The following is a 53,367-nucleotide window of genomic DNA, read 5'->3' on the forward strand; positions in this document are numbered from 1 at the left end:
GCTGGGGAAGTCGGTGTGTTCCTCGACGCCGAAGCTGAAGTTGCCGGTCTCGTCGAACTGCGCCGCGTCGAGGTCGACCAGTGCCAGCGCCGTCTCGAGGAACGCCTCGGCGGCCTCGTCACGAAGGGTGACCTTCGTCCCGACCGGATCGCCCTGACGGATGTCGAACTCGCCGACCGTGGCCTTCGCGGTCGTCCGCACCGGCTGCTGGCCGGCGATCTCTGCCAGGATCTCCTCGGCGTCTGCGAGTTCCTGGCCACCCTGGCCGATACCCATGTGGACGACAACCTTCTCGACGGAAGGCTCGCGCATGTCGTGGAACTCGGCGTCCCGACTCTCGGAGCTCATTCGTCCTCACCTCCGTCGGTATCGCCGTCTTCGTCGGCCGCATCGGCCTCCTCGGCCGTCTCCTCGTCGGCCGCGTCAGCGTCGGCGGTCGCTTCGTCAGCCTCGTCGGCTTCCGCGTCAGCGTCCTCGTCGTCACTCTCGACGAAGTTCTCGTCGATGACGACGACGTACTCCTCGATCGTCTCGATGATCGAGCCGTCCTCGCGGTCGATGCGGACGTTGTTCTCGGCGCTGCCGGGCGTGACCTGGATCTCCTCGATCGTCCCGATCTCGCCGGCGTGCTGGCCGTCGACAGCCGTCACGAGTGCGCCCTCCTCGTACTCGAAGTGGGCGATGACCTCCTCGCTGTCGTTCTCGACGACGATCGAGTCGTTGCCCTCGTAGGGCGCGTCCTCGGAGACCAGCAGCGTCTCACCGTCGTGCAGCGTCAGCTGGAGGTCGCCGCCGGGGACGAACTGCTTTTGGACGATTTTCCCCAGCTTCGACTGGGCCGAATCCTCGTCGATCGGCGTCAGCGCGAGTCGACCGCCCTCGCCGGGGAAGACGCGATAGAACTCCTCGCGCTCCGTGAACGCGAGGATGTCGAACATCCCCACCGGGCGGGTCTCGTCGCTTTCGGGGTCGCCGTTGATCAGGACCTGGTCCTGATCCAAGGCGAAGCGAGCCTCCTTGCGGCTGTCGACGTACCCCAGGACGTCACGAAGGACGATCAACAGGGGCACGCCCGCCTCGCCGTGGGGGCCGGCGTCGGCCTTCACGGTGAAGGTCTCGGTCTTGCGCTCGATCGGCCAGCTGTTCGGTACCGAGAGTCGTTTCTGGTGGTTGCTCATTGGCTATCCTCCGATTCAAGTCGTTGTGCGCGCACGTCGTCCGAGAGGTCGAGGTCGGTCACGCGGACGTTGCTCGCCTCGAGTCGCCGGGGCACTTCCTCGCCGTCGGCAGTCTCGAGGGTGACGTCCTCGACGCTGATCGTCGCGTCCCGCAGATCGACGTCGAGCACTTCGCCTTCCTCGCCGGCGAAGTCGCCGCGCATGACCTCGACCGTGTCGCCCGCGTTGACACGAACGCGGCGCTGGCCGTACTCCTCGCGAAGGTCCTCGGTCAGCGTCGCGTGCACCTGCTTGTGTCGCTCGTGCAGCGAGGCACGCTCGGTCTGATTGCGCTGTTTGGTTGGTTGTTCACTCATGGCTAGACGATCATCGTTGCGGCCGAGGCGATGGAGCCGAAGCGTTCGGCCACCTCGCGGGCGATCGGCCCGCGGAGTTCGGTGCCCCGGGGATCCTCGTTCTCGTCGACGATGACGGCCGCGTTGTCCTCGAACTTCACGCGCGTGCCGTCAGGTCGGCGGATCGGCTTGCGCTGGCGGACGACGACCGCCTCCAGCACCTGCCGTCGCATCTCCGGGGTCCCCTTGGTCACCGAGACGGTGATCTTGTCGCCCAGGCCCGCCTTCGGATGGCGGTTCTTCGTGCCGGAGTAGCCGGCGACGCTGATCACCTTGAGTTCGCGTGCGCCGGAGTTGTCGGCACACGTCACCAGCGAGCCCTTCTCTAGGCCCTGGGTGACGTCGGCGTTGAGGGCCTCCATCAGTCCTCACCTCCGTGTTTCGCGACCACTGCGTGGGATTTCGTCTTCGACAGTGGTCGGGTCTCTGCGATCGTGACCGTGTCGCCTTCCTCGACGTCCATGCACGGGGGTGCATGGGCCGGAATCCGGCTCCGCCGTTTCATGAGGCGGTCGTATTTCGGCACTGTTACGTCGTACTCTCGCTCGACGACGACGGTCTTCTGCATGTCGGTGGACGCGACTGTGCCTTCGAGCGTCTGCCCGCGCACCGAAAGGGTGCCGTGGAACGGGCAGTTCTCGTCGTCGCAGGTCGCATCCGGTTGCTGTACGTTCAGTCCTAGCGCCATGTGGATTCACCTCTGCGTTCGGTCCGTCTGGCCGGCGGGGCCACGAGTCGTTCGCCGTCGACAGTGACGACCAGCTCGCCGTCCGTGGCGGCTGGATCGTCACTCGATAGCGTGAACTCGACGGTCGCCGTCGCCTTCGGGACCTGCCACGTCCGACTCCCTCGCTCGATCGACAGCGTCTTGGCCGTCTCGTCGACGACCGTGCCGTCGATGCCGACGAGATCCGCGTTGGTCGCGGCGCTCACGCGGGCGGAAAGCCCGATGAGTTCGTGCCGCGCAAGGGTGTCGGGGGTGAGTGGCATCGTTATTCGCTCTCCGCGTCCTCAGCGTCGATCGTCTTGATCCGCGCGATCGCCTTCCGGATCTCCTTGATCCGCCCGGGATTCTCCGGGGCACCACCCGTCGCCTGGACGGCGCGGGCGTTGAGCAGCTCCGTCTGGAGCCCCTCGAGTTCGCTCTCGCGTTCGGCTTGAGTCATGTCGCGGATCTCTTCGGGATGGAGGATCGTCATTCGGCCTCACCCTCCTCGTCCGCGTCAGCCGCCGTATCTCCGTCGTCCGCGGCGTCGTCGTCTTCCGCACTGTCCATCTCGTCGAGAAGCTCCTCGGCTTCCGCCTCGGTCTCCTCGTCGAGTTCCTCGTCGACGGACTCCTCGAGTTCGTCGAGTTCGTCCTCGACACCCGCGTCGTCCGGGACGTCGACGTCGTCGAACTCCTCGGCCTCGGCGGCCTCCTCGACGACCTCTTCGTCGGGAGCGTCCTCGGCCGCGTCGTCCGCGGCGTCGGCGGCGTCCGCATCAGCTGCCTCGGCAGCGTCGCCCTCCTCGGGCTCACCGGCGAGCAGCTCCTCGACGGAGCCCTCCTCGACGTCCTCGACGTAGTCCTCGACTTCGACGTCCTCGTAGATCTCGAAGTCGTCGGGCAGCTCGGCCTCGGGCGGGATGATCTTGACGTCCACCCCGATCGTACCGAGCTTCATGACGGCGACGCCCTGACCGTGATCGACGATGTCCTCGGCGGGTTCGCCGTTGTGCTTGATGTAGCCACGGTTGAACTTCTCCACGCGGGAGCGTGCGCCCGTGACCTTTCCGGAGAGGACGATCTCGGCACCCTTCGCGCCGGACTCCATAATCCGGTCGATCGTGGTGTGACCGGCCTTCCGGAAATACCAGCCGCGTTCGAGGGCGTTCGCCAGGCGATCGGCGACGATCCGGGCGTTGAGGTCCGGTTCCTCGACCTCCTGGACGTCGACCTGGGGATCTTCGAGGCCGAACTCCTCTTCGAGCGTGGTGGTGATCTTGCGGATGTTCTTCCCACCCTTGCCGATCACCATGCCGGGCTTTTCGGCCTCGAGGACGATCTGAGTCCCCATCGGCGTCTTGGCGACTTCCATGCCGCCGTAGCCCGCGCGACCGAGTTCGTCCTCGAAGAACTCGTCGATCTGGGTGCGCTGAAGGCCGTCCTCGATGAACTGGAGTTCGTCCGCCATCAGTCATCACCCTCCGCGTCGAGTTCCTCGAGGATGAGTTCGACGTCGACTTCCGGCGTGTTCCACGGGTTGGCCCGCCCCATCGCGCGGGGCTTGCGGCCCTGCTGTTCGCCGACCTTGTGGGCGGCGACGTGGGCGATCTGCATGGACTCGCCGTCCATGCCCGCGTACTCGGCGTTGCCGATCGCGTTCTCGAGCAGATCGATGAAGGCCTTGCTGGCCTTCTCGGGATAGCGGCCGGCGTCCCAGCCGTCGATGTCGTTTCGGTGGCCGACGCCCGAGTTGTGGGACTTGAAGGGCACCGATCGGTTGCCCTCGATGACGTCCTCGAGATAGGCGACCGCCTCGGCGGCCGTCATGCCCTTGATCTCCCGGGCGATGGCCTTGCTGTGCTTGTGGCTCATCTGACGCTCCCGGAGCATCGCTTTCGCCGTCGTGTCCGGATCCGCGTCGACTGAGTAGCTGATTCCCATGGATTACTTGAGTGGCACGAACTTCGAGGAGCGGGTCGCCCCGATCCCGGCCTGTCCGTGCTCGACGCTCGTGCGCGTGAGCTGGAACTCGCCCAGGTAGTGGCCGAGCATCTCCGGCTCGACCTTCACGCGCTCGAAGCTCTGGCCGTTGTAGACCGCGAACGTGATCCCGACGAACTCGGGGAGGATCGGCATGTCCCGCAGGTGCGTCCTGATCGGGTCGTTTGCCGTCTCCTCCTCGCCGGCCTCACGGGCCTCTTCGAGCAACTGTCGTTTCTCGTAGGACAGGCCGCGCTTGATACTTCGCCGCTGACGTGCGGGCAGCAGTTCCGCGACTTCCTCGACGGACATGTCCTGCAACTCCTCGAGCGTGTGGCCACGGTAGGTAAACTCGCCCTCGTGACCGATCTGGTAATCGTGTGAGCTCATTCGTCACCACCTCGGCCAGTCCGGCGCGAGGAGATGTCGCCAACCTTCCGTCCCGGCGGGGCGTTCCGCGAGATGGACTTCGGCTGTCCGGGGTGCTGGCGGCCACCGCCACCGAAGGGGTGGTCGACCGCGTTCATGGCGACCCCGCGAACCCGCGGGTACTTCGTCCCGCGGGATTTCATCTTGTGGTACTTGTTGCCGGCCTTCACGAAGGGTTTCTCCGTCCGGCCGCCGCCGGCGACCACGCCGATCGTCGCCCGGCAGTCCGGGTCGAGTCGGCGGACGTCGCCGCTCGGCAACTGGACGACCGTCACGTTGCGGTCGTGGGCCATCAACTGCGCCGAGACACCGCCAGCCCGGGCGAACTTCCCGCCGTCGCCGGGGTTGGCCTCGACGTTACAGATCTGGACGCCCTCGGGGATCTCGGCCAGCGGGAGCGTGTTCCCGGGCTCGATCGCCGCAGTGACGCCGACCTGGATCTCGTCGCCGACGCCGACGCCTTCCGGCGCGAGGACGAGGCGCTGATCGCCGTCCTCGAACTCGACGGCGGCGACGGGTGCACTCCGGGCGGGGTCGTGTTCGATGTCCACGACTGTCCCCGAGATGACGTCGCCCTCTCGGGCTTCGGTGCTCCGGTGTGAGAGATCGGCCTTGTAGCGATGCGAGGGGGCACGGAACGTCGGGGTCCCGCGACCGCGTCGTTGACCTTGAATGCGTCGTCCCATGCTCAGAACACCCCGATTCGGGAGGCGACCTCCTCGGCGTCGTCGTCGGCCGAGAGGGTCACCTCTGCCTTTTTGTTGCCATTCATCGTGACCTGTGCGTTGACGTTCTCGACGGTGACGTCGAACTGCTGTTCGACGGCGTCGCGAACGTCGGCTTTCGTCGCATCCGTCTTGACGATGAACTGGAGCTTGTTCTGGAAGTCCATCTTGTCCATCGCCTTCTCGGTGACGTGGGGATGGTCGATCACGTCGATCGGATCGGTCATCGGTCGGCCACCTCCGCGAGTGCGCTCTCGGTCCAGAGGGTGAGTCGGCCGGCGTCGGTCCCCGGCGCGAGGTCCTCGGCGTTGACCTCCCGGGCGGTGGTTACGTCCGCGCCCGCGAGGTTGCGAGCCGCCTTCGACGGCTCCTCGCTCGTGACGAAGAGGATCGACTTCGGCGTCCGGTACTTCCGGCCACGGGTCGTCCCCTGGCCGGCCCGGACTGTCCGGTCGTCCGCACGCTCGATGTCGGCATCGACGCCGAGCGCTTCGAGCACGTCGACGACCGCCTGGGTCTTGACCAGGTCCTCGAAGTCGTTAGAGACGACCAGCGGCAGGTCGGTCTCGTCGTCGAAGGCGTGCCCGCGCTCGGCAACCAGTTCGGCGTCCGCCGTCGCGGCTATCGCCGACCGGGTCGCGAGCTTTCGCTCCTTGTCGTTGAGGTCGGGCGCGGGATCCTTCTCGGCCTTTGGCGGATGGGCCGCTCGGCCGCCGACGGTCTGGGGGACGCGTCGGCTGCGTCCGTCCTGCTGGGGGACGTGGGCCTGACCGCGACCACTGCCCTGTGACTCGGCGGGCGTCCGCAGGCCCGCGTACTCGTCTGCGCCGTAGTCCTGCTTTCTGTTTGCCTGGGCTGCGAGCACCGCGTTCTTGATGAGATCGGGCCGATAGGGCGTCTCGAAGACGTCCGGCAGCTCGATCTCGTCGGCGGCGTCGCCGTCCAGATCGTGTAGTGTTGCCTGCATTCATCTCACCCCTGGTTAGACTCCGTGGAGACGTACCGTACCTCGGGGTCGAGGCGCGGCTGGTCGTTCGGCCGGACGGCCGGGCGCAGGCGAACCAGGCGACCGTCGGGCCCGGGAAGCGAGCCCTTGATCAGCGCGTAATGCCCCTCGACTTCGCCGTAGTTGACGAAGCCACCCTCGGGGGTGACGTCGTCCTCGTCGCCGAAGTCGATGAGGCGCTTGTTGAGCTCGGTGCGCTGGTGGTAGCCAGTCTGGCCCTGCTGGGGCACCGTCGAGCGAACCCGCGATGGGTTCCACGGGCCCAGGTTGCCGATCCGGCGTCGCCAGCCCTGGCGGGCGTGTTTGCCCTTTCGCTTCTGGACACCCCAGCGCTTGACGGGGCCCTGGGTACCCTTGCCCTTGGTGACGCCCGCCACGTCGGCGTACTCGCCGGCGCGGAAGACGTCGGTCATGGCGTACTCGCCGCCGTCGGCCACGAGCTCGAGTCCGTGCTCGAGGCGATCGGCAAGCGAACCGCCGCCGACGCGAGTCTCCATCACGTCGGGTTTGTTCTTCGGGACGCTCGGCAGGTCGCCGGGAACGGTGTGCGTAATGAGGCGCACGTCCCCGAGTCGACCCGCATCGAGAGCGTCTCTGATCTGTGCCTCTGCGCCGTCGCGGTCCTGCTCTGCAGGGAGATCGATGGCCCGGTCGAGATCCTCGTGGAACTCGTCGGTCCAGACCTCCGTGAGCGGTCGCAGGCCGTACGGCGTGTCTTCGTAGGCTCGCAGCGCCACTGCCCGCATCGGCGGGGTTTCGACGACAGTGACGGGCACGGTTTCCTCCATGCCCTCCCGCGGTGAGTTGGGCTCGTCGTTGATGACAACGACGTGGCTCATGCCGGCCTTGTAGCCGGCAAAGCCCTGTACGCCCGGCTGGCCCTCGTCGTCGGGCCAACTGTTGAACCGCGGCGTCTCACTGGTCGCCCGCGTGCGCGGACCGTAGCCCAGCGAGCCTTTGCGTGGTCTGCTTGGTTGTGGCATCGGATTCTCACTCCGTGAGTGTCAGGGGGCCGAGGGTGGCGAACATCGCTTCTTCGGTTCGCACGACCTCGCTTCCCTGGTTGGGAACCGTATTGAGCCAAAGGTCGAATCGGGGTCCGTCCGATCCTGATCCGGTGACCGTTTCGTCATTCCGTTCCGCCGCGTCGACGGCTGCCGCCAACTCGTCCACGGTGCACGGGTCGACAGCACCCGGTTCGACGCCGAGGATAGCCGGCAAGCCGCGCTCCGGCGCGCCAAAGGCGACTGTCATGTCGCCAGCCGACGCGATCGTTCCGACGAGTCGACCGAGTCGCTCGGTCGTGAGCGACTGGCCGTGTCGGGACGCGGCGATCCGCACGCCGGCGTCGGGCCGCGAGAGCGCAGCGTCAAGGTTCGCACGGTCGACCTGATAGCCCGGTGGGGGCTGATCGACGATCTTCGCGCGAACCGGTCGTCTCGAAGAGATCCTGACGGTGACGCGTTCCCCCTCACGTATCGTCCGGTCGCCCGGAACGGCGAGGGAGATCGGGTGTTGCATACCGCAATTGACCCGGACGCGCCCATCAGATCCGACCTCGGTCACGATTCCCTGTCTTAACGACCCCGAATCGTCCGATCCGGAGCCGGTCTGGGTCGCAACGCGGAGCGGCGGCAGGACGCCGACACACTCCAGTTCGTCCCGCCTGTCCCAGACCTCCTTTCGGAGGTATGGGGGCGTGGCGGCGTACCGCAGCACGGTTTCGACGAACCCGTCGCCCCATCTCCCCGCCCCGTCAGGGTCGGGGTAGACGATGAGTCGATCAACCCGGAAGACGGTGGCCGCGCGGGCCACGTAGCCGATCTTCCGGGTCGCCTCACGTTTGTCCTCCGCCTCGCGGCAGAGCGACGACGGCACGAGTGCGCTTTGCGTCATGCCGTGACGCTTCCACGTCACGCCACTAGACTGTGCCGATTACTCGCGGGCGGGGTCGTAAAAGGATGCCGCTTCCAACCGGTCGTGAGACGCTCTCGCAAGGGATCGCGCCCCACGCGAGTCGGTGGCGCGACGGGGCACTCCCGTCCACGAGATTCGGAAGCCTTATATTTCTCTCCGGCCCCAGTTTGGAATGCACCGTGCGACGGTGGTGTAGTGGTATCACAGGACCCTGCCACGGTCCTAACCCGAGTTCAAATCTCGGCCGTCGCACTTCTACCGAGCGCAAAACCGCGAGCGACCGCTTTGCGTGTCGCTCGCTTCAGCGCGAGGGTGAATGCGGTAATAGAGATTTGAACTACGCGAGTCGCAGCGCGAACGAAGTGAGCGACCGTCTCGCCATCGAGTTCAAATCTCGGCCGTCGCACTTCTACAATTTCAAACCGCGCGGAGCTACGTCTCGGCGCCATGCTCTGAATTTGCTGAGTGCGCGAACCGAGATTTGAGCACGCCAGTCGCACCCCCGGAACGGCCGACCAGCGGGAGGCCACACGCCCGGAACGTCTGACATCTGTTCAAATTCCGATCGACGGAGTCGATCGACGTTCACCTCGCTTGCGCTCGGTGAACTCTCGGCCGTCGCACCTTCTTCAACTCAAATCCACAAGCGACGCGTTTCATCGCGTCGCAACAGCCTACATCACTCGATCAGCAGCCGATCCCATATTCTCCGAAGGATCACCATGCCTCCCATGAGGACGGAAAGAACACCGCCAAGGAAGACAGCAGCCATTCCGACCAACACAAGCGGGAAGCCCCACGAGGTGCCGTCGAAAGCGAGCAGACTAGAGGAGTAGCGGTCACCCTGGTACAGTATCACTTTCCCACTCAGGGTATCTACCAGCTCGGTATCGTTGCAAAACTTCGTCGTGTTACCCGCGAGTGTTTCCCTGAAAAGGTCCTGCTCGGCAGACGAAAGGTTCTCGAAGGCCACTTCTTCGATAGGCGGGTGCACCGATTCGTCTGCACTCATCTGCTCGATCATTATCATATGTCCCGACGTACAGGCACTGGATTCCTGATACATGCCCACACCATAGGCGAGACCACCGCTGAGCAGGAGGCCGAGACCGAGCAGCAGACCCAGCCGCGAACTCGAACCCATATGTCGCCCGTCAATTGGCCCTCATATGTGTTTTCTGGTCAACACACCCCCGTTGAGCCAGTCGATTCTCCCGCCAGAAGACAAATCCAGTTGGAGACGACTGTTGCGAAGTGACCCAAATGTTCATTCCCGAGCCAACACAGTATCACTCATGAAACGACGACTCGCCATCGGGATCCTCACCGGCGCGTTCCTCGGCATCTTCTGCATCGTCGGCGTCGGCCTCCGGATCGGCTTCGCGGGCAACGAACTGTTCCTGTTCTCGATGTGGTACAATCGCGTTGTGATGGGGCTCGTGATCGGGCTGGCAGGCGGGCTCCAGGTCGTCGATTCGAAGTACAACGTCTACGTCAGGGGCTTGCTGTTGGGACTCGTGGTGTCCGCGGCGGTCACGTTCACCAGCGAGTTGCGCGACCTCCCGAGTTTCGCCGCCGGCGTTGCCTACGGCGTGATCATCGACTGGGTCGCAACCAGATACAGTTGATTGAACGGCAGAATGGCGTGAAGTATTGCAGTCAATACGGTCTTGTTTGGAAGCAATATTTCTGACGTTAGAGTGGTTCTCTCTTCGGATTAGTAGAAATCTCTCGGTCCGCTCGCGCACGCTCAGCAGGATATCCTCGCTTCGCTCGGATAGGGGCCGCTGAGACGCACGCGACCTGAGCGGTCGGTGTACACCGACCGCCTTATAACGTGGCGGCGAAGCCACCACGCTGCCCTCGCCCTTTCAATCCACCAGGAATTCGGTCACATAGCTGATCTACGCACATTATTCGCCTGGTGGATCGAAAGGGCGAACCCGTCTCGCGCGTCGCTGAGTGACCCCTATTCGAGCGAGTATGGCGAGCGAGAATATGTCACTCAGCGGCCGAGAGCGGGTGAGGGCTTTCTACCGCTTCTCGATAGTGGTCCTGAACACAGTGAAATCAAGCGTCAAACCAAGGCCGCCAACACAGAAAGCCCCCGTCGAATCCAGCCACACAGCAGATCATCCCCAAAGCGCCACGTGCCGCGATGCAAGGACGTATCCCCGTGTCGCACCTCTATCACCCATGACGATAGCTACTGGCGATTCAGTCAGCATCGAGTATACAGGACGGCTCGAGGACGGGACCGTCTTCGACACCTCCCGGGAGTCAGTCGCCGAGGAGACCGAACTGGCCGACGAACAGCCGGACCGTGAGTTCACGCCGCTGACGGTCGAAGTCGGCGCTGGGCAGGTCATCGACGGGTTGGAGGACGCACTCATCGGCATGGAGCCGGGCGATACGCCGACTGTCAGGATCCCGCCGGAGAAAGGCTACGGCGAGTGGTCCGAGGAGCGCGTCCGGACGTTCGATCCGGCCGAACTCAGCCAGCAACTCGGTGACGAGCAGCCCGAGGAGGGGATGTTCCTCCAGACCCAGGACGGCAATCTCGCCGAAATTACCGAAGTAACGGACGAGGTCATCCGCGTCGACTTCAATCCGCAACTCGCGGGCGAGACCCTGGAGTTCGACATCGAAGTCGTCTCCGTCGCCAACTGAAGCGGTCGATCTACTCAGTAAAGATACTGGTCAGCTTTCTTTGCGGTGATCGAGGAGTCGGCTGTCGGATCTTTCGAGGGTTTTGAGAAGAACGGATCGTCCGGATCGTGTTTTCCATGACGGTTCACGTACTCCCTCACGGCTTTCCGAAGTGCGTCTTGGAGGGACAGATCGTTCTCTGTTGCCACCCGTCGCAACCGTTCGTATTCGCCCTCTTCGAGTCGTGTCTGAACGACAGCCGAGGCTTCGTCGTTCGACATAGTTCGTGAAGGTATATTTTCAGGAGCAAGCATTTAGCTCTCTCGGATACGACCACTTACAGAGATATTCTCTTCCCGAACGCTAGTGGAATCCGTTCTCGAAAGCGGCTGCCTTCGTCGAACGAGTCGAATCGAAGATTCGCCAGTTCGATCCGGCTCAGGCCGAATCGAACGCCGGCAGACTCACTTCGTTCGTCTGTCGAGCCCGACGAAGCTACGCTTCGTCGAAGACAGTCTCGCCCTCGACCTTGTACTCCTCGACGGCGTCGAGATCGAGCGTCAGGCCGAGCCCGGGCTTCTCGGGGATCGCCATCGAGCCGTCCTCGATCAGGCCGTCCTCTTCGACCAGATCCTCCCACCAGCCGAGTTCGTAGGAGTGGTACTCGACGGCCAGCGCGTTGGGGATCGCCGCGCCAACCTGCGCGGAGGCCATCGTCGCGATCGGCGAGCCGACGTTGTGCATCGCGACAGGGATGTAGTAGGTGTCGGCCAGATCGGCGATCTTCTTGGTTTCGCGCATCCCGCCCACTCGGGGCACGTCGGGCGCGATGATGTCGACGGCCTGTTCTTCGAGCAGGCGGCGCTGGCCGTGCTTGCGGTAGACGTTCTCGCCGACGGCGATCGGGGTGGTCGTCGACTGGGTGACCTCCCGCTGGACGTCGTGGTTCTCCGGCGGAACGGGGTCTTCGAGCCACCAGACGTCGAGTGGCTCGATCTCCTCGGCGAGGCGCTTGGCGCTACCGCCGGTGAACGACCAGTGGCAGTCGAAGGCGACCTCGGCCGTTTCGCCGACGCGCTCGGTCGTCGCGCGGACGATCTCGGCCTTGTGCTCGATCTCGGGTTGGCTGAGGTGGCGATTGGCCGAGTCCTTCTCGTGGCCGCTCGGGACGTCCAGATCGAACTTGATCGCGTCGTAGCCCAGGTCCGCGACGACGCGCTCGGCCTCGTCGGCGCAGGCCTGCGGGTCGGCCTCGTCTTCAGTGTGGAGGTCACAGTAGACCCGGACGTCGTCGCGGTACTTCCCCCCGAGGAGCTGGTAGGCTGGAACGTCCAGGAGCTTGCCGGCGAGGTCGTGCAGCGCGATCTCGATGCCGGAGACGGCGTGGATCGTCACGCCGGCGATCGACCCTTCGCCCGACATCTTCTGAACCATGTGTTCGTAGAGACGATCGATGTCCAGCGGGTTCTCACCGACAATGAACGGTTTCAGGCGCTCGACGAGTTCCGGGACGCCCGCGCCCCAGTAGGCTTCTCCCGTGCCGACGACGCCCGCGTCGGTGTAGACCCGCACGAGCGTCCAGGGGTAGTTGCCGTCGACCATCGTCGTCTGGACGTCGGTGATCTCGACATCGCGCGGGCCGCGGTCTGCGGTGACGCCCATCGTCTCCGAAGAGAGGTCTCGCATCGTGTACTCGGCGTTCGGGTCGCTGAGCTGGGAGTAATCGATCGGCATACCTGATGATCTCCGGTGGGCGGTTTATGCCTTGCGCGACGAGTGTGACGACCAGAGACGAACAACGCGATCACACTCTGTCTGTGAATCCGTCTCGCCAACGTTTTAGGACGAGGCAGCCAGAAGGTTCGCGTATGGTGAGGCGTCACTGGCTGTATTTCGTGGGATTCGTTCTCTCGGGCGTGGGCCTCGTTGGTGTGACACTGCTGGGACTCGTCGACGCGGTGTCGGTCCTGTCCGGCGGCGTCTACTACGGCGAGGAGTTCGTCGTGTTGGCGATGCTCGGTGAAGCTGTCGAATGGGTGGTGGCCGCGGTCGTTTTCGGCGTGTTCGCCGTAGCCTTCCTCGCAGCGACGGTCGTCTCAGTCCTTCGGAACACGTCGATCCACCGCAACGACTGGCTGGCGTCGATCGTCGAGCGACTCGAGCACGAGTACCCGATACTCCGGCAGTTCGACGTCGCCGAGAAGGTCGAGCCGACGACAGCGGACCGCAAACAGACACTCAAACAGCAGTACGTCGACGGCGACATATCGGACGCGGAGTTCGAACGCGAGATGGAGCGGTTGCTCGACGACGGTGACGGGAACGAGAAGTCGACGGCCAACACTGCCACGTCGATCGAGATCGAGGACTGACCGGCGGCCACAGGCCCCCACCGAGCGAGTGGGGGCTGTTCACGGCCCGACTCCCGCCCTTGCGTTCCGGGGGCAGAAGATTCACAAAGCACTCGAGCGAATATTCCGGTAGCGATGTCCAAAGAGACATCTACACGACGGCGATTCCTCGAGCTCGGTGGGGTAGCGCTCGCGACTGGGATCGCTGGCTGTGCGACATCAAAGTCGGCACCCGACGCGTCGGAGACAGCGTCGCCGACGGTGACCACGACTGAGGGGCCCACTGAAGCGGACACCGCCGACAGTCCCTACACCCAGGTATACCAGGATGCCATCTCCTCGGTCACGACGGTCCAGACGACGACCGGCCAGGGGACTGGCTTCCAGTACGACGCGAATCACGTCGTCACGAACGCCCACGTGGTCGGGACGGCGAGCGAAGCGCAAGTCCGCTTTCACGACGGCACGTGGGCGAGCGGGTCGGTGAAGGGAACGGATCCCCACAGCGACCTCGCCGTGATCGAACCCGAGACGGTGCCCGATTCCTCGCGGCCACTCCCGTTCAGCGACGAGCCGCCGACGATCGGCCAGGAGGTCGTCGTCATCGGCAACCCGTACAACCTCGACGGCTCAGTCACGTCGGGGATCGTCAGCGGGACCGACCGGCTGATCCCCTCGCCAGCGGGCTATCAGATTCCGGACGCGATCCAGACCGACGCGGCGGTGAACCCGGGCAACAGCGGCGGTCCTCTGATGAATCTCGACGGCTCCGTGGTGGGCGTCGTGAACTCGAAGCAGGGCGACAGCATCGCCTTCGGAATCTCGGCCGCGCTGACTCGACGCGTCGTTCCCGAACTCATCGACACCGGGAGCTACGAACACGCCTACATGGGCGTCTCCCTGGAGACGATGGCCCCGACGGTCGCGGCGGCGAACGATCTCGACCGGCCGCGTGGCCTGCTGGTCGTCGAGACCGTCCAGGGCGGCCCGGCCGACGGCGTCCTCCGGGCAAGCAGCCTGGAGTACGTCGACGGCGCGCGGGTTCCCGTGGGTGGTGACGTCATCCGCGCCATCGAGGGGACGTCGATGAATACCTTCGAGGACCTCGCAAGTTATCTGGCGCTCCAGACGAGACCTGGCGAGACGATCGACGTCACCGTCCTGCGGGACGGCGACGAGCGAACCGTGGAGCTGACGCTCGCCGCCCGTCCGGATCGCTCGACGTCGCCCCTCGGGTGAGACGGTCCTGTCGACGGGAGCGCTCTTGCTTACCGTGAAATTTCGTCGACGTCGCCCGCCAGGATCGACTCGACCATCCCGGGGCGGATCGTCGCGGCGTCGCCACCGATCGTCCGCTTGAGTGCGGCGGTCGCAGCCGACTGTTCGAGCGCGGCTGGGATCGACTCGTCAGTCAGCCACGCGGCGAGGAACCCGCCGACGAAGGCGTCGCCCGTCCCGATCGCGTCGACCGTCTCGGTCTCGAACACTGGCTGGTGAGCACTCCTTTCGCCGTCGAAGGCGAGCGCCCCTTCCTCGCCCGTCGTCACGACGACGAGGCCGAGATCGAAGTCGGCGTGCAGGTCGGCGGCGACAGTCTCGGCGTCGCCGTCGTATTCGAGTACTGCCTCCGCATCGCGGTGAGCGACGAACAGCACGTCGACATCGGAGAGGATGGCGGTGAGTGTCTCCCGAGCCGACTCGGGATCCCAGAGGTTCGAGCGGTAGTTGACGTCGAAAATTGTCGTCGCCCCGGATTCCTGGGCCGTCGACAGGATCTCCTTTGTGGTCTCGACCAGCGTCGCCGAGAGCGCCGGCGTGATCCCGGAGACGTGGACGGCGTCGGCGTCGGTGAAGGGATCCGTGGGAAGTTCCGCGAACGTCGCCGTTGTGATCGAGGAGTCGGCCCGGTCGTAGATGACCTGCGAGCCGCGCGGGGCCGCGCCCGCTTCGAGGTAGTAGGTCCCGAGTCGGGCGTCGTCACGCTCGTCCCAGACCACGGCCGGGTCGACGCCGTGCGTTCGGTAGGCGGTGGTGACTTTCTCGCCGACGGGCGTCGCCGGGAGTTTCGAGACCCACGTCGCCTCGAGGCCGAGACGCTGGGCCGCGACGGCGACGTTGCCCTCCGCGCCGCCGACGTGGACGTCGAGCGTGTCGGTGGTCTCGATCGGCTCCGCGGTCGGCGTCGCCAGTCGCAAGAGCGATTCCCCGAAAGTGGTGAGTCGCGGCGGAGTCATGGTGAGAGATGGGCGTGACGCGTGCTTAAAACGGATGGATTCGATCGGTCGACGCCTGTGAACAGGGGCAGTCGTGGCATATATACTCCCCGGGAAGGTCAGTCACTGTAGGGAGATCACGATGGAACGCTACGACACGAAACTCGAAGACGAGACGCTGTTCATCGAGTGGGACGACGAGTGGGTCGAGATCGGGAGCCTCGATGCGCTGCTGGATCTCTTCGGCGGGGAGACCTACGAGATCGAGTACGACGACGCCCAGTCGAAGGTCCCGTGGCTCGAAAACAGCCTCGATGACAACACGCTGTCCTTCGACGTCGTCGAGACCGTGACCGACATGGATTTCGACGAGGAATTCACCGAGGAGATCGTCGAAGCGTCACTCGATTCGGAGGGCAATCAGGGCCACTCGCTGCGGACCGAGACCTTCGTCGCGAAGATGATCGAAATCTGGGAGGCCCAAGGGGCGGCCGCCGAGGAACAGGCACTGGACTCCGGGGAGTGATCGAGCGAACGACATCGGAAGCAGTGGTTTTCTCGAGCAGTGTGACGCCGTCAGATCACATCGCGTCGGGTTCGATCGACGCCGTCGCGTCGAGGTCCTGGATACATGGCAAGTCAGTCAGTTCACCCGCGAGTCAATGGTGACGGCTGCCCCACATCTTTAATACGTGCGATGACGTATATTTACATACGATTACAATGCCCGTCGACTTCGAGAGCTACCACCCGACAGATCTCCCGGAAGCGGATACCAACGGGCGTCGGATACTGGAATTCCTCGCGAGCAATCCCGATCTCGGCTTTCGCCCGAGCGAGCTCGCCGAAGAACTCGATATCCCGCACGGGAGCGTCGGGACGACGCTCCGCCGACTCGAGGACCGCGGGTTCGTCCGGCACAAGGGTGAATACTGGGCCATCAATATTGAGGCGTACGACGCCCGGACCGCCAGCGAGATCGGCCTCCAGGCCGTCGCAGAACAGTTCGAGGGCGACTACTACGACCGGAACGATGATTGGGACGCGGACCTGCCCGATCTCGACGCCGAAGGGACGGCCGATAAGTGATGTATCGACGGGGAACCATTGTCGTCGCGTCAGACCCATTTGGAGATACGCCTCGCCGACCGTATCTGATCGTGAGCGACGAGACTCATCCCTTCGCCGAGGAACAATACATCGCGATCGGAATCTCGACGAAGCAATACGACGAGTCGATTCCCATCGCAGACGAAATCGTAGAAGGCGCTCTGGATCGCGAGTCGTTCGTCTCTCCGTGGGCAGTCGTATCCCTGCGTGAGACGAACGTCGAACGAGCAGTCGCTCGGGTTGGAGTCACAGTCACTGAAACAGCAGTACGGCAAATGGTTGGCTTTGCTGGCTACCGGACGGAATGAGACTCGTCACAAAATCCGCATTCCAGCACTGTCCGAGCCACTGAAAGCATTTTGAACCGACGCAAAGGTCACGGATTTTCCCAGAAAAGTCCGTCTGTCGTGTCGAATCACTCCCTGCCGATCAGATCGCGTCGGGTTCGATCGCCGCCGTCGCGTCGATCTCTTCGACGCCGTCTTCGAGCGTCCAGGTCTCGACGTGCGTGACGGTCTCGCCGGGCTCGACAGCCTGAATCGGGGCGAGGGATTCGAGTTCTGTGATGTAGTCGTCAGTGTAGACCTCGGTGTCGCTGCCGAGGTCGGGGTACGTCGCGTCGGCATCATGGGCGAAGTCCTTCCGGAAGGCGTGGCCGTCGTTGAGGTAGGCGAGCCAGCCGTCGCCGGCCGCCGTGCCGATCTTGGTCTCGCCAGCGCCGTCGGGGTCCTGCTCGAGGTAGAGATACTCCTCGCCGAAGGAGAGGCGATCGTCGGCCAGGGTCGCGTATGGCCACAGCTGGATCGAGCGATCCGGCAGCAGCGATTCGGGGTCGGCCTGGGGCGTGAAGGGGACGACTGCGGTGCCGTGAGCTTTCATCACCGTCAGCGCCCAGGGGGCGAATTCGACCGGCCACTGGCCGACGTTGGTGAGTTCGTGGGTCACCTCGACGGACGCGCCCGTCCCGGCCATCCGGACGGTGATGGCCTTCTCGACGTTGTCCTCGCCCGGCGACTTTGTGAGTCGGACGCCGTCCTCTCGCATGGTAAACTCGACTGGCTCCAGGTCCGGGGTGTAGGTCCGCTCGCGGTCCTCCGGCGCGTGCCAGAGGCGATGACCGCCGAGCAGCGGCCACTCGTCGCGAACGGACTCGAAGAGGTGGAACTCGTTTCGCCCGCCCTCGAACCCGAACTCCGTAATTCGCGGGCCGATGGTCGTCGGCGCGAGCAACTCGATCGTGCCGTTGTCGACGGCGACGGCGTCGTCCCAGCGGTCGTGCGTGACGCGTTCGACGGTTACCTGGCTCATGTGATCTCGACGTGTATGGTCCCACGACGGATCCATAATAGTTCTGATAGAGACCGGGGACTGAGGCCCCAGGACGCCAGCCGACCGCCGCGCCGCTCGCCCTACAGCAACCCGATCGACGCCAGATCCTCGACGAGCGCCGCGGTCTCGGCGTCGTCCATCGTCCGGAGCGGATCCCGGAGCGGGCCGGGATCGAAGTCGACATCGCGTTCGGCCAGTGCCGTCTTGACGCCGGCCATGTACGGCCCGCGATCGAAGGCGTTCACGACGTCGCGGACGGTCTCCTGAAGTTCCTGGGCGCGATCTTCGTCGCCGTCGTCGAAGGCCTCGTAGAGATCGACGACCAGTTCCGGGAACGCGTTCGAGACCGAACTCACGACGCCGGCACACCCGAGTTCGAGCCCGGCGTACAGGAGTGCGTTGTGACCAGCGAGCACCGTCAGATCGGGATTGTCCGAACGAACCTGCCCGAGCCACGGGACGTCGCCACTGGTGTCTTTCAGACCCGCTACGCCGTCGATATCGGCGATCTCGGCCATCGCCGCTGTCGAGAGATAGGTGCCAGTCAGCGGCGGGATGTGATAGACGTACACCGGGCGATCGACCGCGTCGGCGACCCGCCGATAGTGGTCGATGGCCGCCTCGTCGTCCATCGGGTAGTAATAGGGCGTGACGACGACGAGACCGTCCGCGCCGGCCGCGGCCGCGCGTTCGGCGTGTCTGATCGTCTCCCGGGTGCCCGGCGCGCCGACGCCGGCGATGACGGGGACGTCGTCGCCGACGGCCGTCGAGACGACCTCGACGACCCGCTCACGTTCGGCTGCAGAGAGCAGCGGAAACTCGCCGTTGGTCCCCAGCGGGAACACGGCGTGGGCACCGTGCTCGACGACGAACTCGGCGTGGGCCGCCGTCGCCGCCTCGTCGAGGCTCTCGTCGTCGTGAAAGGCCGTGATCGTGGGCGGGATGACACCGTGGAGGTCGAGCGGGTCCGCCGATCCGGAGGCTGGTGCGTGTCTGGGCATGTACTCGGATTTCAGAGGTCCGCTAATAAGGACTGGGGTGCAGGCCGGGTACTCGACAGCCACAGTCACGACTGGGCGGTCGAACTGTCGCCAAAGGGAACGGGGGGAATCCCCGTGTGTGACACTACGGAGCCGCGTGGCTCCAGTCGTGCGTACGGTTTACATCACTATAAGCACACAGGACGTTATCAGGGATAGAAACAACCTGACAGAGACGGCACGAGACGACGCCGACCGCGGCCTCAGTCTTCAGCGCCGATCAACGCGTCGACGTCGGCGTGGTCGTCGAGGAGTTGTTGCATCCGGTCGACGGTGCCCGCGCTCCGGGTCGGGCCGGTCTGGAGGAGGTCCTCGGTCCGGTCGATCACCATGCGCGTGTCCGACTGCAGGAGGAGGATCGGGACGCCCTCCTCCTCGGCCCGACCGATGATCGCACTCGACGGCCGGAAGCCACCGCCGAGGATGATCGCCTTGATGCCGGAGGCGTCGAGTGCGGCGGTCACGATCTCCGGGCGGTCGCCGCTGGTGATCATCACCGCGTTCTGCATGCGGCGGAACTGCGTGAGCGCGCTCTCGGCGGACATCGCGCCGACGGTGAAGCGCTCGACGAACAGGTCCGTCCCGGCGTCGCTGGTCAGGACCTCCGCGCCGAGGCGTTCGGCCAGGTCGTCGACGGTCAGTCCGGCGAGTTCCTGGACGCGCGGGACGACGCCCAGCACGGGGATGTCGTGGTTCTCGAGGAACGGGACGACGTCGGTCGTCAGCTGGTCGAAGACGGCGTCCGGGACAGCGTTGAACAGGACGCCGGCAAGGGAGTCCCCGAGCGTCTCGGCAGCCGCGAGGATGTCGTCGACGTCTTCGGGTTCGTCGTACCGCGAGAGCAACACGACCTGGGCGTCGAGCATCTCGGCGATGTCGGCGTCCGTGAGGTCGACGATCCCGCCGGTCGTGAGGCGGTCGGTCCCCTCGATGACCATGAGGTCGCGTTCGCTCGCCATCTTTTCGTAATTCTCCAGAACCCGATCCCGGAGTTCGTCGGTCTGTTCGCGGCCCTGGATGGCCTCCTGGACGAACGTGGGCGTGTAGACGATCGGCTCGAGTTCGTGCATCTCCGAGTCGAGCCCGAGGAGTTCGCGAGCGAGCATCGGATCTTCGTCGCGGGTCTTGCCCGTCGCGCTCTGGAGACGGGTCCCCTTGGGTTTCATGTAGCCGACGCTGTGGCCGGCCGCGTCTGCGAGTTTCGCGAGTGCGAGCGTGACTGCGGTCTTGCCAGTTGCTTCCTCGGTCGACGTGACCAGGATTGGGGGCATGTCATCACACTACGCAGACATGGGTTTTAAAGTTCCTCCTGTTCGAGGGTCTTGCCCCCAACGCGGGCGACGAAAACACGGAGACGACAACAGGATCGGGGAGAGACGACAACGCGCCGCTTAGAGCTGTTCCTGGTCGACGGTCGCCCGGATGTCGACGGCTGCGACGCCGTCTGGCGTCGCCACGAGCGGGTTGATGTCGAGTTCGAGGATCGCAGGAAAGTCAGTCACGAGTTGGGAGATGCGCTGGATCGTCTCGACGACGCCGGCTTCGTCTACCGGTTCGCGGCCACGCGCGCCCCGAAGCAGCGGCGCGGAGTCGATCTCGTCGATCATCTCCGTAGCCTCGGGTTCGGAAACAGGCGCGACCCGGAAGGTGGCGTCCTCGAGGACTTCCACGAAGATGCCGCCGAGTCCGAACATCACCAGGGGCCCGAACTGCGGGTCGCGGTTGATGCCGACGATGGTTTCGGTCCCGGCGTCGAGGTCGGCCATCTCCTGGACCTGGACGCCGAGGATCGTCGCGTCGGGCTGGTAGTTTCGCGCGCGAGCGATGAGGTCGTCGAAGGTGTCGGCGACCTCCTCGTCAGGGACACCGACTTCGACGCCGCCGATGTCGGACTTGTGGAGGATGTCGGGACTGACGATCTTCATAACGACGTCGCCGTCGATGTCCTTTGCGGCTTCGACGGCTGCGTTCTTCTCGGAGACGATCGCCCCCTGCGGGGTCGGGATGCCGTAGGCCTCGAGCAGTTCCATCGCCTCGACGCCGAGCTTGTTGGTGTCGCGTTCCTTCGTGCGTTCGAGAATCTCGCGGGCGCGTTCGCGATCGACGTCGAAGTCGGTCGCGTCGACGTACTCGTGGCTCCTGATCTCGGCGTACTCCCGGAGGGCGTCGAGGCTGTCGACGCCGCGAGCGGGGTCGAAGTACGACGGGATCCCGGCCTCGCCGAGCATCTCGGCGGGTTTCTCGGCCGTCTCGCCGCCCATGAGGCTGGCGGCCATCGGGACGCCGTACTCCTCGTGTTTCTCGATCATGACCTCGGCGAGGTTCTCGAAGTCGATGGACTGCGGCGAGGAGACGACGATGACCGAGCCGACGTTCGGATCGTCGAGGACGATGTCGAGTGCGTCCGCGTAGGTCTCGGCGGAAGCGTCACCGAGCACGTCGACGGGGTTGAAGATGTTGGCCTCCGACGGCATCGCCTCCTCGAGTTGTTCGAGAGACTCGTCGGTGAAGGAAGCCATCTCAAGACCGGAGTCGCCGATCGCGTCGGTCGCCATCACGCCCGGACCGCCGGCGTTGGTGACGATGGCGATGTCGTTGCTCTCGGGCATCGGCTGGTCGCCCAAGATCGTCGCGTAGTCGAACAGTTCCTGGACGCTGTTGGCCCGGATGACGCCGGCCTGTTCGAGTCCGGCCTCGTAGGCACGCTCGCTGCCGGCGATGGCTCCCGTGTGGGAGGCAGCGGCCGACGCCCCGGCTTCCGTCCGTCCGGACTTGACGGCGACGATCGGCGTGTCCTTGGTGACCTCGCGGGCGGTGTCGATGAACTCTCTGCCGTTCTCGATGTCCTCGAGATATCCGAGGATGACGTCGGTGTCGGGATCGTCACCCCAGTAGTCGATAAACGAGCCCTCGTCGAGGACGGCCTTGTTTCCGAGCGAGACGATGTCGTTGAACCCGACGTTGTGATCGCCGGCCCAATCGAGGACGGCCGAGATGAAGGCCCCGGACTGACTCATAAAGGAGATGTTGCCCTCCATGGCCGACTTCTCGGTGAACGTCGCGTTCATGCCGACCGACGTCGAGATGACACCCAGACAGTTCGGGCCGACGAGGTTGATGTCGTACTCCTCGGCGATCTCAGTCATCTCTCGTTCGAGTTCGACACCTTCACTGCCGGATTCACCGAACCCGGCAGTGATCACGGCAACGTCCCGGATGCCGGCCTCGCCGGCCTGCCGGAGGACGCCGTTGACGATCTGTGGCGGGACGACGACGATCGCGAGTTCGACGCCCTCTGTCTGTGTGAGATCGTCGTAACACTCGAGTCCGAACACCTCCTCGGAACTCGGGTTGACAGGGACGACGTCACCCTCGTATCCATCGAGGAGGTTCTCCATAACATCCCGCCCGACGGAACCGTCGCTCTCGGTCGCTCCGACGACAGCTACCCGTTCCGGCGCGAATAACGTATCTAATTGGCCCATCGTATCTTCTCAGAGTTGGGTATCACGGGGGAAATATTTACCTGAATCGTCTCCGTCTGTGAGTGAGTGACGTGGGAGTACATCGCCTATGTGAGGGCGTACTCCCCGGAATTGGGTTCGATCAACTCTACCGAGAAATCCATATCTTTCGTGATAGATCGCGAGCGAGAGAGGGTTCGCACATTTATGAGGATCACGGCCCAACCGTGTGGCATGTCCAGCCAGCCCGACCGGTCGGACCTCCCTGAGGTCCTCCGTGAGTTGACGTCGTCACTCGTGAGGCTCCGGCGGGACCTCAGGAGCGACCAGCGGAGCGGGGGCCGGGGTCTCGACCGACTCCTCCGACTCACGACCGACGTGACCATCCCCGCGACGATCCTGGTCCTCGAGACGAACATCAGAGCACTGCGACTCTTACAGCGGACGCTCCGGATCGTCGACGGTTCCGAGACGGCCGAGGAGTCGAGGACCACCGCCGGCGAAGACGTCGCGTCGGTCGGCCGGTCGGTCGTCGATCGCCTCGACGACGCCCTCGCAGACGTCCAGACGGCCGTCGAAGGGGACGTCGACTCGCGGACGCGCGATCATCTCGAAGACGCCCGCGACCTCAACCGAAAGCTCGAGGCGCGCCTCGACGAACTATCGGAAGGTGCGGCCGCCCCGGGCGGCGAAGAGGAGTCGACGAGCGACGACCGCGGAGCGGCCGTCGACGTCGAGGCGGAACTCCGCTCGATCAAGGACCAACATGGCGATTCAGGCGGCGGAGGTGATAGCGACGAGGGTGACGCTGCCGGCGGGAACGATAGCGACGAGGGTGGCGCTGACGGCAGGAACGATAGCGACGAGGGTGGCGCTGCCGACGGGACCGATCAAGGCGAGGGTGACGGCAGCGACGAGTGAGACACCCCTCCCGGACCGTTTAAGTGCTGGCGTCCGAACCCCCCACCCGATGAAGTCCCTGGACGACCTCGTCGACAGCGCAGAGAAGCTCACCGATCTCGGCCTCTCGAAGGGCGAGATCGCGGACGAACTCAACGTCTCCCGGGAGACGGCGAGCTGGCTCGTCGATCAGACCGACGCCGGGAGCGATCAGTCAGATCGCGAGAAGCCCCACGACATCCACATCGACTGGAGCGCAATCGGGCGAGACAGCAAGCGACTCGACTACGTCGGGCGAGCGATGGCCGATCTGCTCAAGAAAGAAGGCGAAGACGTGGACCTGACGATCGGCATCGGCAAGTCCGGCGCGCCCCTGGCGACGACCGTCTCGCGCGAACTCGAGACCGACCTCAGCGTCTACACGCCGAGCAAGGAGCGCTGGGACGACACCGGAGCCGAGGCGAGCGGATCGTTCTCCCGGAACTTCGCGGAGATCCGCGGCCGAGATTGCTACATCGTCGACGACAACATCGACACCGGCAAGACGATGACCGAGACCATCGAGACGGTGCGCGAACAGGGCGGCAACCCGGTCGGCGGCGTCGTTCTCACGGACAAACACGGCGAGGACTCCGTACTCGGCGTCCCCGTCTACTCGCTGATCGACGTCGTCCAGATGAATCGCTGAGGGGCGATCGTGACGGCCCGGACCAGCCGGGACCGAAAGTGGGAAAGTCACGACCGGGGTAGCCAGTGACATGCTTTCGCTCGCGCTTGCCGGCAAGCCAAACGCCGGGAAGTCGACGTTCTACACCGCGGCGACGATGGCCGACGTGGACGTCGCCAACTACCCGTTCACGACGATCGACGCCAACCGCGGTGTGAGTCACGTCCGGACGCGATGTCCGTGTCTCGATCTCGAGGCGCGATGTGGCAACGACCGCTGTCACGACGGCAAGCGGTACGTCCCCGTCGAACTGCTCGATGTCGCCGGACTGGTCCCGGGGGCCCACGAGGGGCGCGGGCTCGGTAACCAGTTCCTCGACGAACTGACCGACGCCGACGCGATCCTCCACGTCGTCGACGCCTCCGGGGCGACCGACGAGGAGGGCGAACCCGTCGGGGTCGGTGAACACGATCCCGTCGAGGACCTGGACTTCATCGAGGAGGAGATGGATCTGTGGCTCGCGAGCATCGTCGAGCGCAACTGGGAGACCGTCGAGCGGCGTTCTCGATCACCGGATTTCGACATCGACGAGGCGCTCACGGAGTTTCTGACGGGCGTCGGCGCGACGGAACTCGACGTCGCGCGGACGCTCCGGGAACTGGAGTACCCCGAGGATCCACTCGCCTGGACCGACGACCATCGCGAATCGCTGGCGAGCGAGATCCGGGCGCGGACCAAACCCATCATCGTCATCGCAAACAAGGCCGACGTCGCCCCGCCCGAGAACATCCAGGCGCTCAAGGAGCGCAACGAGGCGACGATCCCGGTCACCGCCGACGGCGAACTCGCGCTCCGGCGGGCGGTTGAAGCCGAAATCGTCGAATACGATCCCGGTGATCCGGACTTCGAGATTCTCGGAGACATCAGCGACGACCAGCAGGCCGGCCTCGAACGGATCCGCGACGTGATGGAGTCTCACGGCGGCACGGGCGTCCAGGAAGCCCTCGACACGGCCGTCTACGAGGTGCTGGATCAAATCACCGCTTATCCCGTCCAGGACGAGACCCACTGGACCGACGGTCAGGGTAACGTCCTGCCCGACGCTCATCTTCTCCCGGACGGGTCGACGCCGCGGGACCTGGCCTACGCGGTCCATTCGGACATCGGCGAGGGCTATCTCCACGCCGTCGACGCCCGCGAAAAGCGCCGGATCAGCGACGATACCGAACTCGAAGAGGGCGACGTGATCAAGATCGTCTCGACGGCGAAGTGAACATCCCACTTCTGAAGACAGCGTATTGAAATGTCGGACTCGACTGCTGACTCTGAGACTGTCAATTATATTTATGTAGGTACTGTACCATGTCGGAACCGGGTCGGCGACGTGACCCCGTCATCGACCCGGACGACGCGTCTCGATCGTCGGTGTGTTGCTCACCGATCCACCGTGGGCCCCCGCTACGGTGACTGCAGACGCGCCCGACCGGCCGCTGTCATCGATTGCCACGCGCCGGGCTCCCCCAACCCGGCGATGTTTTTCGGCGTGAGTCAGAACAGTGCTGAATCACCGGCAGGGAGGGAACCATCGACAGAGTATTTCCTCCGCCGATCCGAGTTGGAGACATGGATCTCGACGAGCATTTCGGTGACTTCGCACGACGCGACTGGGAGCGCTACGACGGTGCGGCGACGGTCCGGTTCGCACTGATCGGGGCCGGCTGGTTCACCCGCGAGTGGGCGCTGCCGGGCATCGATCGAGCCGATCACACCGAGGCGACGGTCGTCGTCGACGTCGATGCCGAGCGCGCCGAGGCGCTCGCCGACGACCACGGTATGACCGCACTCACGCCCGCGGAGTTCCACGACGGCGTCGCCGAGACGGAATACGACGCCGTCTACGTCTGTACGCCGAACGCGACCCACCTCGAGTACGTCGAAACCGCCGCCGCGGCCGGCAAGGACATCCTCTGTGAGAAGCCGATGGAGGCCGACGCGACGCGGGCGGCCGAACTCGTCGAGACAGCCCAGGACGCCGGCGTCTCGCTGATGGTCGGCTACCGGATGCACCTCGATCCGGTCGTCCGCCGCTCGAAGGAACTCATCGAAGCGGGCGCGATAGGCGACGTTGTGCAAGTCCACTCCAATATGTCCCAGCGCATGGTCGCGGAGTTGGAGGGTGACGCGAGCGACCAGTGGCGGCTCGATCCCGACCTTGCGGGCGGCGGCGCGATGATGGACATCGGGATCTACCCGCTGAACACGACGCGATTCCTGCTCGACGCCGATCCGGTGGAAGTCTCAGCGGAAACGGGATCGACCCACGAGGAGTTCGCCGACGTCGAGGAGCAGGTCGCCGTCCGGTCGACCTTCGAAGGTGGCGTGCCCGTGCTCTTCACCGCCAACCACAACGCCTCCCACGACAGTTTCCTCCGGGTGACCGGCACGGAGGGCCAGATCATCATCGATCCCGCGTTCTTCGAGCGGGAGGACCGCGGGCTGGAGGTCCGCCTCGACGGCGAGCGCCACGCAATCGACGTGACGAACGTTCATCAACTCGAGGAGGAGTTCGCGTACTTCGCCGACTGCGTGCTCGCCGGTCGCAAGCCCGAACCCGACGGCGAGCACGCGTTGCTCGACATGCAGGCGATCGAAGCGATCTACGAGTCCGCCGAGACCGGCGGACCCGTGACATCGATCGGACCCAATTGAAACGTCCTCTTGTAGGACCAGCCACTCCTCATACTGCCGGCTGTAACAGACTGAAGGAATTCGCCACCCCGGTGTGGCGTATATCTTTACGAACTTACAGCCGGCAGTATCAGAAGCCTTCTGTCCCTCACCTGGAGTTGCTACCGATATACGTGATCTCAACACGTTGTCGAATTCGGACCAGGAAATAGATGCCGAACAGCGGGGCAATGTATACCAGCAGGAAGTGAACGAGCTGTGAAATCGGTGGGATGTCGTCGGTCGTCTCTGCGAGATAAACCCGGTAATACGATCCGTTCTCGAGTTGGATGGGCGTGTGTGGGACCTCGACCGATCGGTGGGCTGTCACAGTTCCGGTGCGCGCAGTCTGAGCGACGAGCGAAGGGACCGCATCCTCAGCCGTCGCCGGGGTCGAAACGCGTCGGAGCACCGTTTCGGGGGAGACTGGTTCGAGGTCCATCTCGATACGGTACATCCCATCCGCATTTCGGCTGGACTCGTTCACGACGGAGGTCGGTTCGTAGAGTGACTGGTTGCGGAGCGCGTACTGGTAAGGGTTCGCCGGCCCCACACTCCCGTCGTAGTCCGCGCGACTCGTGTACGTCTCAGTCGGTATGGGCCGGTTTTCGAGAACAAACCGCTCTAAGCCACAGACTCGCGTCCACCTGCCGGAACAGGCGATTGCATCGCTGATGGGGACGCGAAGCTGCGTTACCGGTTGGTCGGCGTACTCGATGCTCGATCCGTTCGTGACGACCTCCAGCCGTTCATACCGATACGTCGGCTCGTTCAAGTTCAGGGTTGACCCCCAGACTGGTGCAGTCAGGAGCCCCACTGCGAGTAGCCCGAGCAACAGATCCCGACGAAACGAGGTGCGCGAACCGCCTGATGACATGTTGAATAACTGCACAATACAGAATGAAAAATCTACTGAAAAATCATCGCTTCTCGGTCAATCAGTCGTGGCGTCCATCCCGTGAGTCAGTATCGCATGGCTGGTTCAGCACGGATCACGACAAACTCGTGAGTATGCTGATGCACTCTCGTGTCGTCACGTGATTCGATCCCTGGAACGCAGCACAACCGTTAGGACGATCGAACCACAAGCGAGCGCGTGGACGACGTCCTCCCCTGGCTCCGTGATCGCCCCTACTACGAGGGACAGATCGTCGACGAGCGACGCCTTCCCGGCCGCGAAGCGACCGACGCCGATCTGGACGTTTCCGATCGCCTCGCCGCAGCACTTTCGAGCGATGGCGTCGACCGCTTCTACCGCCATCAGGCCGAGGCGATCGAGGCGGTCCGGGACGGCGAGAACGTCGTCCTGGCGACGCCGACCGCCAGCGGGAAGAGCCTCGCCTACACCGTCCCCGCCTTCGAGCGGGCGATGGACCACGTGGGGACGACGCTGTACATCGCGCCGCAGGTCGCACTCATCAACGACCAGGCCGAGACGCTCTCCGATCTCGCTCACAGCCTCGGCTTTGGCTCGCGGGTGACCGTCGATCGCTACACCGGCCGGCTCTCCCAGTCCGAGAAAGAGACCGTCCGGGAGCGCCAGCCGACGGTCCTGCTCACGACGCCGGACATGCTCCACTACGGGATCATGCCCCACGCCCACCGGCTCTGGGACTGGTTCTTCGAACGCTTAGAGACGATCGTCGTCGACGAGGTCCACGCCTATCGTGGCGTCTTCGGCAGCCACGTCTCGCTGGTGTTGCGACGGCTCAACAGGCTCGCCGAGCGATTTGACGCCGATCCACAGTACGTCTGCTGTTCGGCGACGATCGGCAACCCGGTCGAGCACGCCGCGACCGTCACCAACCAGCCCGAGGCGTCGTTTCGGCTGCTCACCGAAGACGACAGCGCGACCGGCCCCCGGCAGTGGGTGGTCTGGAACCCGCCGGAGAAACGCGGCGGGGGCGGCCAGGGCCGCCGGCGCTCCCATCACGTCGAAACCGAGCGGCTGTTCGCCGATCTGGTTCAGCGCGGGTTGCAGACGGTCGTGTTCACCGGTTCCCGGCAGGTGGCCGAGCGCTACGCGACTGAAAGTGGCCGGAAACTCCGCGAGCGCGGCGAGGGTGAACTGGCGACGAAGATCGGCGCGTATCAGGCCGCGCTGACGAGCGATCGCCGCCGGGAACTGGAGGCGGGGCTCCACGACGGCTCGATCCGGGGCGTCTGGAGCACCAGCGCGCTCGAACTCGGGGTGGACGTCGGCGGGCTGGACGCGGTCATTCTGGATGGCTACCCGGGCACGCGCATGGAGACCTTCCAGCGGGCGGGGCGGGCAGGCCGGGGCGAGGACCCTGCCCTGGTCGCGCTCGTGACCGGCGAGGACCAGCTCGACCAGTACGTCGCCCGCCACCCCGAATCGCTGTTCGACCGCGCGCCCGAGCAGGCCCTGACCAACCCCGCAAACGACCAGATCCTGCCGGCCCACGTCCGGTCGGCCGCCCGCGAGAACTGGCTGTCGCCGGACGACGACCGCCACTTCGGGCCGACCTTCCCGGACGTGGTGGCCGATCTGGAGGCGGCCGGAGATCTCGAACGGCGGGCAACCGACGCCGGAATCCGGTGGCTCGACGACGGCGGCGGCAGTCCAGCCCACGAGACGAGTCTCCGGAGCGCCGACGACCGGGAGATCAAACTGCGGGAGCGTGGTTCGAACGACGTGATCGCGTCGCTGCCGTTCGGCGACGCACTGCGTGACGCCCATCCGGGGGCGATCTACCACCACCAGGGGACGAAATACGAGGTCGTGGAGCTGGATCTGAGCCACGACGTGGCGACGCTCGATCGGACGTACGCCGATCAATATACGCGTGTCCTTCACGAGAAGACGATCACCGTCGAGGAGGATCTCCGGGAGAAACCATTCCCCGGTCGGGCGGACGTACCGGTCCGGTTCGCCGAAGTGACCATGCGCAAGCAGATCACTGGCTTCGAGCGCCACGACGCCCGCTCGGGGGAGGCGATCAGCCGGGAGTCCCTTGACGTTCCCGAGACCAGCCTGCGGACGCGGGCACTGTACTACGCGCTGGACCCGGACCTGGAGGAGGAACTACGGGCAAACGGCGACTTCCCGGGCGGGATCCATGCCGCCGAGCACGCCATGATCGCGACGATGCCACTGTCCTTTCTGTGTGATCGCCGCGACATCGGGGGGGTGTCGACGCCCCATCACCCACACACCGACCGGAGTACGATCTTCATCTACGACGGGTATCCCGGCGGCGTCGGCATCGCGCGAGCGGGTTACGAGGCGATCGGCGAGCTGGCGGCGACGACGTACGAGCTCGTCGCCGATTGTGACTGCGAAGACGGCTGTCCGGCCTGTGTCCAGTCACCGCACTGTGGCAACGCCAACGACCCGCTGGATAAGGCCCTCTCGATCGAATTGCTCGACGCGCTGGTCGCGGAAAGCTGACCCGGGCTGGCGTAGTTCCAAGTGGCTGGATCACGTAGCTCAGCGTATGTCGATCGGCAACTCCTCGAAGAACCTCGAGTGTCGGTGTACCCGGTGTCAGTACAACAACAACGGCAGTTGCGGCTACCAGGGCCGGGTCCTGATCGACCAGAACGGCGAGTGTACGGTCATGGAGGAGGGCTTTGGCGGCGACCGCGGTCCCTTCGGGTGAGTACGTACCAGGAGCGGCTGTCACCCCCAACACGGATCGAGCAGGCGTCGGGAGCAGTCCATCATCGACCCGCGTCTCGCAGTAAAAAGCAGCCTCGATGGCCAAGCACAAGTTACGTTATTGATACGAACGAACACATTCAGGCTGGAGCAGAGCCAGTGGGTGCCCGGTGTACCCCTCAACCAAAGCGTGTCCACTGGCTCTCCATCCCGGACGACGGACCCACCATTCCGCGGCGCTCCCAACCGGGTCTACCGCTGTCATCCGTCGTCGGGATCCCCGTCTCCAGCGTTTTCCCGTCGAGACGGTCAGTCGCTTTCGGCGGCCAACAGCGTGTTCTCGACGAGCGTCGAGATGCCCCGACGGAGCCGTTCGGTGGCCGCCTGATCCGAGATGTCGAACTCCGCGGCGAGTTCCTTCGTCGAGATCGTTCGCGGCAACGAGTAGTAGCCGGACTCGACGGCGTGGGTGAGCGTCTCCCGTTGGACTGCCGTGAGGCCGTACCACGGCCCGGCGTCGGGTTTCGTTGGATTGTATATCTTCTCGACGGACACCGGGACGTCTGCGTCGATGTAGTACTCCTGGAACGCCGAGAGTGCGTCGTGGGTGGGAAAGCGGAGTTCGATCTGCCACCGATCGGCGCTCCCGGTCGCGCCGAGCAATGCCGCCCCCCGATCTGTGAACTCCCTGAACAGCGAGTCGTCGGGCGGTTCCCACTCCAGAGCGTACAGCGTCTCCTCGTCGTGGGTGTCGACCGGCCGGATGGCACTGACCGAATCGTGCTCGCGGACCGACCGCTCGAAGGAGCGCCGCGCGCCGTCAGTGATGCGAACGAACGGGGTCGGCGTGCTCCCCAGCGGCACCATCGTTTCGAGTGTGACCTGTGTGGCCCCTTCGACCCGGAGGATCTGCCCCAACTCGAATGCCTCCGAAGGGATCGTTAGCTCGACGATGACACTCATGAGATATGCAGGGCTTCACCGGCAATACCGTTAAAGCCTCCCCGGTAACGACGTGCTCGCGGCCGTTCAGGCATGATCTACCATGCTTTTCGGTAGCCCTATCCCACCAGGGAGTCTACCCGAAAGGACAGTGGCGCTGGGAGAACCCACCAGCCAGGCGACGATCCATCGTATCGACCGGTCGCGGCGTCGTCGACCCGAAGCGGTCGGCGGCTTGCTGTGTTCTGTCCCCGATCATGACACTCGATCTTCCCGACGACGAACTGGCGAGTAGCGAGGAATTCGAGCGGACGCTCGGACGGGTACTGCTCTCGGCACTCGCCGGCGACACCGACCCACGTGGGTCCTGGGTGTATCGGACTGACGGGGGTGGGCCGGACCTGGAGGTCATGGTGGTCGAACTCGAAGACCAAAGCGGCGACGATTAGGCGTTTGGATTGTCGGGCGTCCACGCGGCCACGCCACAGTTCCACCACCGCCTGGACGTCAAAAGCTGCCCGAATTCGACGTTCTGGATGGAGGCGAGCGCGACGGGCGTCGACCGTGATCGTTTAAGTTCCGTGCGCCCCGACCGGGAGACAGAATGCCTGTCCAGAGCGACTTCGACGTGGCGGACGAGGTGTGCGTGATCACCGGCGGTGCGGGCGTGCTGTGTTCGGCGATGGCACGCGCGCTCGGCGAGCAGGGCGCGACGGTCGTCGTGATCGACATCGACGAGGACGGACTCGCCGAGGTCGCCGCGAATCTCGACGACGTCGACGCCGAGTACATGACCCTGGAAGCGTCGGTGCTCGACCGGGCGGAACTCGAGGCGGCCGCGGAGACTGTCGTCGACAAATACGGCCGGATCGACGTGTTGATCAACGGCGCTGGCGGCAACAGCCCGGAGGCGACCACCGACGAGTCGACGGACTTCTTCGGCCTCGACGCCGCGGGTGTCGAGAACGTGTTCAACCTCAACTTCCAGGGGACGTTCCTGGCTGCCCAGGCCTTCGGCGAGTACATGGCCGAGCAGGGCGAAGGCCACATCCTCAACGTCTCCTCGATGAACGCCTTCACACCGTTGACGAAGATCCCCGCCTATTCGGGGGCGAAGGCCGCCGTCTCGAACTTCACGGAGTGGCTCGCGGTCGACATGGCCCAGAACCACTCACCAGATATTCGGGTGAACGCGATCGCCCCCGGCTTCCTCCTGACCGAGCAGAACCGGTATCTCCTGCTCGACGACGAGGGGAACCTGACCGACCGCGGCCAGCAGATCATCGACCACACCCCCCAGGATCGCTTTGGCGATCCCGAGGACTTGCTCTCGACCGTGCTCTGGCTGATCGCGCCCGGCTCGGCGTTCGTCACCGGGGCCGTCATCCCCATCGACGGCGGCTTTGCGGCGTTCAGTGGGGTTTGAAGAGAAAGATTCAGAGACGGATTCGTCGGAGTGACTTTTACGATGAAAGCCCTCACCGGTTCCGGTCCCACGACTTGTTGCGCGCTTCGGGCGCTTTGCGCCCTGCAGTGCTTACGTCGTCGGGGTTCCCGGAACCGGCTCGCCCTTTCATTCCGCCAGGATTCGGCTGATTAGCAGGGAGAAGTAGGCTTCTTACTCGGTGCTTATCTGAACACTGCCACTCATCGGTTGCATACTTTTTTGATCGGTCGTCGTGTCGGCATAGTCAATGGCAGACGCCGCGGCTCTTCACGAAACTCTGCAGGCGATCACAGAACGAACCGATGGCGAGATGAGCGAGCGTGACGTGGAAAACCTCTTTCTCGAACAGGGATTCTACGACGCGCTCGATTACAGGGGCACGGGAACGGACCTCCGAAGCGAGTTTACCCTGCCCGACGATCGCCGTCCGGACTACCTGACGCTTGATAATAACGAAGCGGTGACGGCCGTCTACGAATTCAAAACTACCGGGCGAGAGTTGGCACCACACGAAGACCAACTCTTTCATTACATGGAGTATCTGCGGTCGGAGTACGGCGTATTGACCAACGGAGAGGAACTGCGTCTCTATCAGTTGGGAGACGATCGGCCCATGCTCACCGTCTCATTAGCGGGTGTGACCGAGAGCCAGGCCCGGGATCTCGTGAGCGCGCTTCAGAAGCGCGAGTTCGACCTGCGCGATCCCGAGGACGTGAGCGAATTCCTCGAAACGCTCGATCCCATTCCGCTAGATGCAGAGGCGGAACTCGGCCAGGAACACTTCTTCGATACGTTCCGACTCGAAGAGGGGAGCCCCTTCGCTAACCTCGTCACGGGCCTGATGGACCTCCTGCACGAACTGCGTGACGAGCAGGAGGCGAAGTTCGTCAAGGGAGCCTACGACTTCTGGGAGGCGACATATGCCGACGAACCCGACGAGGTCCCGAACTCCTGGGAGCCGTTCATCGACGGGAAGCAGTCGCTCCGGGATTTCATGTTCTGTCTGGAGAGCGGGCACGCCCTGCTCGCTCGACTGTTGCTGGCGAAGGCCACCGAGGATCACGACTTCTTCGCCGGGACAGGCTACGAGGGGATGGACGACTACTTCCGTGGTCTGCAGGGATTCAGTCAGACGATCAATCTAGACGCATTTCCGGTTGCTGCGGACAACCTCATCGACGACATGCAGGAACAGCTGGTCGAGGGGCTGTTCCAGGATGACATCTTCGTCTGGTGGACCGACGGCTACGCCGAGCAACTGGCTCGGGGCCACGAGACGGGGGCCAACCAGTTCCAAAAAGTGGCGGAAGGTACCGGCAGCATCGAGCGGATCAGCGAGGCGACGCGGGATCGCTTCAGCCGTGCTGTCGCGGAAGTGTTCTTCAACGTCCTCCGGTTCGACTTCGAGGAGGTAGAGGGCGACCTGCTGGGCGACCTCTATCAGCGCTATTTCGACCCGGAGACCCGCAAAGCTCTCGGGGAGTTCTACACGCCACAGCCGGTCATCGAATATATTATGGACGGTGTGGGGTACGAGCGCGGCGTCTCAAACGAACGACTCATAGACCCGGCGTGTGGGTCCGGGACGTTCCTTGTGGAGGCTGTAGAGCGGTATATCGAAGACATAGAGCGATACGAGGACGATCCGGACTGGGAGGAGCACCTGCGGGACCTCTGTACCCGTCCGCGGATCGTCGGGCTGGACATCCACCCGTTCGCGGTGTTAATGGCGCAGATCCGCTTCGTGGTTGCTATCCTCCCGGCCTATCGGGAGGCCAAACAGAAGGCAGAGCGTGAAAACCGCGATTTCACGCTCCGTAGGTTGCCAATCTATCGTACTGACACGCTCCGCAACGAGCGGGAGCTGACGGGCGCAGATTTAGGAGAGGATGGAGCGCGGCAGATGACCTTCGACGCGATGACCGAGGACGAACAGGACGTGCGGATTCCCGTTCCGTTGCCGGTCGAAGTGGACGAAGACGAGGCTGTCGAGACGGAAGACGGCTTTTTGGTCCGCCGGGTGCGGATGCCGCTGTTCGACACGATTCAGTTGGAGACAGGCGTGAACAACTTCGGGGAGTATTTCGCGGCTCTGCAAGGTGTCTTAGACACCGTCAAGGACCACATGGCGCTGGCCGAGGAGTTCGGCGGCGACTTCGACTGGGAATACAAGAGTGGGCTGGAGGAGCGCATCAACCAGCACACGTCGCGAGAGTACTCCGGCGTGGAGGAGTTCTTCGCGCCGTACGTGGACGACATGCTGGAGAACGTGGAATACCTCAAAAAGGAGCACAACGACGGACGGCTGTTCAAGATGTTCGAGGACACCGTGCTCGCCTTGGTCGTGAAGAATTACATGACCTATGACTACGTCGTGGGGAATCCGCCCTACGTCCGCGTACAGAATCTCCCCGACAGTCAGAAGGAGATGATGGAGTCGCTGTACGACGCGACAACGGGCAACTACGACATTTACTGTCCGTTCTACGAGCGGGGCCTCGACTGGCTCCGCGAGGACTCCGGGAAACTCGGATTCATCACGCCGAATCAGTTCATGGTCACAGACTATGGCGAGGGTCTGCGCGAGGTGCTACTAGATGAGGCGCGCATCGAGGAAGTCTACGACTTCCGCGACTCTGGGGTGTTCGAGGACGCCACCAATTACCCGGCTATAGTGATACTTGACGACGAGCCCGATCAAGCCAGCCGTGAGGACAACGAGATTCGCTGCGTGCGGGTGAAGGCCGACACCGATGAGGATCGCGACCGGGAACTCGACACGGCCATCATCGAGTCGGTGCGCGAGCATCGCGGCGAGCCGGGCTACTCGGACGAGTTCATCGACGTGTTCGACTTCCCGCAAGGGAAACTCGCGGCGGACGACTACTGGGCGATGATGCCGCCGGAGGAGTTGCAGGTCTTCGAGAAACTGGAGGACGAACAGGACGCCGTCATCGGAGACGTGACCGATGCCGTCTTCCAAGGTATTCGAACCAGCGCGAACAAGGTTTACATCGTGGACGTACTTGACGCCGACCGGGTTGAGTCAGATGACTCTGGAGAGACGGTCACAGTAGTTCCCACCGGAGAGTCCCAAGAGTACGAGATTGAAACGGACCTACTTCGTCCGTTCCTCGAAGGCGATGAGGTCAAACGGTGGCGAGGTGATTGGGGCGGGCTTCACGTCGTACATCCCTACTATGCTGAGGAAACTGAAGACGGGGAACTCGAAGCCGGCCTCTACTCACAGGACTACCTCGAAGAAAATCTCCCGCTGACGTGGGACTTCTTCCTCGCCCACAAGGAGGAACTCGAGGGTCGTGAAGGAGGTCGAAAGGAAGGCAAAGACGACTGGTACGGGTACATCTATCCGAAGAATCTGGGGAAGTTCGAGAATCCGAAGATTGTGCAGGCACACATCGCAACTGACGCGACCTTCATGATTGACGAGCCGGGGACGTGGTACTTTACAACGGCCTACGGCGTTCTCCTAACTCCCCAATACCGGAACCTCACCGAGGAGATGGCCTGTCAGTTGAACTCGAAGGCGTTGGACTTCTACTTCAAGCACATCACGACGGTCAAGATGGGCGGATTTTACGAATACCGCTCGCAGTACGTCGAGAAACTGCCCTGCAAGACCGAAGACAGTGCCGGCGTCTTCGGGACGATGCGCGAGAAGGCCGGTGGGATTGTGGACACCATCGACCTCGACAGCAAGACCGACCGCTTCCCCGAGGCGTACCTCGGCGACTACGACGGTGAACTCGACAACGTTACCTACGAGTGGCAGACGCGCCGATATCCGGTGAGCGCCGACGTGCAGGGCGACGTGGACGGAAACTTCACCGTGCAGGCCGGGCGGTCGGACACGATCAACGACCCGGCGATGTATTCCGACGACCGCGAGGCGCGCAAGCAACGCGCCGAGTACGTCCACGCCGCCGTGGACGGGCGCAACGTCAAGAGCGGCGAGGAGACGACCATTCCGATTCCCCGCAGCGACGAGGGTGTGGTCGAACTGCTCGACCGGCTCGACGCCGACCGCGAAGAAGTCCGCGAGACCGATATCGAGGCACTGGAAGCCGAGATCGACGAGGCCGTGTATGATCTGTTCGATCTGACCGAGGAGGAGCGCGAAGTCGTCGAGGAATATCTCGAAGTATTCTGACCAGGCACACTCACAACATATCGTCGGTGGTTTCCGCGTTGCGTAACTCCCCGAGCGTCGTGTATCGCAGTCCCTGCGGATACTTTGATTCGTATGGAATCGGATCTTCGAGTTCGTACAACGACCCCGTTTCGAACGTTACGACCCTCTTGTCCTCGGCGATCTTGGCTCGGTCTTTGTAGTTCAGCGGTTCGCGCATGAGATCGGCTTCGTCGGGAGCAACTACCTCGTCAGCCCTTGCGATGTACCGCACTTCGCGCACGTCGCCAGTGACGTACATCGCCACGTAGTCGAACTCCGACCCGACCCGGACGAATCCCCAGGCTTCGTTTTCCTTGAGAAACGGGAGGCCGGATTCACGCGTCGGAAAAACGGCCACTTTCGCGTCTGGATCGCCGTCAATGTCGGCCCGGGCAATCGTCCCCGCCACCCGATTTTCTATCGGTTCAATATCGTCCGGGTTGTCGGGTCCGTCCGTTGAACCGATCTCCGACTGCTCCGATCGCTCAGACTGTGAAGACTGTGAGGAGTGCTCCTCACTCACGAAATGACGCTGTTCTTCCAGCACAGATGCGAGGTTTTGCACGAACTCGCGGGACTGTTCGTCGAGGCTGATCGTCAACTCACCCACCTCATTCTCCACTGCGTCAGCTACAGCTTCGGTGACGCTGTCCTCGTTCTCCCTGAGATAGCGAATCGCCCGATTCGTCTCCGCGACCTGTGCGGCGATCTCGTCGGACTTCCCCGAGCGGATCGACTCCTTGGTGAGCAATTCCAGCACGTCGGGGTTCTCGGCCAGATCGTCCAGATCGAACCGGACGACAGAGACCTCTTCGCCACCGTTGCCAGCACGGTTCTTGGTCAGGACTTCGAAGGACTTCCCGTTGGTCAGAACTCCCCAGTCCACGTCGAGTTCCTGACGCATGTAGCTACGCAACTGCTGAATCTCGTCGTCGGTGAGCGCCGATCGGACGGGCTTGGCTTCGACGAACACCACCGGAGAGTCGCCGACGAGAAGCGCATAGTCGACGTGCGTGCTCCCCGACGCCATCGGAATCGTGTATTCGAGGGCGACTTCCGTCGAGTAGAGATCCCACCCGAGCAGTTCGAGAAATGGCTGGACCAGTTTGACCTTCGTGTTCTCCTCGTCCATCTGCGGTGAGGATTCGATGAGTTGCTGACACCGCCGCACGTACTCGGCGATCTCGTCTCGATCCATTACTGGCGTCTCCGTACCGACCCCTATTTAAGATGGTGCCACGGAACTCCATTCAGCCGGATTAGCGATCTGGACGCGAATTCGTTATAAATTATATATGTCCTGGCGAACTATCACTCCGCATACGGAGTCATAATTCGAACGATGCGACAACCGCACAAAGAAGACCGACCTGTGACCGACGAAGAATTCGCGGAGATGCCCGACCGGATCCACGAGCATTTCGAGACGGTCCGGGACGCGCTCGAAGCCGCTCTCGAGGACGACGAATGACCGTCAATCCTGCTTAGAGGGGTATGGGCGTCGCTATTCAGATGAGTAGCGATCAGTGAGTTCATTTCTGCTGACCGAAGAGTCGGCTTCCTGGCGAGCAAGTGACCCCTTCCATTTCAATTCGTATCGGCTGCCCAAACAGGAAGCGCGGGTGGGACTGAAAGGGGCGGCTCGCTGGAGGAAGGCGGCCGACGCAAGCACTGGACCGAGCGAAGCGAGGGAAGCGCACAGCGAGGCCCCCGACTCCAGCGAGCCGGGGCTTCCAATTTCGTACTTCAATTCGATCGTTCTCTGTTTTACTATGGTCCCTCGCTGCCCCATGTCGAACGACTCGGGGCTTTCACGCTGTTCATGGCTAGAATAGTACCGTCTCTGAAAACGCTGCAAAACCCCAATGAATTAAGCAATCCCCCGCACAACACGGAACCAGTCCAGATGTCGGAACGCCTTCGAGACTTCGTCGCGGACGAACTCTGGCTGGCGATCGGTGCGGTCACGCTCCCGGCCATGATGCTGTTCGACACGATCGGAGTCGAAGTTCTCTCCGAAGTGTCGGTGATCCTCGGCTGGTTCCTCCTCACGCCCCTGTTTCTCTTCTGGGGAGAGGAGATCGCTGGCGTACTCTTCTCGACGGACGACGCCGAGGAGACGGCGGACGCCCAGGAAGAAGCGATCGAGAAGCTCAAGCGCCGGTATGCGGAGGGCGAAATCAACGAGCGGGAGTTCGAACAGCGCCTCGAGAAGCTGGTCGCGACCGAGGAAGGGGATCCGGCTGACTACGATGACTTGACGGCGAGCAATCGCTCCAGTGCGTCGACCGGGGCGGATACACGCGACGGTGCCAAGCGAGAGCGCGAGCTGGAGTGAGACGGACGAATCTCCAGGTGTCCCACGACGGCAGTCGCTACCTGACTCAAGGAGAGAGTCCCGCCCTTTAGGGCGGGCGTGAATCCGACACACCACTTCACAATCCACGCTTGACGATTACTCCGGGGTATCCTCTCGGACTTTCTTTTCGCCCTCAAGGAGCAATCCCTTCCACGTTAACCCACGGTGCGTCTTCAGTTCTTTCAACCGCTCGTACTGCTCATCGTCATCGAACTCGATGCGAACTTCGACCATACAGTAACACACAAACCACATCTTTATGTGTGTTCCGATACAAACAGTAGTCGATGAAGCGAGCCAACACGTTCGAAGTGATTCCGCAGTCCGACGAGGACGAGGAGTTGCTTCGACGCCTGTTGGACGCTTCTGCCGCTCTCTGGAACGAAATCAACTACGAGCGCCGCGAGAACTATGCTGACCCAGACGGAGACGTGTGGGACATCAGCGAGTATCGCGGTCGCTATGGTGGAACACTTGGCGCATCCACGGTTCAGCAAATCGAACGCAAGAACCGCGAAGCGTGGAAGTCGTTCTTCAGCCTCAAGAAGAAGGGCGAAGCCAACGGCAAACCCGGATTCTGGGGTAACGCAGACGAAGGTCGAGAACTCCGCACGTACATCCGTAACACGTCGTACTCCGTCGAGTGGGGCGAATACTCTCGCCTCGAAATTCTCGTCGGTCAAGACCTGAAAGACGAATACGGGTTGGGACACCGCGAACGTCTCCGCCTCGAAGTTCGAGGTGAGCCCAATTGGAAGAAGTACGAGAAGCAGGGCCGGTTGGAGTTGTTCTACGACGAGCAAGCACAGACATTCAGGGCCTTTCAGCCAGTCACCGTCGATGATTCTCGACTGGCACAACCACTGGCTTCGGAAGAAGCCGCTCTGGACATCGGTGCGAACAACCTCGTCGCCTGCACCACCACAACCGGCCAGCAATACCTGTACGAAGGACGCGACCTGTTCAAACGATTCCGCGAAACCACGCGAGAAATTGCCCGCCTCCAATCACTCTTGGAGGACGGTCGATACAGCAGTCACCGAATCCGACGCCTGTACGAGCGGCGCACCAAGCGACGTGACCACGCTCAAGACGCACTCGCGCGTGACCTCATCGAACGTCTGTACGACGAGGGTGTTTCGACAGTGTACGTCGGGGCGCTGACGGACGTGCTTGAGACGCACTGGTCGGTAGAGACGAACGCCAAGACGCACAATTTCTGGGCGTTTAGAGCGTTCGTGAATCGACTGGCGTGTACCGCTGAGGAATACGGTATGTCGGTGGAAGTACAGTCTGAGGCGTGGACGAGTCAGGAGTGTCCGAACTGCGGTTCGATAGAGGACACGACACGTCACAGAGACACTCTGACGTGTCCGTGTGGCTTCGAGGGGCACGCCGACCTCGTGGCGTCAGAGACGTTCCTTCGGCGGCAGACAACGGTAACACGGTCGATGGCACGGCCTGTATGCCTCAAGTGGGACAACCATGAATGGTTGGAGTCATCACGCTCTCCCCGTCCCAACGAGGAGCATACGAACCCGCAAGTTGCCTCCGTGGGCCGGTAGTCGATACCCCCAGCGCGAGGAAACCCCGCCGTTCACGGCGGGGAGGATGTCATTGAAGGCTGTTCGCGACGGGAATGGGACAACGCGGATATCAACTCCCTTGTCCTACGTCGCTCGAGAGAGCACATCGCGAAACACGCACTCCTTGGAGATCGAACGTCCGCCGAGCGAAGCGAGGCGGTTCACTGCGAGGGAGCGAAGCGACCGAGCAGGTGTTTTTGGTCCAGATTTTTGCGAGGAGGGTTCCCGCAACGAGCCATCGGCTCGTGAGGAAACCCTCCGAAGTAAAAAGGTGGTATAGTGGGCCAAACCGGATTTGAACCGGTAGCCTCCCGGTTATCAGCCGAGCGCTCAACCTGATTGAGCTATTGGCCCAGGTGAGCGCATCAAGGCGTACCGGAGGCCTACCATTAAGCGTTTCTTTTCGCTCCCGTCGTCACCCTCGTGGCTGGCGATCACTCGGGCCGATCGTCCCCGTCCTCGACGTCGTCAATGTCCGTGGCGTCCCCGATGTCGCGGACCCCATCGTCCGTCGAGCCCCCGAACCCGCCAGGCCCGCCGAATCCGCCGGGACCACCGGAATCACCGCCGACAGGGCCGTTCCCGTCGTCGTTCGGAAAACCACCGACGTAGACCGAGCCCGTGGCGAACCCGCCGGTCTTCTGCTCAAGATACGGCGTGACGACCCACTTCTTGACGGCAATGCGGATCGGGTACCGCGTCGGCGGGACCACGAGGAGGAAGCCAATCACGTCGGTCACCAACCCGGGCGTCAACAGGAGCGCGCCGGCGATCAACAGGAGCGCGCCGTCGAGCAACTCGTCGGTCGGCGGATCGCCCTGGAGGACCTTGCGCTGGATCTTCGCAAGCGTGTGACGGCCCTCCGCACGGACGAGCAGCATACCGATCAGACCCGTCAAAACCACCAGCAACACCGTCGGAACGGCACCCAGCGCGCCGGCAACCGCCACCAGCAACACCATGTCGACGAGAGGTATCAACAGCAAGAGTGCGATGATCCGGAGCATGCCGACCTCTACCGGGCGGGGCCTCAAAACCCTTTTCGAGCGAGTGCGACTGCCGGTTTACCGGTCGCCGGAGCCGTTGGTCCGCCGGTCGACGCCGTCGGCGGGCTCGGGGTTGCCGCCTTCGGCGTCGCCGGTGACCTCGGCCTGGAGATCCCCGAAGCGAGCGACGCGCTCGGCGTGGGCGTTGTGCTGGTGGATCGACTCGTCGTTGGACTGTTCCATCCGAACCACGGCGTCCGCTGGCAGGTCGGGGAACGTCTCGACGACGCCCTCGGCGAGCGACCGGACGCAGTCCTCGACGAACTTGGCGTCGCTGTGGGCCTCGTAGGTCATGTGATCCTCGTCGGGCCGCTTCGCGAGATTGTAGATGTGGGCACTCATGGCGTCGCGGGCGACCGCGATGACCTCCCGGAGGTCGACGTCCGGCGAGCCGTCGCTCTCGAGAGTGAGCGTGGCGTGGCCGCGCTGGGAGTGGCCGGCCTGGGGGACCTCGTCCAGGAACGCGTTTATCGTCTCCCGATCGACATCCAGGTCGTTCAGCGTCTGGCGGGCCCGGGACTCGCTCATCCCCTGTGAACAGGGACAGACCGTCATGCCGGTGACCCGGGCCCCGATCTCCTCGCGCGTTCCGTCCTCGGTCGCGGTCGCCGAGGCGATGATGTCGGCGGTGCTCTGGGTCGGGCGATCCGTGGCGGGTGTGCGCTCGCGGGTGACGTACTCGGCTTCCATGCGCACCTCGGCGCGGTCGGTGTAGTCGTGCTTGCCGAGGAGTCGCTCGGCAGCGTCGCCACAGACGTCCTCGACGCGGTAGCCGGTGTTGTCGACGGCGGCTTCGAGGGTCTCGTCGATGACCTCCATGTTGCGACTCATGTCGGCCCCTTTCCGCCAGGTCGGCAGGTCGACGAAGACGTCGAAGGTAGCCATCAATACGATCGGACGACGGTCCGCGCGGTCGATCTCGACGAGTTTCTCGACGCCGGTGACGCCGACGCGGTTGAGTCCGACGGCGACCTCCGGACTGTTCGCCTGGACGTCCGGGAGTTGCTTGCTCATTCGCGTCGTCGTAGGGTCGATTCGTGAATAGTGTTTACGAAAGGGGTGGCGTCTGCGACCCGCAACGGCGGGGCCGGCCCGTAGCGAGTCCGCCCCACTCACGGCACGACGCCGACAGTCAGCAGCGTGCCGTGCTCCCGATAGTGTTCGACCATCGCCTCACGGGTCTCGAAGTCCTCGGTCGGGAACGCCTCGGCGGGCGGGATCTCGACTTCCTCGTCGGGAATGGCCTCCTGCTCGGCGACGTGGAAGCCGGCCTCCCGGAATGCCTCGCGGTACGCCGCCCGCGACCAGCGAGTCATCTCGACGTCGACGTAGTCGTCCCACTCGGCGGTGTGGGGATTGTCCGCGACGTAATCGACCGCACAGTAAAAGGTCCCCCCCGAGCGAAGCACGCGACAGAGTTCCCGAAGCGCCTCCACGGGGTCGGGGGCGTAGTAGATCGCCTCCATCGAGAAGGCGTGATCGACGCTGTCTGTCTCGAAGGGCAGGTGCTGGAAGTCACCGACCAGGAACCCGACGGCCGCGTCGTCGGTGTACTCGCGGGCATTGGCCGCCATCTGTGGCGAGCGGTCGAGCCCATAGGCGCGCCCGGCTCCACCGGCCGCCCGGAGCGCGCGGGCGGCGTAGCCGCTACCACACCCCAGATCGAGGACCACGTCGCCGTCCTCGACCGGCATCCGACCGAGTGCGTGCTTGGCTGTATGCCAGTGACGCTGTTCCATGCCGCGATCCTTCCCTGCCTCGGCCCACTCATCGAAGGCGTCGCCGACGCTCATACACCCACTCGACGGCCGATCGGCAAAACCTGTTCGTCTCGCGTCTCGATGGGGCGTCCGTGCCCGTCCCGCCGCGGAAACCGGTCGTCGGGGTGTCGATGGGTATTTGGTGACTGAACGTTTATTCAACAACGGACATACGACGCACATGGACACGATCCAGGTCGAGAACCTACGCAAGGAGTTCGAGTCAGTCACGGCCGTCGACGGCGTATCCTTCGCCGTCGAGGAGGGCGAGGTGTTCGGGCTACTCGGCCCGAACGGGGCGGGCAAGACCACGCTCATCAACATGCTCGTGACGTTGTTGAACCCGACCGACGGGTCGGCGACGGTCGCGGGACACGACATTGTCGACGAGCGCGGGGCGGTCCGGGACAGCCTCGGGATCGTCTTCCAGGAACCGGCCCTCGACGAGGAACTGACCGGCGCGGAGAACCTGGCGTTTCACGGCCGGCTCTACGGGATGGACGCCGCGACGCGTCGGGCCCGGATCGACGACGTCCTCGACCTGGTCGGCCTCGACGCGGAGCGTGACGATCCCGTCAGCACCTACTCGGGCGGGATGAAACGCCGCCTCGAGATCGGGCGCGGACTGCTGCATCGGCCCGAAGTGCTCTTCCTCGACGAGCCGACGGTCGGACTCGACGCCCGGACCCGCCGAGACACCTGGGAGTACATCCAGGGACTCAACGACGACTCCGGCGTCTCGATCGTGCTGACGACCCACTACATCGAGGAGGCCGAGCGCCTCTGTGACCGCGTCGCGATCGTCGACGAGGGCGAGATCGTCGCGGTGGACACCCCGACGACACTCAAAGACGACCTCGGCGGCGACGTCGTGACGATGGGGGTGTCGGGCCCGGTCGATGGGCTTCTGGCCGAACTGGGCGATCGCCCGTGGGTCGAAGAAGCGACCCGATCCGACGACAGCGTCCGGGTCGTCCTCGAACGTGGCGAGACCCGGATCGCCGATCTGGTCCGGACCGCCGACGACGTCGGAGTCACCATCGACGCGGTCGAACACCACGAGACGAGCCTGGAAGCCGTCTTCCTCGCGCTCACCGGGAGCACGATCGCGGACGCCGAAGGAACGGCGGACGCGGACACCCCGGACCAGCCAACCGCCGCCGCGAGCGCGACTGACGGCGAGGCGAGCGATCCCGGCGACACCACCCGATCCGAGCCGGCTCAGCCGGAGGGCCAATCGTGAACCGCATCGACCCGCTGAGCATCTACGCGCTGTGGTTGCGGGACGTCAAGCGATTCCTCCGGACGCCTTCGCGGATCATCGGCTCGATCGCGCTCCCGCTTTTGTTCCTGCTCTTCCTGGGAACGGGCTTCAGCGGCGCGGCGATCCCCGGCCTCCCCGAAGACGTCGACTATCTCCAGTTCCTCGTCCCGGGGATGGTCGGCTTTACGATGCTGTTCGGTGCCTCCTTCGCGGGAATGTCGATCCTCTCGGATCAGGAGGTCGGGTTTTTGAAGGAGATCCTCGTCGCGCCGGTGAGCCGGACGTCGATCGTCCTCGGGCGGATCGCCGGCGGGTCGACCACCGCGCTCGTCCAGGCGGTCCTCATCCTCGTGCTCGCGATCCCGCTGGGCTTCCGGCCGGTCAGCCTGCTTTCGTTGCCACTGGCTGCGGTCTTCCTCGTCGGGATCGCGATTACCTTCGTCGGCTTCGGTATCGCGCTGGCTTCCCAGTTCAACGACACCGAAGGCTTTGGCCTCATCGTCAACTTCGTCATCTTCCCGCTGTTCTTCCTCTCGGGTGCGATGTTCCCGATCGCGAGTCTTCCCGAGGTGATCCAGCCACTGGCGTACCTCAACCCGCTGACCTACGGCGTCGACGGCCTCCGGGCGGTGCTGGTGGGCTCCGCCGCCAGATCCGTCGCGATAGACGCCGGTGCCCTCCTCGTCTCCTCGATCGTGATGGTCCAACTCGGCGCGGCGCTGTTCGAACGCGTCGAGTCAGTCTGAGTCGTGCGCGGTGTCGACGAGTGTCTCCTTGTCAGCACGCGACAGTTGCTTGATCGCGTACTCGCGGGACATCGCGGCCGATTTCGTCTCGAAACCCTCCAGATGGACGAGTTCGACCGGCGTTCGGCCACGGGTGTACTTCGCCCCCTCGCCGTCGTTGTGTTCGTCGACGCGGCGCTCAGGGTCAGTCGTGTACCCGGTGTAGAAGGATCCGTCCGCACATGCGAGGACGTAGACGTAGTGGTCAGCCTCGACTCCCGTCATCCGTCGACGACCTCACATTTCGGGCGCACGCTCTCTGGCAGTTTCGGCGATACCGGCCCTCGACGAGCACGCGGGACAGGCGCGCAAGCGACCGTCCGGGTCCGCGAAGACGCGTTCGAACTGATCGGAGACGTGTGCGCCACAGTGATCGCACTCGGGCATGGGTGACTGTCGGGGGTGGTGACCGACGTGGTATGTAAGTGACCCACAAGCATGAACGGTGGGGTCTCAGGCGTGCTTGCCGCGAGCGTCGTCGAGTTGGCGGGCGATCAGTCCGGCCTGGGCACCGGCGGTGAACCCGGCGTCGACGTTGACGGTCGTGAGTGCGGTACAGGACTGGAGCATCCCGAGGGCGGCCGCCTCGCCGTCGCCACCCTGGCCGTAGCCCGTCGAGACCGGCAGTCCGATCACCGGGACGTCGACCAGGCCGGCGACCACGGTCGGCAACGCGCCTTCCCGACCGGCGGCGACGATGATCACGTCGTGGGCCCGGATCGCGTCGAGGCGATCGAGCAGGCGGGCGATGCCGGCGACACCGACGTCGTCGATGCGCCCGACGCGAGCACCCATCTCGCCGACGATGGCGGCCGCCTCGCCGGCCGGGATCGCGTCGGAGGTCCCGGCGGTAACGATCCCGACATCGGCGTCGAGTCGCGGCGGTTCGAAGTCGGGGCTATGGCCGACCACCACGTTCGAGCGCTCGCGCCAGCGGATCGTCGCGTCGGGGTGGTCTTCAGCGAGTCGGCGACGAACTGCGCCGGCCTGTTCGGGAGTGACGCGAGTGGCGATCGCCCGCCCGGTCGTCTCGACGGCCGTCGACGCGAGTGCGGCGACCTCGGCGGGCGTCTTGCCGTCGCCGAGGATCGCCTCCGGGACGCCGCGGCGGACTTCCCGCGCCGCGTCAAATCGCCCCCCGTCGTTGCTCGCGTACCCACGGAGTTCGGCCTCCGCCGCCTCGACGCTGATATTGCCGTCTTCGAGGGCTTCGAGGATCTCTCGCATGGGACCGACTCCGGGCCCGAGCCACTCTTAGGCATCGATTCAACCTGCGTGCGAACGTGGCGAAGAAATGATAATAGTGCGCTGACAGATCCGGATATCTGACCCTCGAACGCGGTCAAACCCCCTCTAACCGTCCGGAGAGCGGGTAGAATTGGGAACGCTTATAAATGATCCTGTGAAACAAAGCCCTGTATGGCAGACCTAATCGTCAAAGCCGCCGTCAAGGAAGAGCTCGATGACATGAACGTTGCCTCGGACTTCTACGCTGCCCTCGACGACGAGGTCGAGGAGCTGCTCGCCGACGCAGCGCGACGTGCCGAGGAGAACGACCGCAAGACCGTCCAGCCGCGCGACCTCTAAGGTCGCCGTCGCTGCGACCTTTTCCGTTCGACCAGTGTCCGCTAGTCACGGGTCCGTCTCGACGGGTGGACTTACCCGTCTCTCGGTGTAATCGAGAGACATGTCTGGGCCCCCAGAAGATTTCGATCCCGAATCACCCGAAGAACGGGAAGTGGCGGGAAAGGCTGCCACCGACCGGTCCGACTTCCTCTCGTTGATGAGCCACACCTATCGGGGCGAACTCGGCCGGACGACGTCCTGGCGGACGCGTATCGACCGGACGACCAACTGGGCGGTCGTCCTGACTGCATCCCTGCTCACGTGGGCGTTCTCCGCAGATACCCGTCCCCATTACATCCTGCTGGTCGGTATGGGCATGCTGGTCGTCTTCCTGAGTATCGAGGCACGGCGGTACCGCATCTACGACGTCTGGCGATCACGGGTCCGGTTGCTCGAGGAGAACGTCTTCGCGAACGCACTCGACCCGAACGGGACCGAACAGCCGAACTGGCGAGAACTCCTGAGTGTGGACCTCCGGGAGCCGGCGATCAAAACGCCGCTAGCTGAAGCCGTTTCGCGCCGACTCAGACGGGTCTACACGCCACTTTTGTCCGTGTTACTCGCCGCCTGGCTGATTCGACTCACGGTGTTCGCCGGGCCCATGCAGGGACCCATCGGGGCCGCGTCGGTCGGCAGTATTCCGGGCGAGGCCGTCCTCGTCGTCGTCAGCGGGTTCTACGCCGTCGTGATCGGACTCACCGTCTGGCCGGCAACACGACAGGCCAAGGGCGAGCTCCACGAGGAGGACAACGCCGAGGAGTGGCGATGAGCCGAGATCCGGACGAGCGGTAGTGACCGACTCTTTTAATGCCTGGTCGCCGAGGTGTGGACATGTTCGGAACGAGCGGCATCCGCGGCCCGGTCGGCGAGACTGTCACCGCAGATCTGGCACTGTCGGTGGGACGCGCCCTCGGGATCGACGCCGGCCGCGTCGTCGTGGGTCGAGACCCGCGTGAGAGCGGCCAGTTCCTGCTGGACGCACTAACCGCGGGGCTTCGGGAAACCGGAACCGACGTGATCGACCTCGGCGTGGCAGCGACGCCGACGGTGGCACGTGCGGTTCGAGGCAAAGACGGCGACGCCGGCGTCGTGATCACCGCGAGTCACAATCCGCCAGCGGACAACGGTATCAAGCTCTGGCAGCCGACGACCCAGGCGTTCGACACGGCCCGCCAGGAAACCATCGCCGACCGGATCGAGGCAGGCGAGTTCGACCCTGCCGCGTGGGACGAACTCGGCACACGGCGTCGGCAGGGCCACACCGAAGCCCACATCGAGGCCATCCTCGACGCTGTCGAGGTCGCCTCGCCCCCAGAGGTCGTGGTCGATCTCGGTAACGGCGCGGGGCAAGTGAGCGTCGATGCGCTCACCCGGCTTGGGAGTGACGTCGAGACACTCAACGCCCAGCCCGACGGGGCCTTCCCGGGCCGCCCCAGCGAACCGACCGCGGAGAACTGTGCGTCCCTGACGGGCCTCGCTCGCGAGACTGGCCGACTCGGCATCGCCCACGACGGCGACGCCGATCGACTGCGCGCCGTCACCGAAGACGGCGAGTTCGTGGGCGGCGACACGCTCCTGGCGATCTTCGCTCGCGAAGCGGCCGATCCCGGCGAGACGGTCGCCGCCCCGGTCAACACCAGCCTCGCCGTCGATGACTATCTCGCGGCCGAGGACGTCGACGTGGTCCGGACGCGCGTCGGCGACGTCTCGGTCGCAGAACGGGCCAGTGAGCCGGGCGTCGCCTTCGGCGGCGAGCCCAGCGGCGCGTGGATCTGGCCTGCCGAGGCGCTGTGTCCCGACGGCCCGCTTGCGGCCGCGAAGCTGGTCGAACTCGCGGCCGAGCGCCCGCTCGCCGATCGCGTCGCCGACGTCGAGACGTACCCGATTCATCGGGACAGCGTCTCGGTGACTGAGAAGGCGGTCGTGATGGAATGGGTTCACGAAGCGGTCGAAGACCGATACGACGACGTCACGACCCTCGATGGCGTGCGCGTGGATCTGGGTGACGCCTGGTTCCTGATTCGGGCCAGCGGGACCCAACCACTCGTCCGGATCACGGCCGAAGCGCGTGACCCGGATCGCGCCACGAGCGTCTTCGAAGAGGCCAGAGAGATCGTCTCCCAGGCCCACGAGTGAGAACCGTAGAGGGTAATTGAACGGGGACGCGACCGGTAGGAGTGATTATCCGCGCCGAGTCGACCTCGCCTCCCGCACGTCGGCACCGTCTCGGATCTTGTCCTCGCACTGCGGACAGACCCGCGGCTGATCTACTCCGTTCGGCGTAAAAACGCGTGCGTATGCGGCGGTAACGAACGCACCGCAGTTCTGACAATGCGGCATACGTACACTCCTTTCTCACTCGTGCCCTTAACTGTTGGTGGTGTGATAGAAGGTAACATCCATCACGATCTATCGTGCCAGACGGTCGTTTTAACGGTGCTCAAAACGAAGCAGTTAGCGATCCGTCAGATTCGAGTTCGATGACGCCCTCGAACAGCGACCGAAACGTCTCGATGCGTTCCTCGTCGTGGACGCCGCGCGCGAGATGGAACAGGCCCACGGCGTCGTATTCGACGAGCAGGTCGAGGAGGTCCTCGACGGCGGCCTCGGTCCGGTCCTCGTCGGCGTAATACAGCATCTCGGTCAGGGAGTCGACGCTGATCCGGCGCTTGCCCTCGGTCGTCGAGAGGAACGCCTGGACTTCGTCGACGATGCCGTCGAAGTCGTCGGGCGCGGAGACGTACCGGACGTCGTCGCTCCGGCGGCGGGTGTACCCCCGTTCGACCGAGAGTGCGTCGAGGATCGTCGCCTTCTGTTCGTCGACCTCGTAGTGTTCGATCTTCTGGGTGACTTCGCGGGCGGTCGTCCGCGTCGAGACGACCAGGAAGTGATCGGTATCGGTCGAGAGGAAGTCGGTATCGACGCGGTCGGTCTCTCCAGTACTCGGGTGGATCAACAGAATGCCCGTCCCCCCCGGGACGGTCTCCGGCGCGCCGTCGATCGCCAGGGTGTAGTCCATCTCTGGCCGTTCTGGGGGCTGGGATCGCCTTAAGCGTGCTGCATATCGCAATCAGAAGACGCTGTCGGCGGTCGCCGCCCCGACGACGCTGAAGATCGCACCGACGTTGATCGCCCGCAGCGTGACTTCCAGGCGTTCGACACCGGTTAGCTCCGGGAGAAACGTCGCCGGTGCGCCAAAGAGGATCGCCAGGATGGCCACCGAGCCGAAGGCCACCAACACGAGCGAGAGAAATCGAAGTGGCAACCCGACGACTTCGGCCTCGGTGTCGGGGTCGCGGTCGTCGTCGGCCTGATAGAGCGCGCCGTAGCCGATGACGGCGACCAGCACTGCCGTCGCCAGAGCGTGAACGCGCGTCATCCCCTGTGCCAGCGTCCAGACCTCCTCGGTCACGACGAACGGTCCCGCAAGCAGGAACCCACCGACGATCTGCTGGGCAGTGTCTGCCAGTTTGTACCGCGGCGGTCCGACCATATCTACCGTGCACACGGCGGCCCGGGTTGAATCCGTCGCTCTCTTCGGCTGGGAGCCGGGCTCGACTCTGGCGGTGGCACTTCGATACGATCAAGAACACTCGCAGATGAAACTGCTCGCTGTGATTTTGACCGAAAGAGAAGCGCCGCCGCCAGGACTCGAACCGATGCAAGACGTTCCGGGTCACTCGCTGACGCTCGCTTCCCGGGCTGCGACTTCCGTGTTCGAGTCCTGGCTGATCGCGTCCACATCGCTCACGGACGGTTCGCGATAGAAGGACGCCGCCGCCAGGACTCGAACCTGGGACAACCACGTTAACAGCGTGGTGCTCTACCATCTGAGCTACGGCGGCAGACACTCCAGGGTAATCGGAGTTATTTGATAGGGCTTTCGCTTTCGACCGGTCGCCGGCCGGCGGTCGCGACGCATCGATACGCTTTCCCGTTGCTGCCGGTACGGTTTCTGTATGGCTGAGGAGCTTTCGAGCGTTCTCCAGGCGGTTCGACAGCGCGTCGAGCCGACCGACGCCGAACACGAACGTCTCGAGCAGGCGGCCCGCGAGGTGATCGACCGGGCTGAAGCGGCCCTCGAGGAACGCGGGATCGACGGCGACGTCATGCTCGTCGGCTCCACCGCCCGCAACACCTGGATCGCCGGTGACCGCGACGTCGACGTCTTCGTCCGGTTCCCGCCCGATACCGACCGTGAGACGCTCGAATCCGTCGGCCTCGAGATCGGCCACGCCGTGCTGCCCGACGGCCACGAGGAGTACGCCGAACACCCCTACGTCGTCGGCGAAGTCGACGGCTACGATGTCGATCTCGTCCCCTGCTACGACGTCAAAGAGGCGACCGCGATCCAGTCGGCCGTCGATCGAACGCCGTTCCACACCGAATATCTCCAGGCCCGCCTCGACGACGACCTCGCCGACGACGTCCGCCTCGCGAAAGCCTTCCTCAAGGGGATTGGCGTCTACGGCAGCGACCTCCGGACCCAGGGGTTCTCCGGCTATCTCACCGAACTGCTCGTCCTCGAACACGGCGGCTTCCGGCCGTTGATCGAGGCCGCGGCCGAGTGGCACCCGCCCGTCCGCTTCGATCCGGAAGATCACGGCGCGGCGACGTTCGACGACGACCTCGTCGTCATCGACCCGACCGACCCCGAACGCAACGTCGCCGCGGCACTCTCGACGGCCAACCTCGCGCGCTTCCAGCACTACGCACGCGAGCTACTCGCTGACCCTCGCGAGTCGCTGTTCGAACCCGCAGACTCCGACCCACTCGATCCGCCAGCGGTCCGGGCCGCCTTCGACGAGCGCGGGACCACACCCGTCGCGATGACGTTCGAGACGCCCGATCTCGTCGACGACGATCTCTACCCGCAACTGGAGAAGTCACTCGACGGCATTCGCGGGTTACTCGACCAGCACGGCTTCGACGTGTTGCGCGCGGCCGCCTTCGCCGACGAGCGGGCAGTCCTGCTCTTCGAACTCGAAGTCGCCGAGCGACCGGCGATCGAACGCCACGTCGGGCCCCCGGTCCACGTCCGCGAACACGCCGAGGGATTTTACGAGAAATACGCCGACAGCGACGTCTACGGGCCGTTCGTGCGCGACGACCGATACGTCGTCGAGCGCACCCGGGAGTTCCGGACTGCCGAGGAGTTACTCGAAAGCGACGCGATCTACGAGGTTGCGCTCGGAACGGACGTCGAGAGTGCCCTCCGATCGGCATACTCGACGCTGGTCGGCCCAGCAGTGAGTGAACTTACAGCGAACTTCGGGACCGAACTGGCGCGTTATCTCGACCCGAAGCCCTGATAGATCAGCGACTCGAGGACGTTCCGTCCGCCGTCGGTCGGCTCGGCGTCGATCGTCGCCGGTTCCGTCCCGTTGAGGACTTCCTGAATCTCACGAACACCAGAGGAGAGCGTCTCGAGGCCGTACCCGCCTTCGAGGACGAAGGCGAGTCCGGCGTCGATGCGGTCCGTGAGCGTCCGGAGGCGCTCCGCGAGCACGCCATACCCGCCCGTCGAGACGAGCATCCGGGAGATCGGGTCGTTCTCGTGGGCGTCGAAGCCCGCACTGACGATGAGGAGATCCGGGTCGTACGCCTCGAACTCGGGGGCGATGACCTCCTCGTAGACCGCGAGGTAATCGGCGTCACCGCTCCCCGAGGGGAACGGAACGTTCAGCGTGCGGCCGCGCCCCGCGTCGACACCAGTCTCTCCAACGTCGCCCGTCCCGGGGTACAGACCCTCCTCGTGGAAGGACGCGTAGTAGACATCGCTACGATCGTAGAAGATGTCCTGGGTCCCGTTGCCGTGGTGAACGTCGAAATCGAGGATGGCAACGTTCTCGACGTCCTCGCGGTCCAGCGCGTGTTCGGCCGCGACGGCAGCGTTGTTGAGGAAACAAAAGCCCATGGCGTCGTCCTCGACGGCGTGATGGCCCGGTGG

At 64.1% G+C, this 53,367-nt stretch carries 63 protein-coding genes and 3 tRNA genes (2 of these 66 only partly in view); 25 read left to right on the plus strand and 41 right to left on the minus strand.

What is annotated here, in order from left to right; genetic code table 11:
* The 15 genes in view from HTIA_RS09625 to HTIA_RS09695 are tightly spaced (at most 7 nt apart) and all read right to left on the minus strand, a layout consistent with a single transcriptional unit that may run on beyond the window.
* Positions 1-348, minus strand: the 5' portion of a protein-coding gene (locus HTIA_RS09625) for a 50S ribosomal protein L5 (protein ID WP_008526503.1). It extends 183 nt beyond the left edge of the window; only the first 348 of its 531 coding nucleotides appear in the window; it begins with the start codon at positions 346-348; its stop codon lies beyond the left edge, outside the window.
* On the minus strand, positions 345-1,178 hold the full coding sequence (locus HTIA_RS09630; protein ID WP_008526505.1) for a 30S ribosomal protein S4e: 834 nt from the start codon (positions 1,176-1,178) through the stop codon (positions 345-347). Before HTIA_RS09630 ends, HTIA_RS09625 begins: the two co-directional genes overlap by 4 nt.
* Positions 1,175-1,534, minus strand: coding sequence for a 50S ribosomal protein L24 (gene rplX / locus HTIA_RS09635; RefSeq protein WP_008526507.1), 360 nt, complete (start codon positions 1,532-1,534; stop codon positions 1,175-1,177). Before rplX ends, HTIA_RS09630 begins: the two co-directional genes overlap by 4 nt.
* A gap of 2 nt (positions 1,535-1,536) precedes the next feature.
* Entirely contained in the window at positions 1,537-1,935 is a 399-nt protein-coding gene (locus HTIA_RS09640; protein ID WP_008526511.1) for a 50S ribosomal protein L14, read from the minus strand.
* On the minus strand, positions 1,935-2,261 hold the full coding sequence (locus tag HTIA_RS09645; protein WP_008526513.1) for a 30S ribosomal protein S17: 327 nt from the start codon (positions 2,259-2,261) through the stop codon (positions 1,935-1,937). Before HTIA_RS09645 ends, HTIA_RS09640 begins: the two co-directional genes overlap by 1 nt.
* A complete protein-coding gene (locus tag HTIA_RS09650) occupies positions 2,252-2,563 on the minus strand; it encodes a ribonuclease P protein component 1 (RefSeq protein WP_008526515.1) in 312 nt (103 codons plus the stop codon). The genes HTIA_RS09645 and HTIA_RS09650 overlap by 10 nt, the downstream gene beginning before the upstream one ends.
* Before the next feature lie 2 nt (positions 2,564-2,565).
* Positions 2,566-2,772 carry a 50S ribosomal protein L29 gene (gene rpmC / locus HTIA_RS09655; protein ID WP_008526516.1) on the minus strand — a complete coding sequence of 69 codons (207 nt, stop codon included), beginning with the start codon at positions 2,770-2,772 and terminating at the stop codon, positions 2,566-2,568.
* Positions 2,769-3,749 (minus strand): 30S ribosomal protein S3, encoded by a 981-nt coding sequence (locus tag HTIA_RS09660; RefSeq protein ID WP_008526517.1) that lies wholly within the window; start codon positions 3,747-3,749, stop codon positions 2,769-2,771. The genes rpmC and HTIA_RS09660 overlap by 4 nt, the downstream gene beginning before the upstream one ends.
* Positions 3,749-4,222 (minus strand): 50S ribosomal protein L22, encoded by a 474-nt coding sequence (locus HTIA_RS09665; RefSeq protein WP_008526518.1) that lies wholly within the window; start codon positions 4,220-4,222, stop codon positions 3,749-3,751. The genes HTIA_RS09660 and HTIA_RS09665 overlap by 1 nt, the downstream gene beginning before the upstream one ends.
* A gap of 3 nt (positions 4,223-4,225) precedes the next feature.
* Positions 4,226-4,651, minus strand: coding sequence for a 30S ribosomal protein S19 (locus tag HTIA_RS09670; RefSeq protein ID WP_008526519.1), 426 nt, complete (start codon positions 4,649-4,651; stop codon positions 4,226-4,228).
* Positions 4,648-5,376: a 50S ribosomal protein L2 gene (locus HTIA_RS09675; RefSeq protein WP_008526520.1), complete on the minus strand. Its 729-nt coding sequence runs from the start codon at positions 5,374-5,376 to the stop codon at positions 4,648-4,650. The genes HTIA_RS09670 and HTIA_RS09675 overlap by 4 nt, the downstream gene beginning before the upstream one ends.
* A 2-nt stretch (positions 5,377-5,378) precedes the next feature.
* The gene (locus HTIA_RS09680; RefSeq protein ID WP_008526521.1) at positions 5,379-5,642 is read right to left on the minus strand and encodes a 50S ribosomal protein L23; all 264 of its coding nucleotides are present in this window, start codon (positions 5,640-5,642) and stop codon (positions 5,379-5,381) included.
* On the minus strand, positions 5,639-6,382 hold the full coding sequence (gene rpl4p / locus HTIA_RS09685; protein WP_020936296.1) for a 50S ribosomal protein L4: 744 nt from the start codon (positions 6,380-6,382) through the stop codon (positions 5,639-5,641). Before rpl4p ends, HTIA_RS09680 begins: the two co-directional genes overlap by 4 nt.
* A gap of 5 nt (positions 6,383-6,387) precedes the next feature.
* A complete protein-coding gene (locus HTIA_RS09690; protein WP_008526524.1) occupies positions 6,388-7,404 on the minus strand; it encodes a 50S ribosomal protein L3 in 1,017 nt (338 codons plus the stop codon).
* 7 nt (positions 7,405-7,411) lie between these two features.
* Positions 7,412-8,317: a putative RNA uridine N3 methyltransferase gene (locus HTIA_RS09695; RefSeq protein ID WP_008526526.1), complete on the minus strand. Its 906-nt coding sequence runs from the start codon at positions 8,315-8,317 to the stop codon at positions 7,412-7,414.
* Positions 8,318-8,519: 202 nt separating this feature from the next.
* Here HTIA_RS09695 and HTIA_RS09700 point away from each other — a divergent pair.
* Positions 8,520-8,590: transfer RNA gene (locus tag HTIA_RS09700), tRNA-Gly, on the plus strand.
* A gap of 427 nt (positions 8,591-9,017) precedes the next feature.
* Here HTIA_RS09700 and HTIA_RS09705 read toward each other — a convergent pair.
* On the minus strand, positions 9,018-9,482 hold the full coding sequence (locus tag HTIA_RS09705; RefSeq protein WP_008526527.1) for a hypothetical protein: 465 nt from the start codon (positions 9,480-9,482) through the stop codon (positions 9,018-9,020).
* A 151-nt stretch (positions 9,483-9,633) separates the two neighbouring features.
* Between HTIA_RS09705 and HTIA_RS09710 the strand changes: the two genes are divergently transcribed.
* Positions 9,634-9,966 (plus strand): hypothetical protein, encoded by a 333-nt coding sequence (locus HTIA_RS09710; protein ID WP_008526528.1) that lies wholly within the window; start codon positions 9,634-9,636, stop codon positions 9,964-9,966.
* 568 nt (positions 9,967-10,534) lie between these two features.
* On the plus strand, positions 10,535-11,008 hold the full coding sequence (locus HTIA_RS09715; RefSeq protein WP_008526529.1) for an FKBP-type peptidyl-prolyl cis-trans isomerase: 474 nt from the start codon (positions 10,535-10,537) through the stop codon (positions 11,006-11,008).
* Between the two features lie 14 nt (positions 11,009-11,022).
* Here HTIA_RS09715 and HTIA_RS09720 read toward each other — a convergent pair whose 3' ends face one another.
* The gene (locus HTIA_RS09720; RefSeq protein WP_008526530.1) at positions 11,023-11,268 is read right to left on the minus strand and encodes a hypothetical protein; all 246 of its coding nucleotides are present in this window, start codon (positions 11,266-11,268) and stop codon (positions 11,023-11,025) included.
* A gap of 214 nt (positions 11,269-11,482) precedes the next feature.
* Positions 11,483-12,721, minus strand: a complete 1,239-nt coding sequence (locus HTIA_RS09725) for a mandelate racemase/muconate lactonizing enzyme family protein (protein ID WP_008526531.1) — start codon at positions 12,719-12,721, stop codon at positions 11,483-11,485.
* Between the two features lie 134 nt (positions 12,722-12,855).
* Between HTIA_RS09725 and HTIA_RS09730 the strand changes: the two genes are divergently transcribed.
* Together HTIA_RS09730 and HTIA_RS09735 are read left to right on the plus strand one after the other, a co-directional pair.
* Entirely contained in the window at positions 12,856-13,359 is a 504-nt protein-coding gene (locus HTIA_RS09730; protein ID WP_008526532.1) for a gas vesicle protein GvpG, read from the plus strand.
* 114 nt (positions 13,360-13,473) lie between these two features.
* Complete coding sequence (locus HTIA_RS09735) at positions 13,474-14,577, plus strand: S1C family serine protease (RefSeq protein WP_008526533.1); 1,104 nt, start codon at positions 13,474-13,476, stop codon at positions 14,575-14,577.
* 29 nt (positions 14,578-14,606) lie between these two features.
* Here HTIA_RS09735 and kdgK1 read toward each other — a convergent pair whose 3' ends face one another.
* Entirely contained in the window at positions 14,607-15,572 is a 966-nt protein-coding gene (gene kdgK1, locus HTIA_RS09740) for a bifunctional 2-dehydro-3-deoxygluconokinase/2-dehydro-3-deoxygalactonokinase (RefSeq protein WP_008526534.1), read from the minus strand.
* A gap of 121 nt (positions 15,573-15,693) precedes the next feature.
* Here kdgK1 and HTIA_RS09745 point away from each other — a divergent pair, with 121 nt between their 5' ends.
* The 3 genes from HTIA_RS09745 to HTIA_RS09755 all read left to right on the plus strand — a co-directional run bounded on the left by HTIA_RS09745 (position 15,694) and on the right by HTIA_RS09755 (position 16,969).
* Positions 15,694-16,077 (plus strand): hypothetical protein, encoded by a 384-nt coding sequence (locus tag HTIA_RS09745; RefSeq protein ID WP_008526536.1) that lies wholly within the window; start codon positions 15,694-15,696, stop codon positions 16,075-16,077.
* 197 nt (positions 16,078-16,274) lie between these two features.
* The gene (locus HTIA_RS09750; protein ID WP_008526538.1) at positions 16,275-16,640 is read left to right on the plus strand and encodes a MarR family transcriptional regulator; all 366 of its coding nucleotides are present in this window, start codon (positions 16,275-16,277) and stop codon (positions 16,638-16,640) included.
* Between the two features lie 71 nt (positions 16,641-16,711).
* Complete coding sequence (locus HTIA_RS09755) at positions 16,712-16,969, plus strand: hypothetical protein (protein WP_020936298.1); 258 nt, start codon at positions 16,712-16,714, stop codon at positions 16,967-16,969.
* A 121-nt stretch (positions 16,970-17,090) separates the two neighbouring features.
* Here HTIA_RS09755 and HTIA_RS09760 read toward each other — a convergent pair whose 3' ends face one another.
* The 4 genes from HTIA_RS09760 to HTIA_RS09775 form a co-directional block, all read right to left on the minus strand.
* A complete protein-coding gene (locus tag HTIA_RS09760) occupies positions 17,091-17,969 on the minus strand; it encodes a hypothetical protein (protein WP_008526542.1) in 879 nt (292 codons plus the stop codon).
* A 101-nt stretch (positions 17,970-18,070) separates the two neighbouring features.
* Positions 18,071-18,991: a dihydrodipicolinate synthase family protein gene (locus HTIA_RS09765; RefSeq protein WP_008526546.1), complete on the minus strand. Its 921-nt coding sequence runs from the start codon at positions 18,989-18,991 to the stop codon at positions 18,071-18,073.
* Between the two features lie 242 nt (positions 18,992-19,233).
* Positions 19,234-20,301: a phosphotransacetylase family protein gene (locus tag HTIA_RS09770; protein ID WP_008526547.1), complete on the minus strand. Its 1,068-nt coding sequence runs from the start codon at positions 20,299-20,301 to the stop codon at positions 19,234-19,236.
* A gap of 120 nt (positions 20,302-20,421) precedes the next feature.
* On the minus strand, positions 20,422-22,515 hold the full coding sequence (locus HTIA_RS09775; RefSeq protein ID WP_021029535.1) for an acetate--CoA ligase family protein: 2,094 nt from the start codon (positions 22,513-22,515) through the stop codon (positions 20,422-20,424).
* A gap of 213 nt (positions 22,516-22,728) precedes the next feature.
* Here HTIA_RS09775 and HTIA_RS09780 point away from each other — a divergent pair, with 213 nt between their 5' ends.
* The 4 genes from HTIA_RS09780 (at position 22,729) to gfo6 (ending at position 26,770) form a co-directional block, all read left to right on the plus strand.
* The gene (locus tag HTIA_RS09780) at positions 22,729-23,415 is read left to right on the plus strand and encodes a DUF7547 family protein (RefSeq protein WP_008526549.1); all 687 of its coding nucleotides are present in this window, start codon (positions 22,729-22,731) and stop codon (positions 23,413-23,415) included.
* A gap of 49 nt (positions 23,416-23,464) precedes the next feature.
* Complete coding sequence (gene gfcR / locus HTIA_RS09785) at positions 23,465-24,082, plus strand: transcriptional regulator GfcR (protein WP_008526550.1); 618 nt, start codon at positions 23,465-23,467, stop codon at positions 24,080-24,082.
* A gap of 70 nt (positions 24,083-24,152) precedes the next feature.
* Positions 24,153-25,334, plus strand: a complete 1,182-nt coding sequence (locus HTIA_RS09790; protein ID WP_008526551.1) for a redox-regulated ATPase YchF — start codon at positions 24,153-24,155, stop codon at positions 25,332-25,334.
* A gap of 350 nt (positions 25,335-25,684) precedes the next feature.
* Positions 25,685-26,770 (plus strand): D-xylose 1-dehydrogenase Gfo6, encoded by a 1,086-nt coding sequence (gfo6, locus tag HTIA_RS09795; protein ID WP_008526552.1) that lies wholly within the window; start codon positions 25,685-25,687, stop codon positions 26,768-26,770.
* A 127-nt stretch (positions 26,771-26,897) separates the two neighbouring features.
* Here the strand turns inward: gfo6 and HTIA_RS09800 are convergent, their stop codons facing one another.
* Positions 26,898-27,665 carry a hypothetical protein gene (locus tag HTIA_RS09800; protein ID WP_021029533.1) on the minus strand — a complete coding sequence of 256 codons (768 nt, stop codon included), beginning with the start codon at positions 27,663-27,665 and terminating at the stop codon, positions 26,898-26,900.
* 219 nt (positions 27,666-27,884) lie between these two features.
* On the opposite strand from HTIA_RS09800, the gene HTIA_RS09805 reads away from it, so the two are divergent.
* Both HTIA_RS09805 and HTIA_RS16855 read left to right on the plus strand, forming a co-directional pair.
* Positions 27,885-30,200, plus strand: coding sequence for a DEAD/DEAH box helicase (locus tag HTIA_RS09805; RefSeq protein ID WP_008526554.1), 2,316 nt, complete (start codon positions 27,885-27,887; stop codon positions 30,198-30,200).
* 46 nt (positions 30,201-30,246) lie between these two features.
* On the plus strand, positions 30,247-30,411 hold the full coding sequence (locus HTIA_RS16855; protein WP_008526555.1) for a hypothetical protein: 165 nt from the start codon (positions 30,247-30,249) through the stop codon (positions 30,409-30,411).
* A gap of 308 nt (positions 30,412-30,719) precedes the next feature.
* Here the strand turns inward: HTIA_RS16855 and HTIA_RS09810 are convergent, their stop codons facing one another.
* Positions 30,720-31,373: a helix-turn-helix domain-containing protein gene (locus tag HTIA_RS09810; protein WP_008526556.1), complete on the minus strand. Its 654-nt coding sequence runs from the start codon at positions 31,371-31,373 to the stop codon at positions 30,720-30,722.
* A gap of 115 nt (positions 31,374-31,488) precedes the next feature.
* Positions 31,489-31,611, minus strand: coding sequence for a hypothetical protein (locus HTIA_RS17305; RefSeq protein ID WP_020936301.1), 123 nt, complete (start codon positions 31,609-31,611; stop codon positions 31,489-31,491).
* Between HTIA_RS17305 and HTIA_RS09815 the strand changes: the two genes are divergently transcribed.
* From HTIA_RS09815 to HTIA_RS09825, 3 genes are all read left to right on the plus strand, one after another.
* Complete coding sequence (locus tag HTIA_RS09815; RefSeq protein ID WP_008526557.1) at positions 31,610-31,801, plus strand: hypothetical protein; 192 nt, start codon at positions 31,610-31,612, stop codon at positions 31,799-31,801. The genes HTIA_RS17305 and HTIA_RS09815 overlap by 2 nt on opposite strands.
* A 155-nt stretch (positions 31,802-31,956) precedes the next feature.
* Complete coding sequence (locus HTIA_RS09820; RefSeq protein ID WP_008526558.1) at positions 31,957-32,778, plus strand: SDR family oxidoreductase; 822 nt, start codon at positions 31,957-31,959, stop codon at positions 32,776-32,778.
* Between the two features lie 268 nt (positions 32,779-33,046).
* On the plus strand, positions 33,047-36,970 hold the full coding sequence (locus tag HTIA_RS09825; RefSeq protein ID WP_008526559.1) for an Eco57I restriction-modification methylase domain-containing protein: 3,924 nt from the start codon (positions 33,047-33,049) through the stop codon (positions 36,968-36,970).
* 10 nt (positions 36,971-36,980) lie between these two features.
* On the opposite strand, the gene HTIA_RS09830 is transcribed toward HTIA_RS09825, so the two are convergent.
* On the minus strand, positions 36,981-38,189 hold the full coding sequence (locus HTIA_RS09830; protein ID WP_008526561.1) for a type I restriction enzyme HsdR N-terminal domain-containing protein: 1,209 nt from the start codon (positions 38,187-38,189) through the stop codon (positions 36,981-36,983).
* Positions 38,190-38,897: 708 nt separating this feature from the next.
* Here HTIA_RS09830 and HTIA_RS09835 point away from each other — a divergent pair.
* Complete coding sequence (locus HTIA_RS09835) at positions 38,898-39,329, plus strand: SHOCT domain-containing protein (RefSeq protein ID WP_008526566.1); 432 nt, start codon at positions 38,898-38,900, stop codon at positions 39,327-39,329.
* A 117-nt stretch (positions 39,330-39,446) separates the two neighbouring features.
* Here HTIA_RS09835 and HTIA_RS16860 read toward each other — a convergent pair whose 3' ends face one another.
* A complete protein-coding gene (locus HTIA_RS16860; RefSeq protein ID WP_008528727.1) occupies positions 39,447-39,584 on the minus strand; it encodes a hypothetical protein in 138 nt (45 codons plus the stop codon).
* A 53-nt stretch (positions 39,585-39,637) separates the two neighbouring features.
* On the opposite strand from HTIA_RS16860, the gene HTIA_RS09840 reads away from it, so the two are divergent.
* Positions 39,638-40,915: an IS200/IS605 family transposase gene (locus tag HTIA_RS09840; RefSeq protein WP_008528728.1), complete on the plus strand. Its 1,278-nt coding sequence runs from the start codon at positions 39,638-39,640 to the stop codon at positions 40,913-40,915.
* Positions 40,916-41,216: 301 nt separating this feature from the next.
* On the opposite strand, the gene HTIA_RS09845 is transcribed toward HTIA_RS09840, so the two are convergent.
* The 4 genes from HTIA_RS09845 to HTIA_RS09860 all read right to left on the minus strand — a co-directional run bounded on the left by HTIA_RS09845 (position 41,217) and on the right by HTIA_RS09860 (position 43,775).
* Positions 41,217-41,290: transfer RNA gene (locus tag HTIA_RS09845), tRNA-Ile, on the minus strand.
* An 80-nt stretch (positions 41,291-41,370) separates the two neighbouring features.
* Positions 41,371-41,943, minus strand: coding sequence for an FxsA family protein (locus HTIA_RS09850; RefSeq protein WP_008528192.1), 573 nt, complete (start codon positions 41,941-41,943; stop codon positions 41,371-41,373).
* A gap of 57 nt (positions 41,944-42,000) precedes the next feature.
* A complete protein-coding gene (gene mptA / locus HTIA_RS09855) occupies positions 42,001-42,996 on the minus strand; it encodes a GTP cyclohydrolase MptA (RefSeq protein WP_008528193.1) in 996 nt (331 codons plus the stop codon).
* 98 nt (positions 42,997-43,094) lie between these two features.
* The gene (locus HTIA_RS09860) at positions 43,095-43,775 is read right to left on the minus strand and encodes a class I SAM-dependent methyltransferase (RefSeq protein WP_008528194.1); all 681 of its coding nucleotides are present in this window, start codon (positions 43,773-43,775) and stop codon (positions 43,095-43,097) included.
* 148 nt (positions 43,776-43,923) lie between these two features.
* On the opposite strand from HTIA_RS09860, the gene HTIA_RS09865 reads away from it, so the two are divergent.
* Complete coding sequence (locus HTIA_RS09865) at positions 43,924-44,985, plus strand: daunorubicin resistance protein DrrA family ABC transporter ATP-binding protein (RefSeq protein ID WP_008528195.1); 1,062 nt, start codon at positions 43,924-43,926, stop codon at positions 44,983-44,985.
* Positions 44,982-45,752, plus strand: coding sequence for an ABC transporter permease (locus HTIA_RS09870; RefSeq protein WP_008528196.1), 771 nt, complete (start codon positions 44,982-44,984; stop codon positions 45,750-45,752). Before HTIA_RS09865 ends, HTIA_RS09870 begins: the two co-directional genes overlap by 4 nt.
* On the opposite strand, the gene HTIA_RS09875 is transcribed toward HTIA_RS09870, so the two are convergent.
* The 3 genes from HTIA_RS09875 to larB form a co-directional block, all read right to left on the minus strand.
* On the minus strand, positions 45,744-46,016 hold the full coding sequence (locus HTIA_RS09875; protein ID WP_008528197.1) for a GIY-YIG nuclease family protein: 273 nt from the start codon (positions 46,014-46,016) through the stop codon (positions 45,744-45,746). The genes HTIA_RS09870 and HTIA_RS09875 overlap by 9 nt on opposite strands.
* A 12-nt stretch (positions 46,017-46,028) precedes the next feature.
* A complete protein-coding gene (locus HTIA_RS16865; protein WP_020936302.1) occupies positions 46,029-46,178 on the minus strand; it encodes a DUF7563 family protein in 150 nt (49 codons plus the stop codon).
* A 66-nt stretch (positions 46,179-46,244) separates the two neighbouring features.
* Positions 46,245-47,018, minus strand: coding sequence for a nickel pincer cofactor biosynthesis protein LarB (gene larB / locus HTIA_RS09885; RefSeq protein ID WP_008528198.1), 774 nt, complete (start codon positions 47,016-47,018; stop codon positions 46,245-46,247).
* 192 nt (positions 47,019-47,210) lie between these two features.
* On the opposite strand from larB, the gene HTIA_RS09890 reads away from it, so the two are divergent.
* From HTIA_RS09890 to glmM, 3 genes are all read left to right on the plus strand, one after another.
* A complete protein-coding gene (locus HTIA_RS09890) occupies positions 47,211-47,378 on the plus strand; it encodes a DNA-binding protein (protein ID WP_008528199.1) in 168 nt (55 codons plus the stop codon).
* 100 nt (positions 47,379-47,478) lie between these two features.
* Entirely contained in the window at positions 47,479-48,186 is a 708-nt protein-coding gene (locus HTIA_RS09895) for a DUF2270 domain-containing protein (protein ID WP_008528200.1), read from the plus strand.
* A gap of 62 nt (positions 48,187-48,248) precedes the next feature.
* Positions 48,249-49,553 (plus strand): phosphoglucosamine mutase, encoded by a 1,305-nt coding sequence (gene glmM / locus HTIA_RS09900; protein ID WP_008528203.1) that lies wholly within the window; start codon positions 48,249-48,251, stop codon positions 49,551-49,553.
* 45 nt (positions 49,554-49,598) lie between these two features.
* Here glmM and HTIA_RS17515 read toward each other — a convergent pair whose 3' ends face one another.
* The 5 genes from HTIA_RS17515 to HTIA_RS09915 form a co-directional block, all read right to left on the minus strand.
* Positions 49,599-49,757: a DUF7563 family protein gene (locus tag HTIA_RS17515; protein WP_449404458.1), complete on the minus strand. Its 159-nt coding sequence runs from the start codon at positions 49,755-49,757 to the stop codon at positions 49,599-49,601.
* Between the two features lie 100 nt (positions 49,758-49,857).
* Positions 49,858-50,436 carry a DUF7090 family protein gene (locus tag HTIA_RS09905; RefSeq protein WP_008528204.1) on the minus strand — a complete coding sequence of 193 codons (579 nt, stop codon included), beginning with the start codon at positions 50,434-50,436 and terminating at the stop codon, positions 49,858-49,860.
* A gap of 51 nt (positions 50,437-50,487) precedes the next feature.
* Positions 50,488-50,910, minus strand: coding sequence for a DUF2391 family protein (locus HTIA_RS09910; protein ID WP_008528205.1), 423 nt, complete (start codon positions 50,908-50,910; stop codon positions 50,488-50,490).
* A 183-nt stretch (positions 50,911-51,093) separates the two neighbouring features.
* The gene (locus HTIA_RS17310) at positions 51,094-51,219 is read right to left on the minus strand and encodes a hypothetical protein (RefSeq protein ID WP_275040301.1); all 126 of its coding nucleotides are present in this window, start codon (positions 51,217-51,219) and stop codon (positions 51,094-51,096) included.
* Positions 51,190-51,262: transfer RNA gene (locus HTIA_RS09915), tRNA-Asn, on the minus strand. Before HTIA_RS09915 ends, HTIA_RS17310 begins: the two co-directional genes overlap by 30 nt.
* A 114-nt stretch (positions 51,263-51,376) precedes the next feature.
* Between HTIA_RS09915 and cca the strand changes: the two genes are divergently transcribed.
* Positions 51,377-52,729, plus strand: coding sequence for a CCA tRNA nucleotidyltransferase (gene cca / locus HTIA_RS09920; protein ID WP_008528209.1), 1,353 nt, complete (start codon positions 51,377-51,379; stop codon positions 52,727-52,729).
* Here cca and HTIA_RS09925 read toward each other — a convergent pair.
* Positions 52,708-53,367: the 3' portion of a histone deacetylase family protein gene (locus HTIA_RS09925; protein WP_008528210.1), read on the minus strand. 351 nt of this gene lie beyond the right edge of the window; 660 of the gene's 1,011 nt are visible here — the last part of the coding sequence; its start codon lies beyond the right edge, outside the window; its stop codon occupies positions 52,708-52,710. The two genes, cca and HTIA_RS09925, sit on opposite strands and share 22 nt — an antisense overlap.

Origin of the sequence: Halorhabdus tiamatea SARL4B, from assembly GCF_000470655.1 — an archaeon.
Classification (GTDB): domain Archaea; phylum Halobacteriota; class Halobacteria; order Halobacteriales; family Haloarculaceae; genus Halorhabdus; species Halorhabdus tiamatea.

Bases quoted from the DNA above. Each gene is read 5' to 3' on its own strand.
- kdgK1 (WP_008526534.1), bottom strand. From the start codon at position 15,572: ATGACTCCGCCGCGACTCACCACTTTCGGGGAATCGCTCTTGCGACTG.
- HTIA_RS09715 (WP_008526529.1), top strand. From the start codon at position 10,535: ATGACGATAGCTACTGGCGATTCAGTCAGCATCGAGTATACAGGACGG.
- cca (WP_008528209.1), top strand. From the start codon at position 51,377: ATGGCTGAGGAGCTTTCGAGCGTTCTCCAGGCGGTTCGACAGCGCGTC.
- HTIA_RS09665 (WP_008526518.1), bottom strand. From the start codon at position 4,222: ATGGGAATCAGCTACTCAGTCGACGCGGATCCGGACACGACGGCGAAA.
- HTIA_RS09865 (WP_008528195.1), top strand. From the start codon at position 43,924: ATGGACACGATCCAGGTCGAGAACCTACGCAAGGAGTTCGAGTCAGTC.
- HTIA_RS09850 (WP_008528192.1), bottom strand. From the start codon at position 41,943: ATGCTCCGGATCATCGCACTCTTGCTGTTGATACCTCTCGTCGACATG.
- HTIA_RS09905 (WP_008528204.1), bottom strand. From the start codon at position 50,436: ATGGACTACACCCTGGCGATCGACGGCGCGCCGGAGACCGTCCCGGGG.
- HTIA_RS09810 (WP_008526556.1), bottom strand. From the start codon at position 31,373: ATGAGTGTCATCGTCGAGCTAACGATCCCTTCGGAGGCATTCGAGTTG.
- HTIA_RS17515 (WP_449404458.1), bottom strand. From the start codon at position 49,757: ATGCCGCATTGTCAGAACTGCGGTGCGTTCGTTACCGCCGCATACGCA.
- HTIA_RS09745 (WP_008526536.1), top strand. From the start codon at position 15,694: ATGGAACGCTACGACACGAAACTCGAAGACGAGACGCTGTTCATCGAG.
- HTIA_RS16860 (WP_008528727.1), bottom strand. From the start codon at position 39,584: ATGGTCGAAGTTCGCATCGAGTTCGATGACGATGAGCAGTACGAGCGG.
- HTIA_RS09675 (WP_008526520.1), bottom strand. From the start codon at position 5,376: ATGGGACGACGCATTCAAGGTCAACGACGCGGTCGCGGGACCCCGACG.
- HTIA_RS09680 (WP_008526521.1), bottom strand. From the start codon at position 5,642: ATGACCGATCCGATCGACGTGATCGACCATCCCCACGTCACCGAGAAG.
- HTIA_RS09895 (WP_008528200.1), top strand. From the start codon at position 47,479: ATGTCTGGGCCCCCAGAAGATTTCGATCCCGAATCACCCGAAGAACGG.
- HTIA_RS09670 (WP_008526519.1), bottom strand. From the start codon at position 4,651: ATGAGCTCACACGATTACCAGATCGGTCACGAGGGCGAGTTTACCTAC.
- HTIA_RS09910 (WP_008528205.1), bottom strand. From the start codon at position 50,910: ATGGTCGGACCGCCGCGGTACAAACTGGCAGACACTGCCCAGCAGATC.
- rpmC (WP_008526516.1), bottom strand. From the start codon at position 2,772: ATGACGATCCTCCATCCCGAAGAGATCCGCGACATGACTCAAGCCGAA.
- gfcR (WP_008526550.1), top strand. From the start codon at position 23,465: ATGAAGTCCCTGGACGACCTCGTCGACAGCGCAGAGAAGCTCACCGAT.
- HTIA_RS09820 (WP_008526558.1), top strand. From the start codon at position 31,957: ATGCCTGTCCAGAGCGACTTCGACGTGGCGGACGAGGTGTGCGTGATC.
- larB (WP_008528198.1), bottom strand. From the start codon at position 47,018: ATGCGAGAGATCCTCGAAGCCCTCGAAGACGGCAATATCAGCGTCGAG.
- mptA (WP_008528193.1), bottom strand. From the start codon at position 42,996: ATGAGCAAGCAACTCCCGGACGTCCAGGCGAACAGTCCGGAGGTCGCC.
- HTIA_RS09775 (WP_021029535.1), bottom strand. From the start codon at position 22,515: ATGGGCCAATTAGATACGTTATTCGCGCCGGAACGGGTAGCTGTCGTC.
- glmM (WP_008528203.1), top strand. From the start codon at position 48,249: ATGTTCGGAACGAGCGGCATCCGCGGCCCGGTCGGCGAGACTGTCACC.
- HTIA_RS09710 (WP_008526528.1), top strand. From the start codon at position 9,634: ATGAAACGACGACTCGCCATCGGGATCCTCACCGGCGCGTTCCTCGGC.
- HTIA_RS09650 (WP_008526515.1), bottom strand. From the start codon at position 2,563: ATGCCACTCACCCCCGACACCCTTGCGCGGCACGAACTCATCGGGCTT.
- HTIA_RS09770 (WP_008526547.1), bottom strand. From the start codon at position 20,301: ATGCCCCCAATCCTGGTCACGTCGACCGAGGAAGCAACTGGCAAGACC.
- HTIA_RS09645 (WP_008526513.1), bottom strand. From the start codon at position 2,261: ATGGCGCTAGGACTGAACGTACAGCAACCGGATGCGACCTGCGACGAC.
- HTIA_RS09780 (WP_008526549.1), top strand. From the start codon at position 22,729: ATGTCCAGCCAGCCCGACCGGTCGGACCTCCCTGAGGTCCTCCGTGAG.
- HTIA_RS09660 (WP_008526517.1), bottom strand. From the start codon at position 3,749: ATGGCGGACGAACTCCAGTTCATCGAGGACGGCCTTCAGCGCACCCAG.
- HTIA_RS09695 (WP_008526526.1), bottom strand. From the start codon at position 8,317: ATGACGCAAAGCGCACTCGTGCCGTCGTCGCTCTGCCGCGAGGCGGAG.
- HTIA_RS09705 (WP_008526527.1), bottom strand. From the start codon at position 9,482: ATGGGTTCGAGTTCGCGGCTGGGTCTGCTGCTCGGTCTCGGCCTCCTG.
- HTIA_RS09815 (WP_008526557.1), top strand. From the start codon at position 31,610: ATGACACTCGATCTTCCCGACGACGAACTGGCGAGTAGCGAGGAATTC.
- gfo6 (WP_008526552.1), top strand. From the start codon at position 25,685: ATGGATCTCGACGAGCATTTCGGTGACTTCGCACGACGCGACTGGGAG.
- HTIA_RS09825 (WP_008526559.1), top strand. From the start codon at position 33,047: ATGGCAGACGCCGCGGCTCTTCACGAAACTCTGCAGGCGATCACAGAA.
- HTIA_RS09800 (WP_021029533.1), bottom strand. From the start codon at position 27,665: ATGTCATCAGGCGGTTCGCGCACCTCGTTTCGTCGGGATCTGTTGCTC.
- HTIA_RS09890 (WP_008528199.1), top strand. From the start codon at position 47,211: ATGGCAGACCTAATCGTCAAAGCCGCCGTCAAGGAAGAGCTCGATGAC.
- HTIA_RS09725 (WP_008526531.1), bottom strand. From the start codon at position 12,721: ATGCCGATCGATTACTCCCAGCTCAGCGACCCGAACGCCGAGTACACG.
- HTIA_RS09860 (WP_008528194.1), bottom strand. From the start codon at position 43,775: ATGAGCGTCGGCGACGCCTTCGATGAGTGGGCCGAGGCAGGGAAGGAT.
- HTIA_RS09830 (WP_008526561.1), bottom strand. From the start codon at position 38,189: ATGGATCGAGACGAGATCGCCGAGTACGTGCGGCGGTGTCAGCAACTC.
- HTIA_RS09835 (WP_008526566.1), top strand. From the start codon at position 38,898: ATGTCGGAACGCCTTCGAGACTTCGTCGCGGACGAACTCTGGCTGGCG.
- HTIA_RS09840 (WP_008528728.1), top strand. From the start codon at position 39,638: ATGAAGCGAGCCAACACGTTCGAAGTGATTCCGCAGTCCGACGAGGAC.
- HTIA_RS09630 (WP_008526505.1), bottom strand. From the start codon at position 1,178: ATGAGCAACCACCAGAAACGACTCTCGGTACCGAACAGCTGGCCGATC.
- HTIA_RS09790 (WP_008526551.1), top strand. From the start codon at position 24,153: ATGCTTTCGCTCGCGCTTGCCGGCAAGCCAAACGCCGGGAAGTCGACG.
- HTIA_RS17305 (WP_020936301.1), bottom strand. From the start codon at position 31,611: ATGATCGGGGACAGAACACAGCAAGCCGCCGACCGCTTCGGGTCGACG.
- HTIA_RS09690 (WP_008526524.1), bottom strand. From the start codon at position 7,404: ATGCCACAACCAAGCAGACCACGCAAAGGCTCGCTGGGCTACGGTCCG.
- HTIA_RS16865 (WP_020936302.1), bottom strand. From the start codon at position 46,178: ATGCCCGAGTGCGATCACTGTGGCGCACACGTCTCCGATCAGTTCGAA.
- HTIA_RS09750 (WP_008526538.1), top strand. From the start codon at position 16,275: ATGCCCGTCGACTTCGAGAGCTACCACCCGACAGATCTCCCGGAAGCG.
- HTIA_RS09765 (WP_008526546.1), bottom strand. From the start codon at position 18,991: ATGCCCAGACACGCACCAGCCTCCGGATCGGCGGACCCGCTCGACCTC.
- HTIA_RS09720 (WP_008526530.1), bottom strand. From the start codon at position 11,268: ATGTCGAACGACGAAGCCTCGGCTGTCGTTCAGACACGACTCGAAGAG.
- HTIA_RS09760 (WP_008526542.1), bottom strand. From the start codon at position 17,969: ATGAGCCAGGTAACCGTCGAACGCGTCACGCACGACCGCTGGGACGAC.
- HTIA_RS09735 (WP_008526533.1), top strand. From the start codon at position 13,474: ATGTCCAAAGAGACATCTACACGACGGCGATTCCTCGAGCTCGGTGGG.
- rplX (WP_008526507.1), bottom strand. From the start codon at position 1,534: ATGAGTGAACAACCAACCAAACAGCGCAATCAGACCGAGCGTGCCTCG.
- rpl4p (WP_020936296.1), bottom strand. From the start codon at position 6,382: ATGCAGGCAACACTACACGATCTGGACGGCGACGCCGCCGACGAGATC.
- HTIA_RS16855 (WP_008526555.1), top strand. From the start codon at position 30,247: ATGTCGATCGGCAACTCCTCGAAGAACCTCGAGTGTCGGTGTACCCGG.
- HTIA_RS09640 (WP_008526511.1), bottom strand. From the start codon at position 1,935: ATGGAGGCCCTCAACGCCGACGTCACCCAGGGCCTAGAGAAGGGCTCG.
- HTIA_RS09875 (WP_008528197.1), bottom strand. From the start codon at position 46,016: ATGACGGGAGTCGAGGCTGACCACTACGTCTACGTCCTCGCATGTGCG.
- HTIA_RS09730 (WP_008526532.1), top strand. From the start codon at position 12,856: ATGGTGAGGCGTCACTGGCTGTATTTCGTGGGATTCGTTCTCTCGGGC.